Source organism: Nostoc flagelliforme FACHB-838 (assembly GCF_014698065.1).
Classification (GTDB): domain Bacteria; phylum Cyanobacteriota; class Cyanobacteriia; order Cyanobacteriales; family Nostocaceae; genus Nostoc; species Nostoc flagelliforme_B.
In genome coordinates this window covers 1-57,671 of record NZ_JACJSI010000042.1, presented here as the reverse complement: position 1 = coordinate 57,671, position 57,671 = coordinate 1, and the positions used below count along the sequence as shown (strand labels likewise).

At 42.5% G+C, this 57,671-nt stretch carries 46 protein-coding genes, 5 tRNA genes and 5 pseudogenes (1 of these 56 running past the window's edge); 29 read left to right on the top strand and 27 right to left on the bottom strand.

Annotated elements, in window-relative coordinates:
* Positions 1-180: pseudogene (locus H6G97_RS20345) on the top strand (DinB/UmuC family translesion DNA polymerase); it begins 228 nt to the left of the window's first position.
* Here H6G97_RS20345 and H6G97_RS20340 read toward each other — a convergent pair.
* The 5 genes from H6G97_RS20340 to H6G97_RS20320 form a co-directional block, all read right to left on the bottom strand.
* Entirely contained in the window at positions 164-376 is a 213-nt protein-coding gene (locus H6G97_RS20340) for a hypothetical protein (protein WP_190942505.1), read from the bottom strand. The pseudogene H6G97_RS20345 and the gene H6G97_RS20340 overlap by 17 nt on opposite strands.
* A 211-nt stretch (positions 377-587) precedes the next feature.
* The gene (locus H6G97_RS20335) at positions 588-773 is read right to left on the bottom strand and encodes a hypothetical protein (protein ID WP_190942504.1); all 186 of its coding nucleotides are present in this window, start codon (positions 771-773) and stop codon (positions 588-590) included.
* Positions 736-894, bottom strand: coding sequence for a CHAT domain-containing protein (locus tag H6G97_RS52695; RefSeq protein WP_242055019.1), 159 nt, complete (start codon positions 892-894; stop codon positions 736-738). Before H6G97_RS52695 ends, H6G97_RS20335 begins: the two co-directional genes overlap by 38 nt.
* Positions 895-1,849: 955 nt before the next feature.
* A complete protein-coding gene (locus H6G97_RS20325) occupies positions 1,850-2,635 on the bottom strand; it encodes a DUF4198 domain-containing protein (RefSeq protein ID WP_190942510.1) in 786 nt (261 codons plus the stop codon).
* A 754-nt stretch (positions 2,636-3,389) separates the two neighbouring features.
* Complete coding sequence (locus H6G97_RS20320; RefSeq protein WP_190942503.1) at positions 3,390-3,545, bottom strand: hypothetical protein; 156 nt, start codon at positions 3,543-3,545, stop codon at positions 3,390-3,392.
* A 289-nt stretch (positions 3,546-3,834) separates the two neighbouring features.
* Here H6G97_RS20320 and H6G97_RS20315 point away from each other — a divergent pair, with 289 nt between their 5' ends.
* Genes H6G97_RS20315 through H6G97_RS20300 form a run of 4 tightly spaced genes read left to right on the top strand, consistent with a single transcriptional unit; the run spans position 3,835 to position 9,076 of the window.
* Positions 3,835-4,902, top strand: a complete 1,068-nt coding sequence (locus H6G97_RS20315; RefSeq protein ID WP_190942502.1) for a sulfate ABC transporter substrate-binding protein — start codon at positions 3,835-3,837, stop codon at positions 4,900-4,902.
* A 5-nt stretch (positions 4,903-4,907) separates the two neighbouring features.
* On the top strand, positions 4,908-5,780 hold the full coding sequence (cysT, locus tag H6G97_RS20310; protein ID WP_190942501.1) for a sulfate ABC transporter permease subunit CysT: 873 nt from the start codon (positions 4,908-4,910) through the stop codon (positions 5,778-5,780).
* A complete protein-coding gene (gene cysW / locus H6G97_RS20305; protein ID WP_190942500.1) occupies positions 5,770-6,678 on the top strand; it encodes a sulfate ABC transporter permease subunit CysW in 909 nt (302 codons plus the stop codon). Before cysT ends, cysW begins: the two co-directional genes overlap by 11 nt.
* A gap of 49 nt (positions 6,679-6,727) precedes the next feature.
* Positions 6,728-9,076, top strand: coding sequence for a DUF3604 domain-containing protein (locus tag H6G97_RS20300; RefSeq protein WP_190942499.1), 2,349 nt, complete (start codon positions 6,728-6,730; stop codon positions 9,074-9,076).
* On the opposite strand, the gene H6G97_RS52690 is transcribed toward H6G97_RS20300, so the two are convergent.
* Both H6G97_RS52690 and H6G97_RS52685 read right to left on the bottom strand, forming a co-directional pair.
* Positions 9,067-9,420, bottom strand: coding sequence for a hypothetical protein (locus tag H6G97_RS52690; RefSeq protein ID WP_242055018.1), 354 nt, complete (start codon positions 9,418-9,420; stop codon positions 9,067-9,069). The genes H6G97_RS20300 and H6G97_RS52690 overlap by 10 nt on opposite strands.
* 152 nt (positions 9,421-9,572) lie before the next feature.
* Positions 9,573-9,710: a hypothetical protein gene (locus H6G97_RS52685; protein WP_242055017.1), complete on the bottom strand. Its 138-nt coding sequence runs from the start codon at positions 9,708-9,710 to the stop codon at positions 9,573-9,575.
* A 628-nt stretch (positions 9,711-10,338) separates the two neighbouring features.
* On the opposite strand from H6G97_RS52685, the gene H6G97_RS54815 reads away from it, so the two are divergent.
* Positions 10,339-10,464: a hypothetical protein gene (locus H6G97_RS54815; RefSeq protein ID WP_277883310.1), complete on the top strand. Its 126-nt coding sequence runs from the start codon at positions 10,339-10,341 to the stop codon at positions 10,462-10,464.
* A 25-nt stretch (positions 10,465-10,489) separates the two neighbouring features.
* Positions 10,490-11,254, top strand: a complete 765-nt coding sequence (locus tag H6G97_RS20290) for an SDR family oxidoreductase (protein WP_190942498.1) — start codon at positions 10,490-10,492, stop codon at positions 11,252-11,254.
* 351 nt (positions 11,255-11,605) lie between these two features.
* Here H6G97_RS20290 and H6G97_RS20285 read toward each other — a convergent pair whose 3' ends face one another.
* The 4 genes from H6G97_RS20285 to H6G97_RS20265 all read right to left on the bottom strand — a co-directional run bounded on the left by H6G97_RS20285 (position 11,606) and on the right by H6G97_RS20265 (position 14,063).
* Complete coding sequence (locus H6G97_RS20285; protein WP_190942497.1) at positions 11,606-11,983, bottom strand: hypothetical protein; 378 nt, start codon at positions 11,981-11,983, stop codon at positions 11,606-11,608.
* A gap of 218 nt (positions 11,984-12,201) precedes the next feature.
* Positions 12,202-12,480, bottom strand: a complete 279-nt coding sequence (locus H6G97_RS20280; RefSeq protein ID WP_199349500.1) for a CPBP family intramembrane glutamic endopeptidase — start codon at positions 12,478-12,480, stop codon at positions 12,202-12,204.
* Complete coding sequence (locus tag H6G97_RS20275) at positions 12,422-12,856, bottom strand: hypothetical protein (protein ID WP_199349498.1); 435 nt, start codon at positions 12,854-12,856, stop codon at positions 12,422-12,424. Before H6G97_RS20275 ends, H6G97_RS20280 begins: the two co-directional genes overlap by 59 nt.
* Positions 12,857-13,094: 238 nt before the next feature.
* A complete protein-coding gene (locus H6G97_RS20265) occupies positions 13,095-14,063 on the bottom strand; it encodes a zinc-dependent alcohol dehydrogenase family protein (RefSeq protein WP_190942496.1) in 969 nt (322 codons plus the stop codon).
* 120 nt (positions 14,064-14,183) lie between these two features.
* Here H6G97_RS20265 and H6G97_RS20260 point away from each other — a divergent pair, with 120 nt between their 5' ends.
* The 3 genes from H6G97_RS20260 to H6G97_RS54810 all read left to right on the top strand — a co-directional run bounded on the left by H6G97_RS20260 (position 14,184) and on the right by H6G97_RS54810 (position 16,012).
* Positions 14,184-14,534, top strand: a complete 351-nt coding sequence (locus H6G97_RS20260) for a winged helix-turn-helix transcriptional regulator (protein WP_190942495.1) — start codon at positions 14,184-14,186, stop codon at positions 14,532-14,534.
* A gap of 92 nt (positions 14,535-14,626) precedes the next feature.
* Complete coding sequence (locus H6G97_RS20255) at positions 14,627-15,295, top strand: TetR/AcrR family transcriptional regulator (protein WP_190942494.1); 669 nt, start codon at positions 14,627-14,629, stop codon at positions 15,293-15,295.
* Between the two features lie 594 nt (positions 15,296-15,889).
* Positions 15,890-16,012, top strand: coding sequence for a hypothetical protein (locus H6G97_RS54810; protein ID WP_277883309.1), 123 nt, complete (start codon positions 15,890-15,892; stop codon positions 16,010-16,012).
* Positions 16,013-16,083: 71 nt separating this feature from the next.
* On the opposite strand, the gene H6G97_RS52680 is transcribed toward H6G97_RS54810, so the two are convergent.
* From H6G97_RS52680 to H6G97_RS20235, 6 genes and pseudogenes are all read right to left on the bottom strand, one after another.
* The gene (locus H6G97_RS52680; RefSeq protein WP_242055022.1) at positions 16,084-16,137 is read right to left on the bottom strand and encodes a hypothetical protein; all 54 of its coding nucleotides are present in this window, start codon (positions 16,135-16,137) and stop codon (positions 16,084-16,086) included.
* A 190-nt stretch (positions 16,138-16,327) separates the two neighbouring features.
* Positions 16,328-17,341, bottom strand: a pseudogene (locus H6G97_RS56000) (IS701 family transposase).
* Between the two features lie 24 nt (positions 17,342-17,365).
* Positions 17,366-17,554 (bottom strand): annotated as a pseudogene (locus tag H6G97_RS55995) (IS630-like element ISAcma28 family transposase); the annotation flags it as partial.
* A 63-nt stretch (positions 17,555-17,617) separates the two neighbouring features.
* Positions 17,618-18,070, bottom strand: a pseudogene (locus tag H6G97_RS55990) (IS66 family transposase); the annotation flags it as partial.
* A 12-nt stretch (positions 18,071-18,082) separates the two neighbouring features.
* Positions 18,083-18,964 (bottom strand): hypothetical protein, encoded by an 882-nt coding sequence (locus H6G97_RS55985; RefSeq protein WP_422394197.1) that lies wholly within the window; start codon positions 18,962-18,964, stop codon positions 18,083-18,085.
* 106 nt (positions 18,965-19,070) lie between these two features.
* Entirely contained in the window at positions 19,071-19,301 is a 231-nt protein-coding gene (locus tag H6G97_RS20235; RefSeq protein ID WP_190942493.1) for an HU family DNA-binding protein, read from the bottom strand.
* A 324-nt stretch (positions 19,302-19,625) separates the two neighbouring features.
* Here H6G97_RS20235 and H6G97_RS55435 point away from each other — a divergent pair, with 324 nt between their 5' ends.
* From H6G97_RS55435 to H6G97_RS20205, 6 genes are all read left to right on the top strand, one after another.
* Positions 19,626-19,889 carry a helix-turn-helix domain-containing protein gene (locus tag H6G97_RS55435; RefSeq protein WP_190942492.1) on the top strand — a complete coding sequence of 88 codons (264 nt, stop codon included), beginning with the start codon at positions 19,626-19,628 and terminating at the stop codon, positions 19,887-19,889.
* 84 nt (positions 19,890-19,973) lie between these two features.
* Positions 19,974-20,144, top strand: a complete 171-nt coding sequence (locus H6G97_RS20225; RefSeq protein WP_190942491.1) for a hypothetical protein — start codon at positions 19,974-19,976, stop codon at positions 20,142-20,144.
* A gap of 350 nt (positions 20,145-20,494) precedes the next feature.
* Positions 20,495-20,827 (top strand): hypothetical protein, encoded by a 333-nt coding sequence (locus tag H6G97_RS20220; RefSeq protein ID WP_190942490.1) that lies wholly within the window; start codon positions 20,495-20,497, stop codon positions 20,825-20,827.
* Entirely contained in the window at positions 20,824-21,099 is a 276-nt protein-coding gene (locus H6G97_RS20215; protein ID WP_190942489.1) for a hypothetical protein, read from the top strand. The genes H6G97_RS20220 and H6G97_RS20215 overlap by 4 nt, the downstream gene beginning before the upstream one ends.
* A 21-nt stretch (positions 21,100-21,120) precedes the next feature.
* Positions 21,121-22,179, top strand: a complete 1,059-nt coding sequence (locus tag H6G97_RS20210) for a DUF3854 domain-containing protein (RefSeq protein WP_190942488.1) — start codon at positions 21,121-21,123, stop codon at positions 22,177-22,179.
* The gene (locus H6G97_RS20205; RefSeq protein ID WP_190942487.1) at positions 22,158-22,658 is read left to right on the top strand and encodes a hypothetical protein; all 501 of its coding nucleotides are present in this window, start codon (positions 22,158-22,160) and stop codon (positions 22,656-22,658) included. Before H6G97_RS20210 ends, H6G97_RS20205 begins: the two co-directional genes overlap by 22 nt.
* Here H6G97_RS20205 and H6G97_RS20200 read toward each other — a convergent pair.
* The 8 genes and pseudogenes from H6G97_RS20200 to H6G97_RS55430 form a co-directional block, all read right to left on the bottom strand.
* A complete protein-coding gene (locus tag H6G97_RS20200; RefSeq protein ID WP_190942486.1) occupies positions 22,617-23,240 on the bottom strand; it encodes an HNH endonuclease in 624 nt (207 codons plus the stop codon). The two genes, H6G97_RS20205 and H6G97_RS20200, sit on opposite strands and share 42 nt — an antisense overlap.
* Before the next feature lie 83 nt (positions 23,241-23,323).
* Positions 23,324-23,397, bottom strand: a tRNA-Leu gene (locus tag H6G97_RS20195).
* Between the two features lie 6 nt (positions 23,398-23,403).
* A tRNA-Pro gene (locus H6G97_RS20190) sits at positions 23,404-23,477 on the bottom strand.
* Between the two features lies 1 nt (position 23,478).
* A tRNA-Leu gene (locus H6G97_RS20185) sits at positions 23,479-23,556 on the bottom strand.
* Between the two features lie 5 nt (positions 23,557-23,561).
* A tRNA-Gln gene (locus H6G97_RS20180) sits at positions 23,562-23,635 on the bottom strand.
* A 5-nt stretch (positions 23,636-23,640) separates the two neighbouring features.
* Positions 23,641-23,715 (bottom strand) — tRNA-Asn (locus H6G97_RS20175).
* A 77-nt stretch (positions 23,716-23,792) separates the two neighbouring features.
* A pseudogene (locus H6G97_RS20170) lies at positions 23,793-24,032 on the bottom strand (HNH endonuclease); the annotation flags it as partial.
* Positions 24,033-24,387: 355 nt separating this feature from the next.
* Positions 24,388-24,585: a hypothetical protein gene (locus H6G97_RS55430; RefSeq protein ID WP_338421784.1), complete on the bottom strand. Its 198-nt coding sequence runs from the start codon at positions 24,583-24,585 to the stop codon at positions 24,388-24,390.
* Positions 24,586-25,220: 635 nt separating this feature from the next.
* Between H6G97_RS55430 and H6G97_RS20160 the strand changes: the two genes are divergently transcribed.
* The 11 genes from H6G97_RS20160 to H6G97_RS20110 all read left to right on the top strand — a co-directional run bounded on the left by H6G97_RS20160 (position 25,221) and on the right by H6G97_RS20110 (position 55,268).
* Entirely contained in the window at positions 25,221-25,997 is a 777-nt protein-coding gene (locus H6G97_RS20160) for a thioesterase II family protein (RefSeq protein WP_190942485.1), read from the top strand.
* A gap of 172 nt (positions 25,998-26,169) precedes the next feature.
* Positions 26,170-27,339, top strand: coding sequence for an MFS transporter (locus H6G97_RS20155; protein WP_242055013.1), 1,170 nt, complete (start codon positions 26,170-26,172; stop codon positions 27,337-27,339).
* A gap of 932 nt (positions 27,340-28,271) precedes the next feature.
* On the top strand, positions 28,272-29,963 hold the full coding sequence (locus H6G97_RS20150; protein WP_190942483.1) for an HAL/PAL/TAL family ammonia-lyase: 1,692 nt from the start codon (positions 28,272-28,274) through the stop codon (positions 29,961-29,963).
* Positions 29,964-30,106: 143 nt separating this feature from the next.
* Complete coding sequence (locus tag H6G97_RS20145; protein ID WP_190942482.1) at positions 30,107-32,101, top strand: long-chain-fatty-acid--CoA ligase; 1,995 nt, start codon at positions 30,107-30,109, stop codon at positions 32,099-32,101.
* Positions 32,098-37,713, top strand: coding sequence for a type I polyketide synthase (locus H6G97_RS20140; protein WP_190942481.1), 5,616 nt, complete (start codon positions 32,098-32,100; stop codon positions 37,711-37,713). Before H6G97_RS20145 ends, H6G97_RS20140 begins: the two co-directional genes overlap by 4 nt.
* A 138-nt stretch (positions 37,714-37,851) precedes the next feature.
* Complete coding sequence (locus H6G97_RS20135) at positions 37,852-45,507, top strand: type I polyketide synthase (protein ID WP_190942480.1); 7,656 nt, start codon at positions 37,852-37,854, stop codon at positions 45,505-45,507.
* Positions 45,508-45,873: 366 nt separating this feature from the next.
* Positions 45,874-50,805, top strand: a complete 4,932-nt coding sequence (locus tag H6G97_RS20130) for a non-ribosomal peptide synthetase (protein ID WP_190942479.1) — start codon at positions 45,874-45,876, stop codon at positions 50,803-50,805.
* Positions 50,806-51,142: 337 nt separating this feature from the next.
* Positions 51,143-52,087 carry a hypothetical protein gene (locus H6G97_RS20125; protein ID WP_190942478.1) on the top strand — a complete coding sequence of 315 codons (945 nt, stop codon included), beginning with the start codon at positions 51,143-51,145 and terminating at the stop codon, positions 52,085-52,087.
* A 792-nt stretch (positions 52,088-52,879) separates the two neighbouring features.
* A complete protein-coding gene (gene aroF / locus H6G97_RS20120) occupies positions 52,880-53,968 on the top strand; it encodes a 3-deoxy-7-phosphoheptulonate synthase (protein ID WP_190942477.1) in 1,089 nt (362 codons plus the stop codon).
* A 589-nt stretch (positions 53,969-54,557) separates the two neighbouring features.
* Positions 54,558-54,740, top strand: a complete 183-nt coding sequence (locus tag H6G97_RS20115; protein ID WP_190942476.1) for a hypothetical protein — start codon at positions 54,558-54,560, stop codon at positions 54,738-54,740.
* 147 nt (positions 54,741-54,887) lie between these two features.
* Positions 54,888-55,268 (top strand): hypothetical protein, encoded by a 381-nt coding sequence (locus H6G97_RS20110; protein WP_190942475.1) that lies wholly within the window; start codon positions 54,888-54,890, stop codon positions 55,266-55,268.
* A 613-nt stretch (positions 55,269-55,881) separates the two neighbouring features.
* On the opposite strand, the gene H6G97_RS20105 is transcribed toward H6G97_RS20110, so the two are convergent.
* Positions 55,882-56,280, bottom strand: coding sequence for a hypothetical protein (locus tag H6G97_RS20105; protein WP_190942474.1), 399 nt, complete (start codon positions 56,278-56,280; stop codon positions 55,882-55,884).
* A gap of 190 nt (positions 56,281-56,470) precedes the next feature.
* Between H6G97_RS20105 and H6G97_RS51260 the strand changes: the two genes are divergently transcribed.
* Positions 56,471-56,698 (top strand): four helix bundle protein, encoded by a 228-nt coding sequence (locus H6G97_RS51260; RefSeq protein WP_338421786.1) that lies wholly within the window; start codon positions 56,471-56,473, stop codon positions 56,696-56,698.
* A 53-nt stretch (positions 56,699-56,751) separates the two neighbouring features.
* Here H6G97_RS51260 and H6G97_RS20095 read toward each other — a convergent pair whose 3' ends face one another.
* Positions 56,752-57,096 (bottom strand): hypothetical protein, encoded by a 345-nt coding sequence (locus H6G97_RS20095; protein WP_190942473.1) that lies wholly within the window; start codon positions 57,094-57,096, stop codon positions 56,752-56,754.
* A 3-nt stretch (positions 57,097-57,099) separates the two neighbouring features.
* Between H6G97_RS20095 and H6G97_RS52650 the strand changes: the two genes are divergently transcribed.
* Entirely contained in the window at positions 57,100-57,522 is a 423-nt protein-coding gene (locus H6G97_RS52650) for a four helix bundle protein (protein WP_242055012.1), read from the top strand.
* Positions 57,523-57,671: the final 149 nt, after the last annotated feature.

Below are 57,671 nucleotides of genomic sequence, written 5' to 3'. Positions count from 1 at the left end.
GACTTAAGCGATGTCGGTCAGATGTTGCAAGAACTTGAACAGATTGCCCAAATTGTCGAGCAACGGTTAGTGTAGCACGAAACGCGAGGTCGCACATTAACTCTGAAAGTCAAGTTTTCTGATTATCAGCGTTTAACCCGCAGTAAAACAATGCTTGCTCCTATCAGTGAACCGGGGTAATCACCTCAAACTCATTGCGCCTGAGTGATACTAGAATATTTTCCTCATTTGAATCTACTTGAATAAGCCAGCGTATGCTTGATTGACCATCTGAGTCTGGCTCTCGACCACAAATAACCCCAACTTTTCCAGTTACATAGAAAGGACGTAGAATCAAAACTGTGTCTCCTACTTCAACAGAGTCTGGGGTCTGCAATAGCGCTCCTAAAGGTGTTAGCTTTGAAAAATGGACTTATATATGTGAAAAGCTCTGTTGTATAACCTTATTTTAATCAAAGCTTAATTACTAACTAATCTTCCTGTTAATGCTTGTGATGGAATGCTTTGAGGCTATAGCAACACTCCACAAAAAGACGCACGTTAACGTTAAAAATCAACTGTTGGCATTACCGTGGGATTAACTGCGGTCATCTTTGAGTGTTGGCGATCGCTCCGTTGCCTACAGCCGCTCCTAAAGAATCTCTCGGAATCGGCGCTCGTACTCTTGTTTCAGCTTCGGCATCCTGGGCTGATGACTTCCACCATTTGAGCCGTTCTGGAGTTGGAGCGCTTACGCTATTTATTTTGAAGAGGAGTCCATTGTCCAGAGGCAATAAAACTTGCCCAAAAGTAAGGATGCTGATAATTCTCCGTATTTAGCAACTCTAACTGTGCCGCTCGCAGTGCTTCATGTCTGCCTTGACCTGCTTTCAAACCCTGGTAATACTTCACCATTAAATCCTTTGTAGCCTGATCGTCTACTAGTCACAAACTCAAAACTTGGCTTTCTGAGCCAGCAATTACTAAAGCACGACGTAAGCCGTAAACCCCCAAAAACGCCCTAAAACAAAAGTCATTGAACTGATTGACTTCTTGCTTTGATCAAATTCTACAAGCGACATCCGTAAGATTTCGGAAAAAATTTTTAAATGTCCGATCATGCATTCGCTATGGTCAGGATTTGTAGTACTTCTACAGAAGTATAAATATCTACTTTTGTATAAATTGAATGTTGGTAAATCAAGCATTGGTTATTCTACTCTGCTGAAGTGAATAGCTCAGTAGACTATTTTGTGAAACAGCGATCGCCTTTGGCTTAAGCTTCCCCTATCGCCGCCCCCGCCCTCATCCCTGCTCGATTAACAACCGCCCTCCATAGCCTATGATTGCTCCTTAGGGTAATGACAGCGATAGAAGGATGAATGGGAACAATTGTTCCCAAAATATGATTAGTGGTGTTGATTTATGCAGCTTGGGATTGGTTCAACTGCTGTAACCTCATGACAATTCTCTCTCTCTGGCTAGCACGCTTCTTTGATACTAACGACATGATTGTGTTTGCCTTGGGAATATCTTTTGCAAAGGAACCAGTATCCCGAAGCTTTCGCACGCCTCTAGACACTCAATAATATAGTTGATTGAGTCGAGACTTAGCCATTTATGACTTTTCGCTAGAACTAACCATTATTTTAGAACAACCTTCACTTTTCTGGAAGATTAGAGCCATTGCCAGCTTGTCTGAAAGCTCTGGTTATTATTCGTTTCATGTGGTCAATTGCGTAATCGATCATACCTATGGTCTAAAAGATATCAAATGGGTTTTCTAGAAAAATAGGTGAGGCATTAAGCCTCACCTAGAGTTAATTAAATTATTCAGTTTGATGTGTTAACTAACCTCGCAAGAAAGTAGTTATTTATTCAGTAGGATTTTCTTTCTACGTAAAGCCAGTAAACCTACTACACTTAATCCTAATAAGGCCGAAGGTTCTGGTACAGAGGCTATTTGTGCTGTAAAACCAGTTTCGTAAGAAGTCGTTATACCTCCAACTGATATTGAGTAGCTGGCTTCAATTGCTTGTACTAGCCCTTGTGTACCGATGGGAATAGAAAAAGTGCCATCCGCATTTTTTGCTACTTCTTGCCCAAGGTATTCTACAGTAACTGAATCGCTGACTGGTTTGCCTTGAGCCAGAATTTGAACTAATAAACTGCCTGACAAGTCCTCAGCAAAAGGGTTTTGTAAAGGTAAGATTTCCAAGGGTAGATTGAAAGATTGTGCTAAGGCATCTGACCAGTTATACAAAGCTTTAGTGTACTTGAGCAAATGCCTAACATTTTGGTAGTTCCCAACTTCCGTGGCTGTAATATCGTAATAAGCATCATCGCCTACTTCCGCAACATAGCCATTATCCAATGATGCTGTGATCGCGGCTACTTCTTTATCAGCAGTTAGATATAACTGGTCTGATGTTTGATTAATGCTAAAAGGAATTGTTTGTTTGTTTATATCGTAAACTTCTGCTCCTGTGAATTTTGTCACATCATAGAATTGTGGGCCTTCTTCGGGATGCCCAAATAATAAATTGTATTGAGCATTTTCTTTCTCAAACCAAATAACGTGAGCGGAAGCTGGTTGAATAAAGCATGGCAGAATAGCTGCCGCTATGAGCAGACCCGAAATTTTTTTGAGCAGCATTTAACTCTCCAGAAAGTTGTATTTGGTCTTAATACTTAATTACGTAATCAGAAAACCAGTTTTTTTAAGACTGAACAATCCCCCCGCCAGGGATAAAATTTAAATATTTATATTTTCTTAAGTTTTCCTAAATAGTCAGAATAAATTGAAAATTATTTATTTGAAGAATAACTATCTTTAGATAGAGATTAAGGCTAAAATAATAAATATTAAATGTATTTTTTCAACTACAAATTTTATTTATAGCGTTTTCTAAGCAACTGAGGTAGACTCAAATATTGTTTACTAAGGTTAATAGCTTTGAAAACGTACCTCATGCTTGTCAGGAACCGCTATAGCTACTATCCCCCATTTAAAGTGCGATAGCCATAATAGTAGATCCTTAACTTCGTAATTACTCTACGCTTTCTCCAGTTGCATTTTGTATTATTCCAGCAATCAGAATTATTAATAAATGTTGTTAAATCAATAAGTTATATCGAAGCATAAGTTTTCATTGTACTAGTCTTAAAAGGCAGATTTGATAAGTTATATTTGATTAGTTTTATGAGCTTTATAATAGTAACAATCAAGCAATTTACTCAATTTTATTAAACCATTTTCACTAGTAATTAAGAGCTTCGCTAAAACTTGAGAAGTTTTTAATTCAACTATTCCAGAAATGAATGTACATCAGCATTACGCAAAACCAGTACCTGTCACTGAGGGCTGAAAGCAATTCGCCTGAATAAATTTTGCTGCTACCTCATGCACCTCAGTACTCTCGGTTACTCGCTGTTTGTCCCAAGGTAAACTCATCTGCCCTGGCGATGACTTTTTCGCCTTTCCACCTTTTATCACCGATGGCAAAAAGCTGCTCCCCCAGTGGTTCCGTTTCTCTGGTTTTGCCTGTGGTCGATATTTCTGACAAAATCTGCGGTATTAAGCAAGGCTTCTAGCTGTTTTGAACATTTATTCTTGGGAGCGATCGCAGGCGGAGCATCGTCGCACTCATTACCCCTCCTCCCTCACCCACTCCAATATAGAGTCCGCAATGCTACCGCCGCACTTTAGTACAACTTTTGCTCATCAAAGATGCCACCACTGTCCGGGGGTGTAATCAAATCATTTTTAATTAGTATTTTCTTAAATACAGTTATTTTATCGGTTTTTGGTAGTATTATCTAAATCAAGCCAAGAATAATAACTAGGAGGAATTTATGAAGAGGCGTAAGACCTTACACGCCTTGTTATTTGCTGCGGGATTTTTTATCCCAGCTTGCACTCAAACCAAAAATTCTACGCAAAACCAAACATTAACAAATCAAGCCCAAGTCATCACAGATCAAAAATCCAACTCGGTTGAACTGACGTTAGTTTCTTACGGAGTAGCGAGAGCCTTATTTTCCAAAATGATTCCGGCGTTTCAGGCACAATGGAAAGCGAAGACTGGGCAAGATGTCATATTCAAAGAATCTTATGGCGGATCTGGAGCGCAAACCAGAGCAATTCTTGGGGGTTTACAAGCGGATATTACAGCACAGAATATCCAAAGTAACATAGATGCTTTGGTGGAAAAAGGTTTTGTCAGTCCAGATTGGCAGCAAAGATTACCCAATCAGGCTTCCCCTGCTAATACTGTGATGGTTGTAGTCATACGGACTGGAAATCCTAAAAACATTCAAAGTTGGAACGATCTAACTCGTGACAATGTAGCAATTGTTGGCATTAACCCCCAAACAGGTGGGAATGCGCGATGGGGAATTTTGGCAGGGTATGGTTCTTTTCTCAAATCTCAAGGAGAACAAGCTGCCCAAAATTATCTTAGAAGCTTTGTGAGAAACACCAAAACCCTAGTCAGTAGCGGACGAGAAGCATCAGATGCTTTCATCAAAAACAAAATTGGTGATGCACTACTTACTTTTGAAAACGAGATTACTTTTACCAACGATGCCCTTGCAGAGGATTTTCCTTACGTTGTACCAGCAACTAATATCCAGGTTGATTTTCCTGTGACTGTAGTTGACAAGATTGTAGATAGCAGAGGAACACGCGAAGTAGCCGAAGCATTTACTAAGTTCTTGTTTTCTCCCAAAGGACAGGAAATTTACGCCCAACAAGGATATCGCCCAATAGATCAGACGGTATATCAAAAATATGCCACTCAATATAAACCAGTTACAACCCTCTATAAAATTGCTGACTTTGGTGATTGGAAGGCTGTAGATCAGAAACTGTTTGCCGATGGCGCATTATTCGACTCTGCCCAAGCAGTCAGAAATAGGTAATTACAATGTTAGCCATCTCTGTCGCAGTTTCCCATCAACGCTTTCACCGTTCGCTTCTACAAGGTTTAGCTTTAACCTATATCAGTTTTATCGTTCTCTTGCCTTTAGGAGTAATCTTTCTAGAGGCTACCAAAAGTTCCTGGACAGAATTATGGCAAGTCATCACTGCTCCCCCTGCTGTAGCAGCCTATAAACTTTGTTTCTCGGCGGCTTTGTTGGCTGCTTCAATTAACAGTGTCTTTGGGGTAATCCTGGCTTGGATATTAGTTCGATATGAATTTCCCGGAAAGAGGTTGGCAGATGGATTAGTAGACTTGCCTTTTGCTATGCCTGCGGTAGTGGCGGGGATTGCTTTGTTATCTCTCTACGGTTCTGGGGGAGTCATCGGACAGTATTTAGATCCGGGAACATTCTTAGGTGAAAGCTTGAGATTGTTGGGTATTGAACAGGTAAACTTGACCTCATCTGTAATTGGTGTAGTCTTCGCTAAGGTATTTGTTACTCTGCCTTTTGTAGTTCGGACTGTACAACCTGTTTTAATGGGGATAGAACCAGAAATTGAAGAAGCAGCACATATTCTCGGTGCAAATTCTTGGCAGACATTTTGGCGAGTGATTTTTCCCCAAATACTACCTGCAACCATCACAGGATTTACCTTGGCTTTTGCCCGTGCTATCGGTGAATACGGAGTTGTGCTGATTATTTCCGGTAATATTCCCTATGAAACAATGATTACTTCCGTCTATATCTATCGCAGATTAGAGCAGTATGACTATAGTGGAGCAACGGCTGTAGCGATTGTGTTGTTAATGATTTCTATGGTGATTCTCATCTGTACCAACTTATTACAGTTGTGGAGTCGCAGGTATGAAGCTTAAGTTACAATCAATACCTTGGGGGCGCTATGTGTTGATGACTTTAGGGTTATCATTTTTAGCGATCGCTGTTCTTTTTCCCCTACTGAATATCTTCTATCAAGCCTTTGCTAATGGAATTGAGGCTTATTTACAGAGTGTAACTACGCCTGAAGCTCACCATGCCATATTCTTAACTGTATTGATTACATTAATATGTGTTCCTGTTAATACGGTTTTTGGCATTTTAGCAGCCTGGGTTTTAGCAAGATACTCGTTTCCTGGTAAGGTGATGCTGTTATTAATTTTAGACTTGCCATTAGCAATCTCACCTACTATTGTCGGTTTGATGTTTATCTTGCTTTATAGTCCTACCGTCGGTTTATTTAGTTCATGGTTGCAAGTAGCCAATATAAGAGTGATTTTTGCTCTACCAGGAATGATTTTGACAACTTTATTCGTGACTATTCCGTTTGTAGTGCGAGAGGTTTTACCTGTGCTGCAAAGTACGGGATGGGAAGAGGAAGAAGCGGCGCAAACATTAGGAGCCAATTCTTGGCAAATTTTTCGGCGTGTAACATTCCCGACAATTCGTTGGGCATTGTTTTACGGTGTGATTCTTTGTACTTCTAGAGCGATTGGGGAATTTGGCGCGGTTTCGGTGGTTTCGGGGAAATTGATTAATGAAACTAATACTCTGACTTTACATATTGAGCAGGTGTATGCGGAGTATCAAACTATAGCTGCTTTTGCTTGTGCTTCTTTGTTGGCTATTTTAGCGTTGTTGACTTTGGTGGCTCAGGAGTTTTTGCGAAATTTGGATGTCTCACGCACAGTAGACGCAGCGAAAAGTCGGAGCGCCGGAAACCGACGCTCTGAACTTTTCAAGACAAAGCCGCAAAGAAAGAGCGCAAAAGTGTGATTTATTGATGTACTTGGCAACTTGAAGGTTTATTTTTGAGAGAAATTCTATGTCAGACGAAATACTTGATTTATTGGGAGAATATACACACCCTCAAGGATATTTAGAATACATCAATACCTTACCTTTTCTCGGTCGTTTACACTGTTATACGCGACAAATTGAAGCGGGAAGTTGGCAACAAATTTTGCTTGATTATGAGGTTGGTGCTTCGGGAATTGCTGATGGTGCTTGGTTTAAGGTAACTTTCAAATTCTACTCGGATTGGGCGTTGTTTCAGACGGAAGACCCAACAGCAGCTAACTATGTTTCGGCAGAATACCAAGCTCGTCCACCACTGACTGGTGAAAGTCAGTCAACGGTACAGTTGTTAAAGGTAAGGTTTGATCAAAAGGGTCATGAACGTCCTTATCAAAAGGCCATTATTGTCGATATTGTTGATGGCTATTTAAAACCAGGCGATCGCATTTTAATTCGATTAGGCGATCGCCGAGGTGGTGGCGCAGGTACAAGGGTACAAACTTTTGTTGAACAAGGTTTCCGGTTTCGGGCTTACATCGATCCGGTAGGTACTTCCCGCTTTGCTGAAGTTCCGGGTGATGTGGTGATTGATGTTGTCCCCGCACCACCAGCTAAAATTACTATTGTGACTCCTAGACTTGTAAAAACAGGCGTTCCTTTTCCTGTGCGGGTACGAGTAGAAGATGTTTGGGGAAATACTTGTTGGGGTTTGGGCGGAAAGTTGCACTTAAGCGGTTTGCAGGAGCAGTTACTTGATTTACCGACGCAAGGATGGGCGGTAGTCAAAACTAATTTGACCCTAGAGAATAACCAAGAAACCTTGCTGCAAGCTAATTTGGTGGGTACTGAGTTGCAAAGTCAGTTAACGCCGATTACAGCAGATAGTAACTTGATTTATCCCCGTACTTTTTTTGCTGACCTTCATGTACATTCCAACAATACTGTAGGAACGAATAGTACAGAGTACAATTTTGCCTACGGTCGAGATGTGGCGGGGCTGGATGTTTTAGGATATACAGCCAACGATTTTAATATTACTGAGGAACGCTGGCAACATGATGTCAAACTGTGTCGAGAGGTAACGCGAGAAGGAGAGTTTCTTTGCTACCCTGGCACAGAATGGTGTGGTAATTCTGCTGTTGGTGGCGATCGCAATGTGATTTTCTTGGGTGATGAGGTGTTATTTCCCTGCGATCGCCAAGGAAAACAAGTGCGTTCTTTTGAATGGAATGAAGACATGAAAGGCCAGCAATTGTTACCCGGAGCTTGGCCTGTGGATCGGCTTTACGCTGCTTATATTCACAATCCAGAGCAGCATTTAATGATTCCTCATGTGGGTGGACGACGGGCAATTTTGGACTGGCATCATCCTAAACTAGAGCGTCTAATTGAAGTAGGTTCGGCTTGGGGACACTTCCCTTGGTTTTACCAAGATGCCATTAGTAGAGGTTATAAAGTGGGTGTGTCAGCCAATGGTGATGAACATCGCGGACGCTGTGGCAGTGGCGTTCCGGGGACAGCTGTATTTGGTGTCAATGGCGGAGTGACGGGAATTATTGCTCCAGGGTTGACGAAGTTGGATATTAATCAGGCTTTGCGTTCTCGTCATACTTGGGCGACAACAGGCGATCGCATAGTTGCTTTGTTATGGTCTGGTTGCCACATTCAAGGAGATGAATTTACTGCCTCTGATGCTGTGACTATTAACTACCGATTTTTAGGTACGAGTGGCTGGGATGAGATTACAGCATATACTCATCATGGTTTATTGTGGCATCGTAATCTGCAATCAGAAGCGGGTTACGCTCCTAACAAAATTCGTCTGCGTTGGGGTGGTGCGCGGATTAAAGACCGCTATCGTTGCGCCCAGTGGCGTGGCACTCTGGAATACACAAATACTATAGTGCAAAGCTATCAAGTTTATGGTCTAGAACATCCAGAAGAGTATGTCAGACAAGCGGCAGCATTAAAACTAGAGTTCCGTTCTGATACCTATGGAGATGCTGATGCAATTGAACTGAATTTATCTGATTTACTCCACGCGCAATTCCGGCTACAGGTTCAAATCGATAGTTACACCAAAGTCGGAAGTCCACTACGGCGTAATCCTTATATCCATTGTCCTGAATTTACCTGGGAATTTAGCGGACAAGACATCCTCAACCAAGGAATGCTGCGGCAAGAACTTGGAGGAACAGAACTTTTTCTGGCGGTAGAACGGTTAAGTACAACTCCCATGCCTAGAGATATAAGTGGCAGTTTTATTCTAGAGCCTGAATCTAGTTCCTATGGTTTTGTCCCAGTTTATATTTCAGGTCGTCAGATTGATGATTCTCAGGTTTGGACAAGTCCTTTGTTTATTAGTTTTTATTCCTGAGTGAAGGGTTGATAGCACAGCAAGCTGAATTTACTGATTCCTCCTTTCAAAATACTTTGTGCCGACATGAATAATTGAGTTGCAAAACTGGGAGGTATAGAATAGCCAATAATTGACCCCGCCGTAGCAGTTTCGTTGGGGAATTCGTATGACAAAAACTTGACCGTAGCATCAGGCAACCAGATATCAGCGAACTTACTACGGTTGCAACCCTTGTGATCGGTGAAATGCGTAGGCGCAGTCCGCCGCAGGCATCGCAATATAGTATTGCAAGGTAAATGTCCGGGTTTATATTTGGACTGTGTACGCCCCCCAACTCTTTCTATTAACAGTGGTGTTGGCACATACCAAAGAGGCGTGGAGGTAATCGGGGCGGCGGGGAAAACCTAGAAATCCTGACTGTGCTACTTCTTGCACTGTTAGTTGGATTATTCTACAGCCATATTCGCTAAAGTTGTGGTGATGGGTTTTGGCGATGCCTTCTCTTTCAGAGACGTTAACGGGAACGAGAGGCTTGTCTGCGACACGCTACGCGAACGCCAACGGCAACGTCTTCGACGAACGCTCGACTTAGTTCTGGCTTGCTTGGGTCAAACTCCACCGCGATAACTGGACGAATCCCGGCTTCAACCATCCCCGCTTCTATCTTGCCGCCACCCGCGAAAAGTACTACAGCGAAGCGATCGGGGCATCATCCAGCAGGACTGGTTTTAATTTTGTGTCATCAAAATTTTTGCAGACATCTGATTTTGGTGAGAGCTTTTTAGTTTTCGCTTTTTTAATAAGGGACTTCCAAGAAATAAATTTACTCAGCAAAAATCATAATTTGACATATAGAAAATAATGATAATCATTCTGAGGGGATGAAAAGTGGTTGCCTATCTCAGTGCGGTATGAATAATGCTTCACCCGCAGCAGGTTAGAGACTTGTTCGAGCAGTTTTCTGGGTCGTGGTTCCATCACGGCAATTTCTAACGCTGTAATTCTGTCATTCAGGATCTTAGGGGGATGGTGGCAGGTTCTCTTGTGGAAGAAAGACGGAAGATTTCCGCCTAAGAGTAAGTCATGTAACAACCTTGCCTCTTTTGAGCTAGAAATGCTTTATCAATAAGCTTTCTAGATAATAAATTGTAAAGGTTGTTTCTCGACAGGCTCTAAGATCCCTGTGGAGGGGTATTATGTGGAAATCGCGTCGGGCTAAGTCGCTCAATGCGGATTTAGACAGAAAGTTTCGGGCTAAGTGCCTCAAGACGGACTCTTAGGTGGAAATTTTCAGTCCAAATAATAGTTATGCGGCTCAAGTTGCCGATAGTGACGGTTCACCAAGCTTGTCGGTGTCAGGCAAGCAGCTAATTGGACCGGAAATCACTCTTGTTAATCTGATTTAAAACCCTCAGAATAAGGAGATTTCGCATGAACCGCTTACAAGGAAAATGTACCCTCATCACTGGTGGCACAACGGGTATAGGGATTGAGACAGCCAAACAATTTCTTGCAGAGGGTGCGCGTGTAGCAGTCACTGGGCGCAACCCAGACACACTAGCTCAAGCACAGCAAGAAATGGGCAAAGAGGTAATCTTCATTAAGAGCGATGCGGGCCAAGTCGGCGAACAAAAGCACTTGGCAGAGGAAATCGCTAAAGTTTTCGACAAGCTTGATGCCGTCTTTCTTAATGCTGGGATTGGTATTTTTCAACCGCTTGAGGCTTGGGATGAAGCAACATTCGATAATCAAATTGCAGTCAACCTCAAAGGACCCTATTTTCTCATCCAAAATCTATTGCCAATTTTGGCAAATCCCGCTTCGATCGTCTTGAATACCTCAATTAATGCTCACATCGGGATGCCAAACTCTAGCGTCTATGGTGCAAGTAAGGCTGCGATGATCTCGCTGGCAAAAACTCTATCTGGTGAACTGATCGAGCGAGGAATTCGGGTCAACGCCATTAGCCCAGGTCCGATCGCCACACCGATACTCGGAAAGTCTGGTCTTCCAGCCGAGCAAGTTCAGCAAGTAGCAGAGGCGCTCCGCAACCAAATTCCGTTAAAGCGGCTCGGCAATCCGATTGAGATAGCCAAAGCAGCGGTGTTCCTAGCCTCCGATGAATCCTCCTTCATGCTGGGTAGTGAGATGATCATTGATGGTGGCGTGAGTACTTTAAGTTGGCAGTTGAGATAAGTAAAGATTACTTAAAGAGCAATTTGTGTTGTCTTTGCATAACACTTCGTTGGAGCCGAACGCAGAGAGCCTGTCTGCTTGAAACGAGAAGTCATTTGGGGACTTCCAAGGAATAAAATCCCCAATATATAATGATTATCATTATATATGGAATAGTTTATTTTCTGGAAGTCCCTTAATGGGTAAGTCGGAAATTGGAATCATTGTGCTTTCCTCAGCATTAACTTCGTTGTGTTGATCTCAAGTGTGCTGAGTTTCAATGCTTGACTTCTTCCAGATTCTTACAACGATTTGTCAAATTCTTATGGTGAAGAGCGAGTTCGTTTCGGTATCATCCGATTTAGACAGATATTAATGTTCAGACTTAACTCGCCATGTAATAACAATGATTTCTGCAAACATTAAGACAATTAATAGCTCCGAAAATGCTCGTAAAAAGGCTTCTATCGTCCAGTTCTGACTCTGAGCATCCCAGATCATCAAAACAATCTTTAATCCAATCACCAACCAGGGTAGAATTACCACTGAATTCCGTCTGCGATAGATGCGGATCGTCGCCTCACGCCAAAATAGGAAGGTACTGAGGATACAAACGATGTAGGATGCTCCTGCATTGATTAACAAGCTTGTTTGAAGACTCGAAGTCAGGTTCGGGTACTCAAGCGCGATCGCCGTCAGACAAACTCCCAGCGCGAGATACAGGAAAGTAAACAAGGTAAATCTTTTCATTTTTCTCCTATGGAATCGAAAAACGCTTACATTGAATTGCCTCGATATTTCGCATGTAATTCAACTCAGGAGCCAAGTCAGTCGGGCAGACTACATACACAATGTTCTGAGGTTGGCTGATGACTAAACGGTAGGAGGATGGAAAATCTCTCCAGGCACTCTCAATGATTTTAATTAATATCGACCTTCAGCACAAAATCAAACTCCGATCCGTCATATCAGCCCGTGCCAGCGAGCACCATCACCGGGATTGTGGGCAGGTTGACGACAGTGTGGGCGACAACTGCGGGCCAGACCGATCCGCTGCGGCGGTACACCTCAGCGGTGACGAGACCGACCACCAAGGCGGCGGGGAAGACGGTATTGAAGCCGTGCATAAGGGCGAAGATCAGGGTGCTGCCGAGGACCCCGATGAACGAACCGTAGTGTAGCAGTGCATTAGTGATGACACCTCGGAAGAGCAGTTCCTCGCCGAGGGGCGTGACGAGTCCAAGCAAGATTGATCGCCTGGTGCAACTGGGTACGAGTTAAGCTGCTGTTTTGTGATCCAATCGGTTGCGTTAGGGTCGAATAGTGTCGTAGTACATGAATCACCAGGATTTGAGTGAGTGATTCGACATATAATTGACCCATCATCCCACCCGATCGCAACTCAGCGAACATCATCATTCCAATCTGATGAAGTTGCAAATCTTGCTGACCGAAACAATGCACAAGGTCGAACCGTTTTGAATCAATGTCAGAGGCTTCAGCAACTTGTTGAATGAATGCCGACTTTAAGCAAATGTGCAGCGGAGCACAATAGTCACCAGCCAGAAATCCAACACGAAGAATATATAGTAACCTTGATTCCGCGATCGATACTTCTCCCATCGGAGGGACTTTGCCAACCCAGTAAGCAGATAATTACTTAAGCGCTGCTGTTGCCTCAATCTCAACTAATGTTTCTGGGGAGGCGAGTGAGGCAACACCGATGCCAGTAAGCGCGGGGTAGCAACTAGCCACTTTATCTTGCAGTATCATCCTGTTTCTCCTGTTCCCATCAATGTTGACCTTCAGCACACAATCAAACTCCGATCCGTTTAGCAATTACCAACGCCGTAAAGCTGGTCTAATTTTCTGTAAACTTCAGCACAATTTTGCCCCGTGTTCCTCCCTGCTCTAGACGCTGATGTGCCAGAACGACCTGATCCCAAGAAAATACTGAATCAATCACTGGGCGAAGCTGATGACGCTCGATGAGTTTTGTCAAAGCCTCTAATTTTGCTCGGTACTGGGGTGAAAAAACAAAATGAATCGTCAGATTCTTACCCCATGCTTCAAGAAGGGATTGCGGTATTGCAATGTCTACAATGCTTATAAGCCTACCAAAGGGACGAATGATTTCTAGACTATGCTGAATTGTTTCTTTGCCGATCGTATCTAGAACTAAATCCACACCTAGTCCATTTGTTTCTTGACGAATGACTTCTACGTAATCTTCATTTTTGTAATCAATCACCCGATCTGCGCCCAGTTCTGTCACGAAATCTCGGTTTCTAGAACTACACGTCGCAAAAACGTATGCCCCTATTGCTTTGGCGAGTTGAACTGCGATCGAACCCACTCCACCCGCACCCGCATGGATGAGAACTGTTTCACCAACTTGTAGATTGCCCCTAGTCACTAGACAATCCCAAGCCGTTCCGCCTGCAAGCGGAAAAGAAGCTGCTTCAATGTGCGATAGATTTGCAGGCTTCAATGCAACAATCGCTGCATCAGCCACATGATACTGAGCGTAGCTACCGAATTCTCCAAAAACTTGCGGCGAGTAGTACACGTTGTCTCCCACCTTGAAATCAGTCACAGCTTCGCCAATTGCCTCAATCACCCCTGAAACATCGACTCCAAGGATAGCGGGTAATCGAACCAGTTCCTTGTAATCACCACGACGAGTTTGGTAGTCGATCGGGTTAATCGAGGTTGCACAAACTCTGACTAACACCTGATTCGCCTTCAGTGTTGGTGTGGGAACAGTTTGAATCTCAAACTTCTCAGCATCACCAAACGCAGTTAATACGGCTGCTTTCATAAATTCCATTTGTGCCAACTCTCCTTGATTTATAATAAACAGTGATTTCGATACCATTCAGCATAGGTAAGTTCTCCCTAACTTCGCAAGTCAGCACGATTTGGTAAGGTAGTTACCGTTTAGTAGCAAATGCAGATATCACAGCCTCGTCGATCAACAAATAATTTTTCTAACCTGCAGCCAAGCGTTGCCCATATCGTGGAGCATACGCTTGGGTGTAAATGGATGTTGGCAGTTTTACACTTAATTCGCGTAGGCATTAACCGTCCAGGAGCAATGACCCGTGCGACTGGGGGCTTGACGACCAAAGTTTTGAATGAGCGGTTGTCCGATCTCGTTAATTTTGGCATTGTGGAAAAGATTGCTTATCCTGAGATTCCACCGCGTGTAGAATATAAATTGACAGACTTTGGCTTTCGCTTCGTTGAAATTCTGGATTTTATCGACAACTTGGAGGAATATCGTCAAAATCGGCGCTAAATCCTTGAGGTAGGGATTTTGATGCGTGAGTTGAGCTGAAGTTGTACATCGGTACGCAGAAAGTCCAGCAATATGGAGTTCACCTCATTTGCATGAGTCCAATTGATTGCGTGAGGACCGCCCGGTATCACTACAAGGCGGCTATCTTTGATGAGCTTCGGCAGTCTCGCGGCAGTGGACTCCAATGGCAGAATGCGATCGACCTAGCTTTAGAGCAGGCTTTGCTTCTGTTCTGGTGCAAGGGCTATTTGGGGACATCGCTCACAGATCTGACTGAGGCGATGGGCATTAACCGTCCGAGCCTTTACACCGCTTTTGGCAACAAAGAGACTTTATTCCGCAAGGCACTCGATCGCTATCGGGATCGGCACACTGCATACCTGCGGGATGCCCTTGAGGAACCAACGGCTCGGAGAGTGATCGAGCGGATGATGCAGGGCGTTGTAGATTTAGTGACCAATCCAGGCAATCCGTCCACATGTCTGGTTGCACAGAGTTTGCTCGCCTGTGCAGATCCAGATGATCCGCTTCATCAGGAATTGGTAGAACGCCGAGCGGCAGACGAGATTGCTATCCGTGATCGCTTCGAGCGGGCGGTATCTGAGGGTGACTTGCCGCCTGATGCTGACCCTACTGCCCTTGCCCGCTTTGTGCTCACGGTCAACTTTGGCCTGTCCGGGCAAGCAGCAAGTGGAGCCAGTCGCACGGAACTCCTACAAGTTGTTCAGACGGCATTGAAAGCCTACCCAATATTAGATTAGGTAATAGGTTTAATTATTTCTTTAAATTCAGGCAACCACAAATTTTTTGGGTTTGAAGTTGAATTATTAACCTTGATTTGTTTAATCTCTCGCTCCAAAATCGACCGCTCTTCACAGGGAATCGCTCAAAGAGATATTAGTGCCGACATTCTGTACTTTCAGCTGGCACAAGAGGATTAATTCCTGCGCTAACACAGTAGGTAATACTGCCGACAGGTAGAACCGAGAAATTGGAGAATCCAACGGCGATCGTCCGTAAAATTAAGCGTTGGCCATCTGGTCGAAGAGGCTACTTAGAGTATTCGTAGATAGTCGGTCGTCACCGAGGCCCAAGCGGGGCTTATCAATATCTATGACAACGGCTTCGGCAGCGCCCACCTTCTGGGCGACTTCGCCTGCCGCTTGCAGGTTCCGTCCTCCGATGAACACTGGAATGCCGGGATGCCTCTGGCAGAAGCACCTGACGGCGGCGCGCCCCACGACACCCGATCCCCCGGCGAAAAGTACCTACGCTGTCGTCATCAAGTTAGAAGCGCGTTCTTGGTCAAAAACAATGGTTGGTTCTTTGGTTTTCATAATGCAATGAATGAGTGAATGAAATATACAATCGAGCGTACTTTTGCAAGCTGTTGGCGTTTTACCTGTTTACTGCGATCGCTTACCAATCATGTTGTTGTATCAGGAGTGCAAGCTGCATTGGATTCTCGTCTGATCTAGCTTGAGTGTAATGAGTGCCAACGCTCAACTTCTTTCAGATTTTTACAATGATTTGTCAGATTCTTATGAGGTTAGCGAACCTGCTTGGGGGTCATTCCAGTCAGGCGCTTAAACTGTTGCGTCAAATGGCTTTGGCTGGAGAAGCCGACTTGTAAGGCAATGTCTGCGGTAAGCGAAGCTATCCCGAAGGGTTATCGCCAAGTCCGTTTTCAACAGCATCACTTTTGCCTGTTCCACCCACTGTTGAATCACATACAGGACTTACGCAACTGGCACAAGCAATGGTGTGGTGTAACCGCGCCGCATACGAAACAACTATGCGATAAACATGGGAACAGTCGGACGTTTGAGTTGTTGAAATAAATAATTTGATAACAATCCATGCTTAATTTGATAGATGGTTTGACCAGTGTTATAAGCTAAATCTTTGAGTCGAAGCCAGACTAAAATAGCACAGGCAATATGATTTCTTTGAATCCGACCCTTACGGCATTGGCATGATTTAATGCCAGTCAATTGTTTTAATTCAAAGGTGAAACTCCTCAACCTGCAATCGTTCCTTACACACTTGTTGTACAATGTCCGTAAAATCTTGAGATAAATCGTTCGTAGCGATAAAATCCGTTCTGTCGGTGGAGACAGTTACCCGGAACAGTTTCACTTTTTTGGCGGCGGGAAATTTCTTGATTTTAACTATTTTACCTGATTTTAACTCCTCATTATCCCAAGATAACAATTCAATTCTTTTATAATCTTCTTGCTTTTCCTTATTATCAACAAGTCGATTAAGTTTCAAAGGGCAATAATAATATTTTCCTAACCCATCAATATATAACATCAATTTATTTGTCGCATACCAAGTGTCCATTAACACGGCTTCAAATAGTAAAAGTTATGATACACAAGGTTTTGCAGCATCTCTGTCACATGAACTATTTTTGTTTTTCCATCTCTGTCTGGGTCATAAATACGATAGTCAACTACCCAAAATCTTCCTATTTCATGATTGACATATATACAATTTATTAGTCCAATTCCTTGGATGACTCTATGCTCATTCCCACTATATTGCCGTTTAGTTGTTTCTATTTCTATGGCATATCGTTTATCAATTACTGTGTCATCAAAAACTAGATATGCGTTCTCACTAACTTGGATGATATCTTTAACATTATCCCAAAGCAACCTTGGCGTTAGCTTTTCATTCTTGAGATAGCGGTTAATTAAATCGTGCGATTCGTTGATTAGTGAATCACGGTAATCAGTCCGTAAATAACTAATCCAGCCCGACAGCAGATTACTGTCACTAAAGGCTGAACTCTCGGTCAGATGTAGGTGAAAGCCCTACCATTCATGAGAAAATTCTAAAAAGAAGGATTCTCCGGTTGCAGGTTCAACCGCACCATAGAGCCAAAAGGCTTTGAATAACCACTGCCATTGTCCTATCGGTTTGACTCCACAGGCAGTAATCAAGCGTCCGAGCAGCGTGTGAAGTCCAAAACGGCTCTCATCTTGAGCGAAGTAGCGAATCGGGCGTTGTTGTTGACGAACTTGCCGATCATACTGACTTAACAACTCCAGGTCGTCTGCAACGATTACAGCATGTCGTAAAGCTCTCTCTGCTTCATTATTGGTGGGTGGTAACTGCGGGTGATAAAAACACGCAATCACGGCATCCCAATCAGTTAAAATCTCTTTAGCTAAAGCTTTTAACTTGGTATGCTCTGCAACCGCAGCTAATCGGCAGACTCTATAAAGGCGAGCGGGGTGTGAGTCTGATTCATTTGATTCCCCGTCGCCAGTAGCAAGTGAATGTATTAGTTCCCTTAGTTCTTCTAAAAGCCACTGCCCTAAATCTGCTACTTCTTTATCTAGCGCTTCAGTCAAAGCAATGGCTTTGCGGATGAGATGGGCTAAACAATGTTGGCGTTTCGGGTAACTACTGTAGGCTCCATAGCCATCAGTGACCAACCATCCCACAAACGCCTCGCTTATCAGGTGCAATAATTCCTCTTTCCGACGACTACCAATGTGGAAAACCGCTATTGTACTTGTGATTGCTACCCATAACTACCGAGATTTTCCTCTCTCATACCAGGGTGTTTCATCAAGGTGGATTATTTCTGCCGATTGTAATTCAACAATAAGTTCCTCGACTACCGCCGAACAAGCTATTCCTACTTCTCGAATGCATCTGTCGATTGTTCCCACCGAAAGCGATACCCCAACCCAATCATTCAACAATTCCCTAATTTTGGGTCGAGACATTCGATATCGTACCGCAAGACAAGCAATAAACGTTGCCAACATTGGTCCAACAAGTCCATACTCTTGCAAACATAAATCTTTGCTTCTCCCTTCTACTACTGAGATGTAACCTGCAAGCGGTTTAGATAAAGTGTGGTGTCCACAACCACAAGTTGCTTGATAGTAGTGATGAAGCGTGCATTTTAACTCGATTCCAGAATCTAATTTTTCTAACTCTAATACGTAATAACCCATCTGGGGTTTGGCTTCTGGGTCTATTTCTAGCCGACTGTTACATGATGCACAAGTTAGAGGATGATGGGCTACTGTCTGGCTTGCTATTAAGGGGTTTGTTCGCCAAATCCCTTTAGCCCCTACCTGTTTTCCCGGCAACTTCTTCCCAAATTCCTTGCTTTTTGCTTTCTCAATTTCTTCTGAAACTTGCTTATCTTCTGGCTGTGATTCAGTAATGGAAGCTTCACTCCCCCTTTGTCGTTTTTCTTGTGACGCTACTTTCTCTTTGCTTTTGAATTGGTCTGATGATGGGGGTAACGAACTATTACTTGAGTTTTGCTCTAATTTTTCTAGTTGTTCGACTGCTAAACAATGAAGCTTGCCTGCAACTTGTACCAATTTCTCTTTGTCCAGAGATTGGAAGTAGTCCTGGTTCATTTGTGCGAGGTCTTCTTTACTCAGTCGATTCATTCCTGCTTTGGCTTTTTTGCACAATTATTTTTTACATTACCACACGATTGTCACCCCTACTTTTACCTACACTGCAAACTCTTGTTTTAGGGGGGAGAGTGAAAAACTACACTCTAGTAGCTGGAATCGTAATTGTCTCCTTGGTTTTGGGATTACGCCCTTCACGCTCTGAACGTTCGCGTCGCTCGAATGACCCAAACCCAACAAGCGTGATCTTCTCCCCCTTAGCTACAGCCTCGGTAACGACTTCTAAAAAAGCACTAATCACCTCATCAGCTTGCTTTTTCGTGATGTTGGCCTTCGCTGCTACAGCATCCACTAATTCCCCTTTGTTCATAAATCACCCTGAAGTATTGCCAGTATTGGAAATTTACTTTACCATTACTACCTTTTGTGAGGATAGGGGGAGAACGACTAACAATCAAGCAGCATACGAAAATTAACAATGCATGACTACTCCTGTGGTGACTTTGAATTCAGGAATAAACTCAGTTGAGTTCTAGGAGAGCTTGACTGATTCTGTAATCACCTTTTAAGAGGAACTTGTGTGAAGCTGTAAGAAAGTAAAGAATCAAACTTTCTTCTATTAATCAGTTCTCATACCGATTTTATATGAAGGTGCATATAATAGAGAAAATAAACTCGATAAATTAAAATAACTATGAGCCGCCCTTTTAAGATTGAAATAGCAGAGAGCGAAGAAGAACTTAAAAAACGTCTACAAACAGCAAATTTAGGAAATCAGAAAGAAAAGCTTATGATGCTGTGGTGGATAAAAAGCGGGCAGGTTAAGGAGCAGCAAGAAATCGGAAAACGCTTGGCAAAAGATACTTCAACAGTCACGAGATGGTTGCAGAAGTACAGAACTGATGGCATATCAGGCTTATTGAGCTTAGGGCAGCAAGCGAAATACTACCAGGATTAGACATTTCCTTGCTAGAGCAATGCATTACAATTTCAGATTCAATTCAAGCTGTTGATGAATTTGAACAGGGACTAAAAGCGGACAATGAGTGAAACAGATAGCGCCGCGATCGCTCTAATCTATCGTAGAGTTGAGCGATTTGAGGCGACCACAAATAAAACCTTGTCCAGTCAGACAGTACTTTTAGAAGAAGTTTTACGGATACTCAGCGATGCCTACGGCGGCAAGCTACGCAATGGCGGTACTGGTATATGAAGAGATTTCCAAAGTATGCGATCCCCTTACCAATAGTTTGTATTTTTGAGGACTACACAAAAGATATAATCTCTTAGCTTAATTCATCTAGAGTTCACAAAATAACTAGCAAAAAAAATGCTAGCCACACAGCCCTCAGCTTTTTGAGTGCGATCGCAGGGATTAGTCATCAATCCACCACGGTAAGCAAAAGCAGCGCACAAAGAAACGTTTACTAGACGTTTCAGCCCCCGGACTCTGCAACCAGCAAGTCTAATTAAATTTATAACTATTTCAAGCTTACCGACTAATCCCTACAATCTGCAAATTTAAAAGTTAAGGGGCTGTCCAAACCAACAAAGGACAACCCAATGAATAAACCCCTCACTTTTGACAGACAGGGGTTTGCGAATGAAAAGCCTAGTATTCTAACGCAAACTTTCCCCAACAATCAAGAATCTCGAATTTCGGAATTATCAAACCATATAAGCGATCGCCGAACTAGCACCAAATATTTAAAAGCGGGTTGCTGTGACGTTGCTCTAAGACCATGCCCCAACCCGGATGAGTTACTGCGATCGCCTAACCTCAACTTAGAGGAGTCTTTTTACTTACAGCGATTAGTCAAGCAAGGCATGTTTAGTGGTCAGGTGGCCGCCGTACTTCTCCAAATTGAAGCCAAGGTTGGAGGGGTGGCAGTATGAATCACAAAGGATTCGGCAAGATAGCCTCACCCCAAAAATCACTAAATCAAGAACTAAGGCAGGTTTTCAGAAAATTCAACAAGCGAGGTAAGCTCAGAAGTACCCCTTGGGCTTTGCATGAAATCTCAAGACTTGAGTCCAGAGATGGAAAAGTCCATCAAGTTGTTGTAGCCTCCAGCCAAAATGACATGGCGCAAGGCGATGCCTGCTCTGGGCGTAGCCATCACCATGATAGTGAAATTCAAGCACTGGGTAATCATCAAGGATTCTAAGAGCCATCCGCACCTTATACTTTGCCAGCCAGAGAAGATTTTGAAGCCAGCCACTGGCAAGAGTGGGGTGAGAGTGAGATTGACAGTGAGATAGCGGCACTTAACTTCAAATCGCTGTCAGGGAATGCCGCTTTTGATTACTTGCTCTACTCCGATAAAATCAGCCGCCGCAATGATGGGCGGCTACGCGATGGGGATATGCGGCGATATGCTCACCTCTCTAATGGTGGTTGGTGGTGTAGCGGAATAAATATTATCACTGGTGAAGATTCCGATTGGGGATGCTTCAAGCCCAACATGCCAAGAATAGATGAGGGTAACAGCAAGGCAATTAAGTATGAGCATCCCCCCAAAGTTGACACAGAAATTTTTGCCTTACGGATTCCCGCCCGGATCTGGGAATTAATTAGCCGCCGCTACGATGTGGCACTACCAAAAAATTACCAAAGTTTACCTTATGGTGATTTTTGGCGATGGGTGAGAGAGAATACCCAAATTCCCGTTATCATCTGCGAGGGTGCTAAAAAAGCAGCTGCAATCTTATCTTGTGGTTATGTCGCCATTGGTATACCCGAAGTATGGGGAGGCCGTCGCCAACCAAAGGATGAATACGGCGAAAATAACGGCGCACCATACCTGATCCCACAGTTAGCCGCTTATGCTCAATCAGGCAGGCGAATTTATTTCTGTTTTGATGCCGATGTGAAGCGCACCACGGTTAGAAGCGTGAATGGTGCGATCGCTAAAACTGCCAAGCTTTTATCTTTGCATGGTTGTGAAGTCCGAGTAATGGGGTGGCATCTGGTATTAGGCAAAGGGATTGATGATGTACTAGCCGCTTACGGCCGCGACCAATTTGATACTATTTACTGCGATGCTCTGAAATTGGATGAGTGGAACACCAAGCAACTAAGGCGGCTCACATACACCCCAGATTTGAACTTAAATCAGCGTTACTTGGGTGAGTTGGCTATTCCTTTGGGTAAGCAGCTAATAGGCTTGAAATCGCCAAAAAACACAGGTAAAACTCACTTGCTTATATTAAAAAGCTCATTGATTTGGGATTTGAGGAATCGATAGAAGGCAATTTTGAGAGCATTTGCATTAATACTTGGGCGAAGTTAGGGGCAATCATCAATGATGGGATGAATAGCTATGAATTGCAAATTATTAGTGATTTGAAATCTGACGGACATATCATCTGTGAAGTCAGCGCGGATGAGTTACCCGAACCTGCAGAAGTAGAGACTACTAAGCAAGAAATTTACAACAACTGCAAATCAGAATATACGGGACACTGTGAGAATGTAACTGCATCTGAAAGCATTACAGATGAAGATTTTTTGAAACTAGATAAACAGAATTGCAAAACTGAGTCCGAACAGTTAAAACACAGAAAATGTGAGATTGAAAGGCGTTATAACGTGACCGTTACTCCCGAATTAGTAGAGAAAGATGATCAAAACTGGTATTCTATAATTCGACTAGATTACTACCTTGGCGTGGGTAGGGAATTTCTACCGGATAGAAAAATAAATGTCATCTCCATTCTTTACTAAATGCCTAAGTGCAAGTGGTATTTTGTGCCAGCGATCACAACTTTCTGCGCTATCAAATACCAGGACGCTGATGAAACGATTGTTAGCTTCCCTCTCATCAAGGGATTGTGTCACCTCTTTCGACTTCAACTTCTGTTTCAAAATTGTATGAGCCTTGTCCGCATGATTATCTGTTAAAGCGTGACAGTTAGGAAACAATAGCTGAAGATTTTCTAATCTATTATCATGGCGATTACCATTGATATGATGAAGTTCTAAAGGAACGCTGCCATTCAGCCATTTAGCCGCATGACAAGACTCACATTGTGCAAGTTTGATGCCATCTTTAATCAGCTTTAGCTTCAATTTATGTGGATTAATACAAGACCCTTTATAAAGATAATCACTTGCAGGCTTGTGTTTACCAATTTTCTGTGAACGTCCACCTTGATTACCTTTATAGACGATGTTCATTTTAGCGAGATACGATTCTAAGGTCATAGGTCTACAGTGCAGTTGGCTGCAAATAAAAGCCTTAGAACGGTGTTCGCTAATCCACTGCCTGATTTGAGCTTCTTTATTTAAAATGTCATTTCTTTTCATTCCTCCAAGTTATCATACACATCAAAAAACTAATCTAAGTGTCTATTACTGAGCTAAAGCAAGCAGTACAAACAAAGATTCAGTACCCCTGGCAGGAGTCGAACCTGCAAAACACTCGGTCTAAACGAGCGACGGTTTCCAATTACGTCACAAGGGCAAATGATCGGAATGGTAGGATTTGAACCTACAACCTTCAGCTCCCAAAGCTGCCGCGCTACCAAGTTGCGCCACATCCCGTTGGTACTCCTGACGGGAGTTGAACCCGTACATAGACTGTTTTTGAGACAGCCGCCTCTTCCAGTTGGGCTACAGGAGCATAGGCTGGGAAGGAAGGAATCGAACCCTCAAACTTCGCATTCAAAGTGCGACGGCTTTGCCTGTTTGCCTACTTCCCAATAAATGGCTGCCCCAGTAGGACTTGAACCTACAACCACCGCCTTAACAGCGCGTTGCTCTGCCATTGAGCTATAGGGCAATGTGCCAGTCCCCCAGATCCGGATTGAACGGATGACCTTCTGTTCTTCTCCTATCGGAGACGCTACGCGAACAAACAAGGGTCAGACGCTTGCTGCTACCGCAGTATTGACAGGTGTGGCTATCACGCTTTAACACTTCACGCCGATTTACAGGTGGTACTTTCCAGTGGCGTTCGGGATTACCCATAGTCAAGCGAATATGTTCGGGAACTTGTAGTACAACACTGGGTGAGCGCACTTCCCACTGCTTTGTAGTACCAAAATTCAACGATTCTGCCTGACCTGTGACTAACAGCACGATTGCTATTCTTATGTTGAATGCTTCTCCATTAAACCCTACTGTGGGGACAGTGGTAGTTATTTTACTGGATGGTAAAGTCCATCTTTTGCATTCCATTCCCAACCTATGCCTCTGGGGTCGCGGTTACGAGTCCAACTGATAAGTTCTTTGGTAGTGAGTTTTTTTCGTGACGGTGCGAGGCTCGACGGACTTAAACCTAGTCGCGGTGCTAGGTTTTCAGGAGGTAATACTTGCAGTTCAACTTGGGGCTGTTGGTACGGGTTAGCTTGTCTTCAAGGTCTGGTGTTGTTGTATCTACCAGAAGCCATTGCCTGTTCCAATTTTTCCAACTGCCCAGAGATAGCCTCTAGTTTGGTTTCCAGCTTCTTCTCTAGCTGCAAAACCGATTTACTGCTGGGGCAACATCGATATCAATATTGCTATCAAACTTGGATATCAATTCCTCTAAGCCTTGCTGCAAGGCAATTGTATGTCCTTGGCGATGCAGCCGCGATAGTTCTCTGACTACTGGAATTAGGGCAGTAGGAACGCGAATCATTTCGCTTGGTGGGGTCTTGTGGTCAGCCATTTGATATCAATTTTGATAGCAATGAACTAATGATAAGTGAAAAGTGATCGCCTTCCTGGTATTTATCCTAGTTAACTGAGTAAGATAGTGCGATGGCGTACCCACCAATGATCGCTTCTTTGCGGGGCGTAGCCCATCGCTTCTAATGCTGTAGTTCATGTCATTTTTTCACCAATCAAATTTTATTTACTGGGGATTTTGGTGTTTTGCATAAATAACCCACAGAAGAGCGATAAGTACTATAAGAGCAAACAAAAAATTAACTCTTAAGTTTTAATAACTTATATACTGACGGGAAGAATCAAATATGATTGGCAATTTCTCAGGCATTAAATTTTTATGCTTTTACTATTTAGTTATCTTTATTTAATAGCAGTTAACAATAGATAAAAATTAACATTTTTTATCAATGAATTTGATAGTATTATTTGCTGTAAATATTTACTAAAAATAGAAGTCTTGGCTGTAATTATTCTTACTCATAGTCAGATTTAATTACTCATGTTAATTAACCGTGTATATGTACAGAAATAATATTTACCTTTAATCGCTGCTATGAACAGAGTTACCACAGTCTGATAAAGAAACAGGTTTAGGCTTTATAACAAAAATTTTCAGATTACAGACATAATTTTATGACAGCAAGACTAATAGTTGATCCTTGGATTAGCTGCCCTCAGCTTAATCCAAAGGCCCAACTTCGCTTATTCTGTTTTCCATGTGCGGGGGGTACAACTTCAACATATAGTACATGGACAAACAAATTACCAAAGGATGTAGAGGTTTACTTAGTTCAACTTCCTGGAAGAGGCCGTCGATTGCAAGAACCTTCCTATACCAATTTTTTACCTCTTATTCAAACTTTGGCATCAAAAATTAGACCGTATCTGAATATGCCATTTGCTTTTTTTGGCCATAGCATGGGTGCAACGCTTGGCTTTGAGATAACGCGTCTACTCCGTCAAGAATATAATCTTAGCCCTGTTCATTTATTTGCTGCTTGTTGCCCTGCTCCCCAAAAACCAATTCTCCAACCGTTTATTCACAAAATGCCTGAGGCTAAATTCCTGGCGGAACTTTGCGATCGTTACAATGCAATTCCCAATGCGATTTTGCAGAATGAACAAATGTTGCAACTTTTATTGCCTTGTCTGCGAGCGGACTTTACGATACTAGAGACATACATTTACAAAAGTGAAATGCCACTCGAATGCCCAATCTCTGTATTTGGAGGTTTGCAGGATAAAGCAATTAAGGTTGATGCTTTAGAAGCTTGGCGTGAGCAGACTAGTAGTTACTTCAACCTGCAAATGTTTCCTGGAGATCATTTCTTTTTGCATAATTCTCAATCACTCTTTTTGCAGTCATTATCCCAACATTTACATTATCTAGTAGCTATCAATAACAATTAAGAATTTGAGATACAAATCTATACTTTACTAAGCAGCTAAATTTATTTCAATAAAGTTAAAAAAATAATTTTATTGCAAAAAAGCTATTTCTATTTTGCGATAACAAGATTGCTTGCATCGTATTTATACGATGCACTTAAACCACGTAATTTATCAATTATCCTCAGTTTTTATGACAGAATTGATCTCGACAAAATCAAATTCCCCTTTTTCTACTGGATTACCAGCTTTGTATAGCATAGCTTTTTTGTCTGGTATTTCTATAGGGCTATTTAATCCCTTTATCTCAACATTAATGGCGCAACATCAAGTTGATGATTTATGGATAGGAGCAAATTCTACCGTGTATTTTCTAGTCATAGCTTTGGGAACACCGTTCGTAGTAAAAGTATTACCCAAGTTGGGGCTTCGTAAAACTATGATGCTTGGCTTGACAATGATGGGTATTAGCGCTCCTTTGTTCACTATGACTACATCAATGCCTTTGTGGTTTATTATACGTGCTGTTATGGGCATTGCTTGTTGTTTATATCTAGTCAGTGGAAACACTGCATTGAATCACTTTTGTCATGAAGGTAATCGAGCGATCGTTAATGGTTTGAATGCTCTAGCTTTTACTTTTGGATTTGGTATTGGCCCAGTAATTGGTTCTGCTTTCTATAATGTTTCACCAAAACTTTCCTTTTTGTTGGGTAGTGCTTTAATTTTTAGCGGCGTAATTGTGGTCTGGATAGCTCTACCAGATAAAACAGTTGTTTTTCAACAATCTTCACGTTCCGGAATTTTCAACAAGCTGAAACTTCCTCTTCAGGGTGCATTTGCCTATGGTTTTGCCGAATCAACGCTAGTTTCTTTATATCCGGTTTATCTGCTACGACAAAATTACAATATAGAGCAGATCGGCTATACCTTTGCTGTATTTGTAGTTGGCGGCTTGCTCTCTACTGTTCCAGTTACTCACATAGCAGACAAATTCGGCAGACTCAAAGTTCTTTTTATGAGCGTGTCTATCGTAATCTTGTCGTTTTTATCTCTTTCATTGATTCAAGACTCCACTGCTACCCAGATATTTGCATTTATTGCTGGAGCTAGTATCAGTCCGATTTTTCCCTTAGCAATGGCATTAATTGGAGCAAAACTTTCTAGAAACGAACTATCTTCTGGAAGTGCTTTGTTCACAGCTATATATAGTTTCGGATGTACTGCTGGGCCTATTGCTTCATCCTTAGCCATCAAACTTTTTGGTGATGGTTACATATTTAGCTTAGTTATAATCATCTTTGCCATATTTTTGTTTTATGTGGGCAGACAGAATAAAAAATTTCCGTTCCGAAGTGCTTAACTTGTCAATATCACTGGTGAAGAGGGAAGATTCACTGGTGCTAATGGCATATTATCCCTTTCTGGAAGCGTCATAATTGATCTATAACCAAATGTTCCTGAGCCAACTCAGATTATAGTGAATGGCACTTTCGCTACCGTTCCAGAACCTAATACTTTAATAACGCTGATTAGTCTAGATATAGGTGGAGTAAGTGCTTTACTGAATCGGCGCTATAGGGAACAACATGAAAAAGTAAGTTAAAGGTAAATAATAGCCTTCAGCATAAAGTTACAGAAACAGAAAGTTAACCAAGTTCTTGCTACCTACTAATATCGAGTTACATAATTTTCGGATACGGCTTGATTTGATTGAGCTATGTTGTTAGGCATTTTCGAGTAAGAAAATATCTAAATATTTAAAATCCGTGAAAAGCTCATATAGTAGGATTTTCACGGATTTTAAATGTTTGTGCTGTTTACACCACGCTGTATTAGTGTTGTAGACACCGAAATAGGCGAAACATATTCCACATAAGGCTTAATATATGTGATCACAGGTAAGTAAAATAAATAAAGTCAAATTTATGGAATAGTTGCATAAATCTTTTACTTACTCCAGATAAATATATAACAGTTCAATTACAGAACAAACGATTACAATTTTTATTATCTCATGTTGTCATTTCAAAACACAACAAACGGAATCCCTCTCATCAATATATGAGTAAACCAATTGAAACAAATGGCTAATTTTTTTGGTTAATTTTTACGTGAACTTCTCCAAAAATTATTCTCGAAAGTTTCAATCATGGAGAATGACTGCTTCCTTAAAACACTTATGCCAGCTAAATATCAATTTGTATTTGCTGAAATGTTATGTCAAATACTCTCAGTAAAAAACAAAAGTTAAGTTAATTGCAATACCTACTACAAGTTAAACATAATCCCTGTATGAAGACACTATCTCAAGCACAAAGCAAAACCTTATCTCAACAATTTTCTTTCACTGGAAATTCCTCTACCAATGTAATTATTGGTAATCATAAACTCACAATCAATGATGTTGCAAGGGTAGCACGCAATGGCGCATTAGTGTCTTTAACCGATAACGCAGACGTTTTGCAGAATATTCACGCATCTTGTGATTATATTAATAATGCTGTTGAATCTGGGGAACCAATTTACGGAGTAACATCTGGCTTTGGTGGTATGGCCAATGTTGCCATATCCCGTGAACAAGCATCTGAACTCCAAACCAACTTAGTTTGGTTCCTGAAAACAGGTGCAGGTAACAAATTACCCTTGGCGGATGTACGTGCAGCTATGCTATTGCGTGCAAACTCTCACATGCACGGTGCATCTGGCATCAGGCTGGAACTTATCAAGCGCATGGAAACTTTTCTCAACGCTGGTGTTACACCGTATGTGTATGAGTTTGGCTCAATTGGTGCAAGTGGTGATTTAGTGCCACTATCCTACATTACTGGTTCACTGATAGGCTTAGATCCCAGTTTTAAGGTTGACTTCAACGGTAAAGAAATGGATGCGCCAACAGCTCTACGTCAACTGAATTTGTCACCCTTGACATTGTTGCCAAAGGAAGGCTTGGCGATGATGAACGGCACTTCAGTAATGACAGGTATTGCGGCAAACTGCGTCTACGATACTCAAATTTTAACTGCGATCGCTATGGGCGTTCACGCTCTAGATATCCAAGCTTTAAACGGAACCAATCAATCATTCCACCCATTTATCCATAATTCCAAACCACATCCTGGTCAATTATGGGCAGCAGATCAGATGATTTCTTTGCTAGCAAATTCCCAGCTAGTCCGTGATGAGTTAGATGGTAAACACGATTATCGTGATCACGAATTGATTCAGGATCGTTACTCACTCCGATGCCTTCCCCAGTATTTGGGGCCCATTGTTGATGGGATTTCTCAGATTGCCAAACAAATTGAAATCGAAATCAACTCAGTGACTGATAACCCACTGATTGATGTGAATAACCAAGCTAGCTATCATGGAGGCAATTTTCTCGGACAGTACGTAGGTATGGGAATGGATCACCTGCGTTACTATATTGGGCTATTGGCTAAACACCTGGATGTGCAGATTGCCCTCCTCGCCTCACCGGAGTTTAGCAATGGACTACCACCATCTTTACTTGGCAACCGAGAACGTAAAGTCAATATGGGACTAAAAGGTCTACAAATATGCGGTAACTCAATTATGCCACTGTTGACCTTCTATGGAAATTCCATCGCCGATCGCTTTCCTACCCATGCGGAACAATTTAATCAGAACATCAACAGTCAAGGATACACTTCAGCGACTCTAGCCCGCCGTTCTGTCGATATATTCCAGAATTATATGGCGATCGCTCTCATGTTTGGAGTCCAAGCTGTTGACCTCCGCACATATAAAAAGACTGGTCATTACGATGCACGCGTCTGTCTATCTCCTGCAACTGAGCGGTTGTATTCAGCAGTCCGCCACGTAGTTGGACAAAAACCAACTTCAGATCGCCCATATATTTGGAATGATAATGAGCAAGGTCTGGATGAGCATATTGCCCGGATTTCTGCTGATATCGCGGCTGGTGGTTTGATTGTAAAAGCAGTTCAAGATATCTATTAACAGTTATTAGCCAATAGTCAATAGTAAACAGTCAACTAATAATTGTTAACTGTTTACTATTTTTATACACTGATTGCATAAATTCTCTACATCAAGGCGATAAGTACAACAAGAGCTACAACTTAAATCTTGCAACAACTTTTATGAATATTTCACAAAATGTGGAGCGTGGTTGCTGCCTTTTTCCTAACAAACCAGCGCTCATTTTTGAAGGCTTATATTTTACTTATAAACAACTGAATGAAATGGCAAATCGCTTTGCCAATGCTTTACTGGGGTTAGGGATTGAACGTGGCGATCGCATAGCATTATTATTACCAAACATTCCTGAACTTGTTATTTCCTATCTGGGGATTCTCAAGATTGGGGCGATCGCAGTTTCCATTAACCCAAGTCTGCAAAGCGATGAACTCAAGTTTATTCTCAATGACTGTGGAGCGGTTGTACTCGTAACCACAGAAACGCTGCGAGAAAAATTGCCCAAAGCCGATTTACCGCACCTTAAGCACATCTTAATTGCTGAGGGGAAAGCATCTGACGCGATCGCATTGAGTGAATTCATGGCAAATGCTTCGTCTAGCGCCCGTGCTGTGGAGATGGAACGTGATGATCCGGCGGCGATTCTTTATACTTCTGGTACAACAGGTTTCCCTAAAGGCGCTACTTTATCTCATGGCAATGTGATTTCCAATATGCACTCAATGAATCACTGTTGCGAAATGCGCCCTAATGATCAAATTTTACTATTTTTACCGATGTTCCACTGTTTCGGGCAGAATGCAGTTCTCAATAGTGGACTTAATACCTGTGCAACTATCGTTTTACAGCGATCATTCGACCCAGAAACGGTACTGACAACCATCAGCGAATATAATAATATTACAATCTTTTTTGGTGTTCCCACTACTTTTATTCTTTTATGCGATAAAGCATCTATCCGCGATTTGGATTCAGTGCGTTACTACTTCTCTGCGGCCGCAGGTTTGCCTGTAGAAATTGCGAAACGATGGCAAGACAAGTTTGGTAAAGTCATCAACCAAGGGTATGGTCTTACAGAAACATCACCATTAGCTAGTTATAACCACGAATTGAGGTACAAACTGGGTTCTATTGGTTCACCAATTGAAAATGTCGAGATGAAGATTGTCAGCCTCGATGATGGTTGCGAAGTTGCCCCTGGTGAACTCGGCGAAATCGTTATTCGCGGTGTCAATGTCATGCTAGGTTACTGGAATCGCCCGGCTGAAACTGCCAAAGCCATTAAGAACGGATGGTTTCACACCGGTGACATTGGTCAAATAGATGAATTGGGCTACTTTTACATCATTGACCGCCTCAAAGATATGATCAACAACGGTGGATTAAAAGTATACCCAGCCGAAGTTGAAAATGTTATTTACCAGCATCCAGGTGTTGCAGAGGTAGCTGTCTACGGTGTACCAGATTCAGTACTAGGTGAACAGGTGAAAGCTAGTGTTGTCCTCAAACCAAACCAAGTAGTTACAGAAGAACAAATAATTGCATTCTGTTACCAGAAACTGGCTAAATATAAAGTTCCTAGTGCCGTCGAATTTGTCTCCTCCATCCCCAAGAACCCGACTGGCAAAATACTCAAGCGGCTACTAAGGCAAGAAAATTCTGCTGCACCTTCCCATAATACTGTGGTTAGCAAAACTCAGACATCTGCGTCGGTAAATGTCTCTTATCAAACTGCCGAATTGATCGAAAACTGGATTATGGATTGGGTCGTGAGAAAATTGGCAGTAGCAGTCCAGTCAATCGACCAAAGTAAGTCATTTGCTGATTATGGATTAGATTCCGTTAGAGCTGTCAAGTTAGCCCAAGAATTGAGTGAATGGTTGGGATATCCCTTGGAAGCAACTATAGTCTGGAACTTCTCCACCATCGAATCTTTAGCACGCCACCTAGCCAGTCAAAAAATTCCCCAACCGACAGAATTAGCCAAGACAAAGCCAGAGTCTAATTTGCACACAGAAAGTCTATTGGTGTCTGTAGAATTGCCTACAAACAAAGCAGAAATGACCGAATCGGCAGACTTAAAAGCACTCTCAGATGCGGAAATAGCTGAATTACTTACCAGAGAAATTGCCACAGTTAAACAAAGGAGATTAGTATGAGTTCTAATTCAGAGAACATAAATTACCGCTTGTTACTAGAAAATGCCATTTTAGAATTGCGGCGGATGCGGTCTGAAGTTGATACTGTTGAGCAATTACAGAAAGAACCCATCGCTATTATTGGGATGTCTTGCCGTTTACCTGGGGGTGTCAATAACCCAGAGGATTACTGGAATCTATTACATAATGGGGTAGATGCCATTAGCAAAATTCCTGCACAAAGATGGCCAGTAGATGAGTTTTATCATCCAGACCCCGATGTATTGGGGAAAATGTACACCCAGCACGGCGGTTTTTTAAATGAGGTAGACAAGTTCGATGCTCAGTTCTTTGGCATCTCTCCCCGCGAAGCCGTCAGCCTCGACCCTCAACAGAGGCTACTTTTGGAAGTAAGCTGGGAAGCGCTAGAAAATGCTGGACAAGCACCAGAAAAGTTAAATGGCAGTCCTACTGGGGTATTCGTAGGGCTGTCTATGGACGACTACTCACAACTGAGCTTTTATGGCGATCGCACTCAAATTGATGCCTACAATACTTTAAGTATTCTCAGAAGTATGGCAGCTGGGCGTTTGGCTTACGTCTTGGGTCTGCAAGGAGCTACCATGCAGTTAGATACAGCTTGCTCGTCTTCGCTGTTAGGGGTGCATCTAGCTTGCCAAAGCCTCCGTTCTCAAGAATGTAATATGGCTTTAGCTGGCGGTGTCAACCTGATTCTCTCACCAGATCCTTCCATTGGTCTGTGTAAATTAAAAGCCTTATCTAGTGATGGTCGCTGTAAAACTTTTGATGCCAGCGCCGATGGTTACGGACGAGGAGAAGGATGTGGCATAGTAGTACTCAAACGTTTATCTGATGCTTTAGCTGATGGCGATCCTATTCTGGCATTGATTCGGGGTTCAGCATACAACCATGATGGCTCTAGTAATGGTCTGACAGCCCCAAATGGTTCGGCTCAAGAAAAATTACTTCGCAAAGCCTTAGAAAATGCCAACGTCCAAGCCCATCAGATTCAATATGTGGAAACTCACGGGACTGGTACACCTTTAGGCGATCCCATTGAGGTGTTAGCCTTGGGAGCAGTATTAGGTCAAGGTCGCTCCCAAGACAATCCCCTAACTATCGGTTCGGTAAAAACTCAGGTTGGTCATTTGGAATCAGCCGCCGGAGTTGCTGGGTTAATGAAAGTTGTGTTAGCTCTCCAGCACGCAGAGATACCACCACATTTACATTTTCAACAACCTAATCCCTATATTCCTTGGGAAAAACTGCCGGTTGTGGTTCCGACTCAGCCTACCAAGTGGCCATTAGGGGCAGATGGACGACGACTAGCTGGGGTCAGTTCCTTTGGCATGAGTGGTACAAATGTCCATCTGATTTTGGAAGCAGCACCAGAAATTAAAATAGTACAGGCAAAAACTGAGCGTCCGCTTCATCTTTTGAGTTTATCGGCGAAAACTGAATCAGCACTACATTCACTTGTCAGCCGCTACGAATCCTTTTTGGCAGGTGATAGCAAAGCAAATCTAGCAGATATTTGTTTCACAGCGAATACAGGGCGATCGCATTTTGACTATCGTTTGGCTGTTGTCGCTGAATCTACTCAGGACTTACGTCAACAATTGGCGGCTTTTGCAGCAGGTAAAACTCCAGGTGTGAGTGGACAATTACATAACAAAAAGCGCCCGAAAATTGCCTTTCTATTTACCGGACAGGGTTCTCAGTATATAGGTATGGGGCGAGAACTCTACGAAACCCAACCGACATTCCGGGAAACTTTAGATCGTTGTGATGAAATTCTCCGTCCTTATTTAGAACAGCCTTTACTGTCGATTCTCTATCCTGAATCTGGGACTAGCCCTCTTAATGAGACTGCTTACACCCAACCAGCTTTATTTGCCCTAGAGTATGCAGTCTCCCAGTTATGGAAATCTTGGGGCATAGAACCTACAGTAGTTATGGGTCATAGCTTGGGTGAGTATGTTGCCGCTTGTATAGCTGGAGTTTTTAATCTGGAAGATGGACTAAAATTGGTTGCTGCCCGCGCTCACCTCATGCAGTCATTACCTCAAGATGGGGCAATGGTCAATATATTCGCCTCCCAAGCGCGAGTATTGGCAGCTATTCAACCTTATGCCAATCAAGTCTCGATTGCTGCCATTAACGGCCCCGAAAGTGTCGTAATTTCTGGACAGCATCAAGCAGTCGCAGCAGCAATGTCTACTCTCCAAGGCGAAGGCGTTAATAGTGCCAAGTTAAACGTTTCCCACGCCTTCCACTCTCCTTTAATGGAACCAGTGTTGGCAGAATTTGCGCGCATTGCCGCAGAAGTCAGCTTTTCATTACCTAATATCAAACTGATTTCTAATGTTACCGGCACAGTAGTGACCACAGAAATCACCAATGCGGAATATTGGGTCAAACATTTGCGCCAGTCAGTGAGATTTGCTTTTGGGATGGAAACCCTTGAGCAGCAAGGTTGCGAAATTTTTCTAGAGGTCGGGCCAAAACCAATTTTACTGGGAATGGGTCGTAAGTGTCTCCCTGAAGGAGTAGGAGTGTGGCTCCCTAGTTTGCGCCCAGGACAGTCGGATTGGCAACAGTTACTGCAAAGCTTGCAGGAATTATACTTGCGTGGGGCATCAATCAACTGGTCTGGCTTTGAGCAAGATTATCCCCGTCGTCACCTAGTGCTGCCAAATTATCCCTTCCAGCGCCAGCGCTATTGGGTTGAGACATCCCATCGGCAACAGACTTTACCCGCCAAGACTAGCAAAATTCTCCATCCTGTACTCGGTCAACGGCTAAAATTACCATTTTCTCCAGAAATTCGCTTTGAAACCCAATTTAGCCCCAATTCGCCTGCTTACCTAGAGGATCATCAACTAAATGAAGTCAGAATAGTTCCTGGTGCATCTTATATCTCGATGCTTCTATCCGCAGTTAAGGAGGCTTTCCCCAATGAATCTTGCATCATCGAAGATTTGTTGTTTCAAAATACGCTGGTTTGCCCAGATGACGGCAGTACAACTGTTCAGCTAGTTTTGACACCCCAAACAACGGAAGATACTTCCTTCCAAATTATTAGTTTCTTAGGTGGAGAAGCAGAAAACGAGGTTAACTCTTGGAAAACACACGGCACAGGAAAAGTCCGGCTGTTCTCGCCAGTACCCAATTTCGTAGATGTGGCAGAAGTCAAGGCTAGATGTTCTCAAGTTTTATCAGGAACGCAGTTTTACTCTAGTTTTCAAGCAGTTGGCTACAGTTGGGGAACTTCATTTCAATGGCTAGAAAATATTTGGCATCAGGATGGAGAAGCTGTATGTCAAATGAAACTGCCCCAATTACCAGACGAACTCGATAACTATCAACTTTATCCGGGATTAATTGATTCATGCTTGCAACTACTCAACGTTTGCTGGGATGTTAATCCTGCCGAGCAAGTCCAGAATGACTATATGTACATTCCCTTTAGCATCGGTAGCTTTAGATTCTATGGTCGTTCCCATCCTGGTCATCAACTATGGTGTCATGCTCAGAAAACACCAACATCTAATCAGCAAAGCTTAATTGGTAACGTACATCTGTTCGACCAAAATGGGCAGTTAATCGCCGAAATCATCGGTTTTGAAGTGAGGAAAGTTCGTCGGGCAACTCTGCTGCAAAGTCTGCAAAAAGATTTAGGTGATTGGCTGTATGAAGTAGCTTGGCAACCAAAGGCTCGTGAGCAAAATCATCAGTTGGCACAGGCACAAGAAGGGAGTTGGCTGATATTTGCTGATAACCAAGGAACGGCGGTTAAGTTAGCAAAACTACTCAAAGAACGTGGCGATCGCACTATCTTAGTTTCTCCCGGTGCCGAATATCAAGCCGATGCAGAACATTACTACATCAATCCCTCAGAACCACAAGATTTTCAGAGGTTAATTCAAGCAAGCTTAGGTAATAACCAACCTCCTTGCCGTGGGGTAGTATACCTGTGGGGGCTGGAGCATGAAAGCATTGTTGATTTCCAAGATACCCAGGTTACTGGCTGTGGTTATGTGCTGCATTTGGTTCAAGCCTTAGCAAAATCAACTTGGTCTAAGTCTCCTCGTCTGTGGTTAGTTACCAGAGGAAGCCAGCCAGTAGAGCCAATGTCCGATTCCTTAGCCATAACTCAGGCTGCTTTGTGGGGCTTGGGACGTGTTATTCCCTTGGAACATCCAGAATTATCATGTGTGCGGTTGGATTTAGACCCAGTTGGTAATGGGAACGAAGTTGAAGAATTATTAGCAGAGTTGTGCTTCCCAGACCAAGAAGACGAAGTGGCATTTCGTCAAGGAGTGCGGAAAGTCTCCCGGTTGGTGCGTCGCCAAGCTCAAACCCCGGCGAATCAACTTGCAGTTGGTGAAGATGGGACTTATTTGATTACAGGTGGTTTAGGGGCGCTAGGCCTGCAAGTTGCCCAGTGGATAGTAGCACAAGGAGCCAAAAACTTAATTTTAACTAGCAGGCGCGGAGTTGTTGGTGATACTCAAGTAGCTATCAATCAACTACAGCAAGCAGGGGCAAAAGTTCTAGTTGTCACAGCAGATGTGTCCAACCCTGAAGATGTGGCTCAGATATTAGAGGCAATCAAAGCTAACTATCCACCTCTTAGAGGTATTTTTCACGCGGCTGGTGTTTTAGATGACGGAGTATTAATGCAACAAAATTGGAGCCGCTTTGCTAAAGTGCTTGCTCCCAAGGTGCAAGGGGCATGGAATCTGCACACATTGACCAAAGACCTACCTTTAGATTTCTTTGTCTGCTTCTCCTCTGTCGCCTCATTACTTGGTTCACCCAGCCAAGGAAACTATGCAGCCGCTAATGCTTTCATGGATGCCTTAGTTCATTATCGTCGAGGTTTGGGTTTGCCAGGTTTGAGCATTAACTGGGGGCCTTGGGCAGAAGTTGGGATGGCAGCAGATTTAGATAGTCGTAGCCAAAAACGCATAGCTGAGAGTGGTTTTGCTACCATGTCCTCAGAATTGGGATTGCAACTATTGGGAGATTTATTGAGACAAGATGCCACTCAAGTTGGTGTGATGTCAGTCAATTGGGAGAAATTCCTCCAGCAATTCCCACCAGGAGGCGCAGCACCTTTAATTTCCGATTTAGCTCCCCAAACCCAGCCACAAGGGAATTCTGCACAATCAGCCAAACAACTTGAACTTCTGTGTCAATTAGAGGAAACTATTGCTAGCGCTCGCCTGAATGTTTTAATTGCTTACATTCAAACTGAGGTTGCCCAAGTTCTCAGGTTTGAAGCAGCTTATCAACCAAATCCGCAACAGGGCTTTTTCGATATGGGGATGGACTCTCTCATGTCCATCGAGTTGAAGAACCGACTAGAAACCAGCTTAGGAAATTCTCTACCTTCGACTTTGACCTTTGAATATCCCACAATTGAATCTTTAGCTGAATATCTGCTCAACAATGTAATTTCCTTGAATGTAGCAGAGCCAGTTGTGGTGGAGCCGCAAATAGAGACTGAAGTGCAAACTGATTTGTTAATAGATATTCAGCAATATTCCGAAGATGAATTAGCAGCATTAGTTGACCAAGAATTAGAGGCTTTGCTTGGTGTCTGAAGTAATTACTTGTGAACTTGCGTAAATCACCTGCTTAACTCCGATAAGTATACAAAAGACATTTATTTATTGTACACAGCTAAATGAGTCTGGCTTCAGGCTCAATTTCTTTGTCTATTAATTACGCAATTTCTTAAAATGAGTAACACTTCAGACATCAACCAATTATCTCCATTACAACGTTCAGTTTTAGCCTTAAAAGAAATGCGTGCCAAATTGGACGCAGTGGAGAACGCCAAGACAGAACCAATCGCCATTATTGGGATGAACTGTCGCTTTCCTGGGGGAGCCGACTACCCTGAGAAATTCTGGGAATTACTCCACAATGGGGTAGACACTATCACTGAAGTTCCGGCTGACAGATGGGACGTGGATGAATATTACAATGCAAATCCCAATACTCTGGGGAAAATTTACACCCGCTATGGTGGGTTTATTAAACAGGTAGATCAATTTGATCCTCATTTCTTTGGACTTTCCCCTCTAGAAGCAGCTAGCATGGACCCCCAACATCGGCTACTTTTAGAGGTAGGCTGGGAAGCCATCGAAAACGCCGGACAATCCCCAGAGGAATTAAACGGCAGCCAGACGGGAGTCTTTATGGGACTCTTTATGGAAGATTATTCCCGATTTAACCTATATTCCGGCGATCATAACCGCATTGATGCTTACAGCAGTTTAGGAAATGCTCGGAGTATTGCCATCGGTCGCCTAGCTTATGTCCTCGGCTTGCAAGGCCCTGTGATGCAGTTAGACACAGCTTGTTCTTCTTCATTGCTAGCAGTTCACCTGGCGTGTCAGAGCTTGCGGTCAGGTGAGTGCAATATGGCTTTAGCTGGTGGAGTCAATTTGATATTAGCACCGGAAGCCTCTATTGGTCTGAGTAGAATGAGGGCGCTGGCTCCAGATGGTCGTTGTAAGACCTTTGATGCCAAAGCCGATGGTTATGTACGTGGAGAAGGCTGCGGCATAGTCGTACTCAAGCGTTTATCAGATGCGATCGCTAACAATGATAATATCTTGGCTGTGGTGCGAGGCTCGGCAGTTAATCACGACGGTGCTAGCAGTGGTCTGACAGTACCGAATGGGCTAGCTCAAGAGAAATTGATTAATCAGGCACTCACCAACGCTAAGGTAGCACCAGAACAAATTAGTTATGTAGAAACCCACGGTACAGGCACATCTTTGGGAGATCCCATTGAAGTGAGAGCTTTAGGCTCAGTGTTGTGTCAAGGACGTTCTCCAGAGCAACCATTGCTGATTGGTTCCGTAAAAACTCAGTTGGGTCATTTAGAATCAGCTGCAGGAGTTGCCAGTTTAATGAAAGTGGTGCTGGTTTTGCAAAACGCAGAGATACCGCCACATCTGCATTTACAACAGCCCAGTCCTCATATTCCTTGGGACAAACTTGCGGTTGCTGTGCCAACTAAGCCAACTCCATGGCCGGCAGTCAACGGGAAACGCTTGGCTGGGGTTAGTTCCTTTGGTATGAGTGGTACTAATGCCCATCTGATTATCGAAGAAGCACCAAAATTGAAATTAGAGCCGCCGAAAACTGAGCGTCCACTCCACCTGCTGAGTTTATCGGCCAAAACTGAGGCAGCACTACTAGCAATGGCTAGCCGCTATGAATCTTTTTTAACATCCCATCCAGAAACATCTTTAGCAGATATTTGTTTCACAGCTAACACCGGGCGATCGCATTTTGAACACCGTCTTGCTGTTGTCGCTGCATCTAACACAGACTTGCGCGAACAACTAACAGCTTTTGCTAGCCAAAAGCAGACCAGCACGTTAGTCAGTGGTCAAGCACAGAAGAAGCGTTCCAAAGTAGTGTTCATGTTTACAGGGCAAGGTTCTCAGTATGTGGAAATGGGACGGCAACTTTACGAAACCCAGCCGACGTTTCGTAAGACTTTAGACCGATGCGATGAGATTTTGCGTCCCTATCTTCAGCAACCTTTGTTGTCAGTACTTTACCCCACATCGGATGTTGCTTCCCCCTTGAATGAAACAGCATATACTCAACCAGCATTGTTTGCTTTAGAGTACTCCCTAGCTGAACTGTGGAAATCTTGGGGAATTGTACCAGATGCAGTCATGGGTCACAGCGTTGGTGAATATGTAGCCGCTTGCGTTGCTGGAGTGTTCAGCTTGGAAGATGGGCTGAAATTAATCGCCGAGCGGGGGCGCTTAATTCAATCTCTACCCCAAAATGGCATGATGGCGGCAGTGTTCACCAATGAAGCACGGATCAACGGCATTCTAGCTGCTTACACAGGGCAAGTGGCAATTGCCGGGATTAATGGCCCAGAAAATATCGTTATTTCTGGAGCCAGAGAAGCTGTCCAAGCCGTGCTGAAAGAATTGGCAACTCAAGGAATTAACGCCCAACCATTGCAGGTTTCTCACGCTTTCCACTCCCCTTTAATGGCTAGTATCCTCGATCCCTTTGAGCAGATAGCTAGCTCGGTGCAGTTTCAAGCGCCGCGTATTCCCCTAATCTCGAATTTGACTGGACAAATACTTAAATACCAAGAAATTCCCAATGCAACTTACTGGCGACAGCATCTAAGAGAAGGAGTAAGATTTTATGCTGGCATCAAGACGCTACAGGAACAAGGGTATGAAATCTTTGTAGAAATGGGGCCGAGTACCACATTAGTAGGCATGGGTAAAAGATTCTTACCAGAAGGTACAGGCACTTGGCTAACTTCTCTGAAAAAAGGACAACCAGACTGGTCACAATTGCTTGCTAGTTTAAGTGAGTTGTACATCAGGGGTATAAAAATCAATTGGACTGCATTTGACCAAGGTTATCAGCGTCGCCGCCTGGCACTACCAACCTACCCATTTCAACGCCAACGCTACTGGGTGGAAAACCTAACGCGAAACCTAACCCCCCAACCCCCTTCCCTACCAGAGGAGAATTCAAAACCTCTCTCCTTGCAGGAGAAAAGTCTGCCAGCTATTCCTCAAGTCAAAGCTTTGCCAAAAATTCCCTTGGCTGTACCATCGAATTGGTTTCATAGTTGGCAATGGACTCCAGAGGTGTTGAGCCAATCTCAAGATATTCCTTCAGGGGCAATTGTGATCTTTAGCGATCGCCACCAAGTAGGGGAAAATTTAGAAAAGCTGTTCGACTCTAAAAAGTACACGACATATTTTGTCACTCCAGGGAAGAGCTTTAAGCAAACAGCACAACATTTCACTATTAATCCGGCATCCGTTGAAGACTACGAACAACTGATCCAAAATATCAAAACAGACGGTGTTACAGTCACAGCAGCCGTGCATCTGTGGAACTACAGTTTGTGGGCAACATTCCCAGAACAATTGCTAGAAAATGACCGCCTGCTCAATGAACGCGTTTACAGTCTTTTGTTTTTGACACAGGCTCTAGTCAAACATTACCCAGCCTCTCCCCTCAATTTCTTAGTGGTAACTCAAGGTGCTTATCCAATATCTCCAAATGATTCCCTACACGGTGTACATCAATCTATGGCAGGTGTACTGGCACAGGTGGTGGCACAAGAAAATCCTCAGATTAAAGCAAAAGTCGTAGACTTTAACCAGGATGTCTATCTGCCAGAAAAATTAGCCGATATTTTGTTCCAGGAAATGAAGGCAGCCCCAACTGGTGAAGGTATCGTTGCTATCCGTCATGGTCAACGGTTGAGCCGTACCCTGGAAAGAATTAATGTCCCCACAGACAACGATGCTCTACCTTTGTCGGCAGGAGAAACCTGGTTGATTACTGGTGGTACCAGTGCTGTCGGGACAGAAATAGCCTTAGCTTTGGTTCGACAAGTACCCATCAATTTGGTGATAACAGGTCGCCATCTACTCCCTCCCAAACAAGAATGGCAATCGCCTAGTCATGATGCGTCTACCCAGCAACGTATCCAGGCAATTCAGCAACTAGAACAACTCGGAGCCACAGTCATGTATCAGGCTGTGGATGTGACGGATGCCTTGGGGATGAAGCAATTAATTGAGAGCATCAAGTCCCGCTTTGGTAATCTGGATGGAGTCATCCACGCGGCGGGTGCAGTTGACCACAGCACATTTAAATTACTACAAAAACAACCTGCCTCAGTCTCCAAAGTTTTAGCCCCGAAAGTCCAGGGAAGCATCATCCTTGATACTGTTACCCGTAACGAACCTCTAAAATACTTTGTGTTGTTGTCCTCGGTTTCCGCTTCCAAAGCCGAATGGGGAACCGGCATGGGCGATTATGCCGCAGCCAATACTTTTCTCGATAGTTATGCTGTGTACCGGACACAGCATGGTGGTCAGGGACGCTCTTTGGCTCTGAATTATTCCCTATGGAGCGATCGCGGTATGGGCGCTCTTTTAGGAGCATCAACTTTATTAATGGTAAAATCCAAAGGTTTAAATCCTTTGGAACCAGAGCCAGCTGCTAATGCCTTTATTAAGGCTCTATCTTTGGATGCTTCTGGTGTAATTCACATCATTGACTTAATTGCTCAAGCCACCCCAGAAATAGCACCAAAATCCTTCGCAAGCCAATCACAAACTAAATCTCGCAATCTGCGACAGCTTGTCCGAGAAGTTTTGCTGCAACATTTACGTATTCCGGAAGCACAGGTAGAAGGACACAAAACTTTCCCAGAAATGGGGCTAGATTCTGTTGGGACTGTAGAAGTTGTCCAACATTTAGGAACAACTCTGGGCGAGGAATTATTTCCAACTTTGCTATTTGAATATCAAACACCAGATGACTTGGTAGATTATTTACAAAGCAAGTACGGTTATTCTGTTAAGACTAGCACGAGCGCGACAGACCACGCCCCGATCGCTCCAGAAGAAACATCTAGCCCGGAAGCCGAAAAATCAGCGCCCCCAAATGTCGCCACCCAGGAAAAATACCAAGATGTTCCTGAACAAGACATTGCTATCATCGGCATGGCTTGTAAAATACCAGGAGCTGATAACTTAGAACAGTATTGGGATTTACTCAATGCAGGCCGCTCCGTCATTCAAGATGTGCCTCAAGACCGTTGGTTCAACCAACACTACTTTGAAGCCAAAGGAAACTCTCCGCAAGCAAACATATCCAAACATGGATGCTTTGTAGATAGTCCCTTCGACTTTGATCCGATGTTCTTTGGCATCTCTCCCAAGGAAGCTACGGCGATGGACCCACAACAAAGGTTGTTCTTAGAGCTTTCTATGCAGGCTCTACAACAGGCAGGCTACGGCGGCAAATATCGCCCAGATAATATCGGTGTGTTTGTTGGTTGTGGACAAAATACTTACATCGAACACTTCACCAATTATCAGTATTACGAGGAATTACGTCAGCGTTTGCAAGAGAGTTCCTGGTTTGATCACCTTTCTGCTGAAGATCGTCAGCATTTGCTCAAGACCCTCTCACAAGTACTGCAACCAAGTGAAATTCTCCCCGAGTCAGCAGCAGGTAATGAGGTCAACGAATTGGCGGCACGAGTTAGCCATTGCCTAAACCTCAAGGGGCCAAGTATGGCAGTTAGCACTGCTTGTTCTTCTTCTCTGGTGGCATTACATATTGCTTGCGAAAGTCTACGTTCCGGTCAAACTGGCATGGCAATAGTCGGCGGGGTTAATTTAAATCTCAGTCCTAGCCCCTTTACTTTTTTACGTAAGGCACAGGCTCTTTCCCTCAGTGGAACCTGCTATCCCTTTGACCGCCGTGCCAACGGCATCGTTTTAGGAGAAGGTGCAGGTGTATTAATTATCAAACCTTTCAAACAGGCTTTGGCTGACGGGGATTTGATTCATGCTGTAATTAAAGGTTCCGCAGTGAATAATGATGGTCATTCTCAAGGGATAACCGCTCCCAATCCCAAAGGTCAAGCAGAAGCCATCCGCCAAGCTTACAACAGTTGTGGCGTAGATCCCCGTACTATCTCCTACATTGAAACCCACGGTACAGGCACTCTCTTGGGTGATCCTGTAGAGGTAGAGGGGATGACACAAGCTTTCCGTAGCTTTACTGATGAAAAGGGATTCTGTACCATTGGTTCGGTTAAATCCTCCATTGGTCATTTGCTGTCTGCTTCCGGTATTGTCAGCCTGATCAAAGTGGTACTGGCCATGCAGCACGGCAAAATTCCCCAAACTGTAGGTTTTGAGGAGCCTAATCCCCATATCAATTTTGCGGACACACCTTTCACTGTGGCAGGTAAGAGTATACCCTGGTCGCCTAATGGCAACCCATTACGTGCAGGTGTGAATGGATTTGGATTTGGTGGCACCAATTGTCACGTTATTCTTGAGGAATCGCCGGTAGCAGCTAATTTACAGTCCCCGGTCACAAGTTCTTCTCCTGATTTGTTATGTCTGACTGCACGGAATCAACAAGCACTTCAAGAAGTAGCTAGACAACTACGCGAACATATCATTCATCATCCTGAACAAGAATCTTCCCAAATCTGCTTTACTCAGAATAATGCTCAGAAGGAATTACCTTACAAGGCGGCTTTAGTAGTCAATGACCGTCAACATCTGCTCAATTACTTAGACGCTATCTGTTCGGCACAAACACTAGCAGAGATATATACAGGTCGAGCTAACCCCCAGCGCACAACACCGATTCACTTAGTATTAGATGGAACGAGTGCGATCGCTCCCGCAGAAGTAGAAACTTTAGGAAAACGTTTCCCCCAATTCCAAGTAGCTTACAATAGCGTGTGTGCCGGATTAAATGAGATGAGCGAACAGGCACATATATTTGCGGTGCAGTACGCTTGGGGACGCTTGTTGATGTCTTTGGAATTACAACCCACTAGTTTATTAGTAGAAAAAACCGGTATTCTAGTAGGAGCTACACTGCGGGGAATGTTGACACTAGAGCAGGCGATCGCTTTGTTCCTACAAATAGAAGGACAAAAAGGTCTTATTGCTCATAATTTGTCCGCAAAAGAACAGTCAGCATCAACCTGGACTTGTCCATTAGTGACTTCACAAGGAATTTTCAGCTATTCTGACACGATTTCCACGGCTCAACTGGTAGCCCTGGTGCAAGTATCTGAACAGTTAAATGTAGATGCGTGTCAAGATGTCATCTCCAAAGAAAGTGTTTATTTACACTTAGGAGATTCATTAGCTCTCAAAGAACAATTAGCAAGTTTGGATGAACTGGGAGTTTGGATATATCTAGACAAAGGACAACCAGTAGTGGGACGTGTGTTGACAAGTCTGGCCAGGTCTTATGTAGCCGGGGTGAGGTTTAATAGCATACCCTTATTTCCTCAAGGTCTACGTCGGGTGCTGCTGCCTACTTATCCTTTCGAGCATAAAACCTACAGGGCATCATTAGTTGATAGCTCTCAGGAAAATCAAGCAACCTCCATATTTGCGGCTGAATTATCACCACCACGCTCAGACAGCCAAGGTCAGTCAGATGTCAAAGTTTTGGACACCCATCCAGTAACAGTAGCCCAAACTCGACTGTTGTCAATGGAACAGCTATCTCCACTCACCGATAGCCAACGCCAGTCAAGTTACGCCAAGCTGGCTGAGGACTTGAAGATTGTGGACAATAGCCAACAGCCACGACTAGTGCCAATGGAACAACTATTTCCACTCACAGACAGTCAACGCCAGTCAAGCTACGCCAAGCTGGCTGAGGACTTGAAGATTGTGGACAATAGCCAACAGCCAAGGCATCCGGTAGCAGTAGCCCAAACTCGACTGTTGCTAATGGAACAATTATCTCCACTCACAGACAGCCAACGCCAGTCAAGTTACATCAAGCTGGCTCAGGATTTGCAGAGATTTGGTAAATAGGCTGAAGTTATTAGAAAACTCTACCCCCTTGTGGGTAAAGTTTCGTCAGAGGTCTGTAGTCAGTGGCAGAACAGCTAATAACTGACCACTAACACCCACAGAGCAATAAAACTTCCAAAATTAGTTAGGAAGCAATAGACAAAGAAAGCTAACTCTTTGTTTTATTGCTCCTAACTTTTTGCATAAATAGCCCAGATCAAGCCGATAAGTAACATAACAAGAGCAAAGATTAATTTTTCTCGTAATTCTTAGCCATTCAAATTTAGTTTTGTATGAATAACTAGACTTCAAAACAATACTTACTTACTTAATTAGGTAAGACGTTGGACATTTTTATTGCGAATATTAATTTTTTTAGAGGATGCAATGAGTACTAAGAGCTTAGAATTGCCTATTTTCTCCCTAGTTGCCAAAATTACTGGACATGATGCAGAAGAATTAGAACGAGATATGTTTTTGGAGGGTAACTTAGGATTAGATTCCATCAAAATGATGGAACTATTGAATGGATTAGTAGCACTAATTCCCCAAGAAAGACAACCCAAATTTATGGAGACATTGCCTTTGCAAAATTTGATGCAATTGCAAACTTTGGGCGATGTCGTGCAAATAGCTGATAAATGCTTAGTTTCCCAAATAGATAATTATGATTCTTCGCCATCTGCAAGTATTATCAATCAAAAGGAGCAGAAAACAGAGCAGGTTGAGATTCTTTCTGGGCAATATTTTCATTTACTCGGTCATTGGGTAGTAAATTCAATTAGCTTATTTTCTACTCTACGTTTACGAGGTGATTTTGATTCAAACGTTGCTTGGCAGTCGTGGAAAAACTTGCTGGCTCGTCATCCTATGCTGCGATCGCGCTTTATAATTCCTCCAGATACTACCAGATTCAAGGATTACGAAATGGTAGTTATGGAAAACCCCACTCCTCCTGATATACCCGTTACTGATATCAGACATCTTCATAGTGAGGCTCAAGAACAACTAATTAATGATGAATTGCATCGCTGCCTCAATTATGAATGGCAAATGACAGAGTGGCCACTACATCGATTTTTTGTTTTTCGGCTGGAAGATTCAGTCTATCAACTGGTGTTAGCCAACGAGCATCTCATTTCTGATGCCCTAGGATGTCATATCATCTTACGCGAATTTATGGAAATTTACCGCGCTCATGTCTGTGGTGAACAACCTAATTTGCAGCCACCTACAACCGTCCAAGATTACAGCGAATTGGTGCAATCAATTAATGCTTGGCAAGACCCGGAAGAAGACAAAGCGCTGGTCGAGTATGTAAATCGGCGAGGCAAAGATTCTTACTTGTGGAACCCAACAGGAAATGCCATCACATCCCTGTGTCCAAAATTCCATAACCGCAGATTTTCTTTAGGAAAGGCCATTACTAATCAACTCATTGCCCAAACTCGTGAATGGCGATTACCACTTAACTCTTTACTAGTGGGTGCGTTTGTGCGGGCTGTTGCCAAGTTTGAGAAGTCTCAAAACGAACCGATTATGGTTCAAGTTCCCACCGGTGGACGGGTTTATCCTGGCATAGATGCTTCTGATGTGGTGGGTAGTTTTGCTCAGAATTTGTCCATTAGCCTAGACTTACCAGCACTGAATGAAGATTGGCAACGCTTGTTAAACCGCGTTCATCAGGAAATCCAACAAGGGTTAGTTAACGGTTATGACCGCGCCCAAACTCGTCAAATGGCGATCGCTTTCCGAGACAATATTGTTTTAGAAGATGGCAAAATCCCTGAGCGGATGTTACCCATGTATCGGCGGATACTGAAATCAAATTTATACTGTCCATTTACAGGACAGATTAATATTAAAAACAAATATGGCCCCATAGATGTAATCGATTATCGCGCAGGTGGTATTAATGCGGCGGGAACAATTGATATATTGCAAGAAATATTTGACGACAGTTTACAATTGTTCGCAAGCTACGACAGTAACTTTTTCCCTGAGTCGGTTATCGATAAATTGATGCAGGAATACATTACCCAAATCAAAGAATTAGCTTCACTAAAAATCCCATCTCAACAATTAACACAGCCACTGCCCAAGACACAAACAGATGTAAATCTAGCCCAGCTTCTGCAAGAAATCGCCACAGAAATCTGCCATTCCCAGATTACTGACAATGATATGGCTAAGGATTTGGAAGCAGAATTGGGAATGGATTCTTTGGAACTCATCCGCATTGTTACGAGGCTAGAAAAACGGTTAGGTAAAGTAAATCGTCAAGCCTTGCTTTCTTGTCGCAGTTTGCAAGAAATGACTGTGTTACTTGGGAATAAACAATCATCTTCTTTACAAAACCAATCAGTTGTCAACAATCAACAACCCCAAGAAATTCCTTACTGGGAAATTATCGAGCAAGCCAAGCGTACTCCCAATGCCATAGCAGTGACGGATGGGGAAACTCAAATTACCTACGCAGAGTTAAACCGTCTTTCCAATCAGGTGGCTAATTATTTGCAGTCTCAGGGAGTGAAACCAGGCGTGTTTGTGGGGATAATGACACGACGCGGGCCTTTGATGTTTGTGGGGATTCTTGGCATTCTCAAAGCAGGCGGGACTTACGTTCCTTTAGATCCTATATATCCTCATGAACGGATTAAGTACATACTAGAACACGCTGAAATCAGAATTTTGCTAACAGAAAATCGATTGACAAACAAGTTAGCAGAATGCCTGACTGAGCAGTTACCGTTAAATACTTTGATGTTCTTAGATGAGGGTATTTTTGAGCAAGGTAAAGCTTGGACACAGTTAAACAAAAAGACTTGGGCGCGTTGTTCAGACATAGCTCCTGCCAATGTTAATAATCCTGATGACTTGATGACAGTACTGTACACCTCTGGTTCTACAGGTAAACCTAAAGGAGTGATGCTCAACCATCGGGGTTACATGAATCGCCTGGTTTGGATGCAGAATGCTTTTCAATTGCGTTATGGCGATCGCGTTGCTCAAAAAACATCTTGCTGTTTTGATATATCAGTATGGGAAATATTCTGGCCTTTGATGGTGGGAGCTACTGTTTATTCTGTGGAAACAGAAACAGTCAAAAATCCTTGGCTCTTAGCACAGTGGATTAAAGATAATCAAATCAATGTCATGCACTTTGTTCCTTCCCTATTTGGAGAATTTTGTAATGCTTTAGAATCAGAATCATGGACTTTTCCCGATTTGCGTTGGTTAGTCTTTAGTGGTGAAGCTTTACCTGTACCTTTTGTACAGCGTTGGATTGAGAAGTATGGCATGAGTGTTGGTTTAGCCAATCTTTATGGCCCCACTGAAGCTTCCATCGATGTCACCGCACACATTATTCGTCAACGCCCAGGCGAACAAGAAATCTGCATTCCTATAGGTAAAGCTATAGATAATGTGTATATCTTAATCTTGGATGAACAGATGCAGCCATTAGCCCCAGGAAAAATGGGAGAACTCTGGATTGGCGGCGTGCAATTGGCTAAAGGTTATCTCAAAGATCCACAACGCACAGCAGACGCATTCCGGCTTAATCCCTTTTCTCACGTTCCAGGGGAATATTTATACAAAACTGGCGATTTAGCTATGGAATTGCCCGATGGCAGTTTCGAGTATCATGGACGCATTGACCACCAAATTAAAATACGTGGTTTCCGTGTAGAACTGGGTGAAATCGAAAGTGTTCTCAATAGCCATCCCGCGATTAATGAAGCTGCCGTTTTAGCTGTAGATTACGAAAATGGTCAAAAACGGTTAATAGCTTGCTTGGCTGGTTCTCAAGTAGACAATCAACAAATTAAGGAATTCCTGGCTCAACGGTTGCCTGATTATATGATTCCTCACCGATGGGAATGGCTAGCCAGTCTACCTAAAACCCACAATGGTAAGTTAGACCGCAAGGCTATTTTGGCAGCTATCACCCAAGAAAAGCCAACAATATGCCAGGAATACTTACCTCTAGGCCCTGCTCAACGTTGGTTAGTGAAATACTTTGAGCCTCCATACCAATGGAATGGCTATACACGTTTTCTTTTCCATCAACCATTGGACGCAGAAATATTTAACCAAGCTCTCAATGTTGTTCTGGAAACTCATCCTGCACTAAGGACTGTGTTTGTGCAAAGAGATCAACAATGGTGGCAACAGTTAATTTCCCCAGAGCAAAAGTTGAGTGCTGAATTCTATGATGGTAGTCATCTTACATCTGCACAACGAGATAGTGAAATCCACAACCGGATACAAGAAATAGCTCAACAGTTTCAAATCGACCAATGGCCGCTGATGAAAGTAATCGCGATCAAGGTCAATGAATCCTGCTACGATATCTCGCTGGTTGGACATCATATCATTGGTGATTTGCTAAGTACTGGGGTGATTTTTAATCTCTTATGGTTGACCTACAGCGAGTTACTGGGGAACATAACTCTGAGTTCTCATCCTCTCCCTGCGACACCTTCTTATATAGACTATGTGCGTGTGCTGATGCAGGCGGAACAACAGGGAGCTTTGAGAAGTCATGTAGATTATTGGAAATCTCAATTTCCTTCACAGGAATATACCTTCCAAGTTCCCTTTGACCATCAAAAAGGTGCTAATTTAGAGGCTTCCGCCGCCAGCGAAAAATTTACCCTGGCTAAAAACAGTAGTAACATTCTTTTACGTGAAGCCAAACAGTATTACAAATGTAATGTCTACATGTTGCTACTTTCTACCTTGTATCGGTTGATGGCTGAGTGGAGTGGACAGCCTTGGGTAGTAGTTAGCCATCGCAGCCACGGCAGAACTCTAGATAGCAAACACACGTTTTTAAATAGTGTTGGTAACTTTGCGATGAATTTCCCTGTCGGGGTTAATGTAGGACGTTCCATCAAGTGGGAGCAAACCACCAAGGAAATCCAAGCCAAATTTAACGAGTTGCCGATGAATGGTGTAACTTTTGATTGGATTTCTGAGCAGCTTCCTCATCATGTTTATCCCGATAACAATCTCACACCAGTCAGAGCTAACTACTTAGGAAATCGTACTGCTCCCGCCTCAGAACTGTTTGAGTTTATTGAGGAAGATAGAGATAGTCGGTTGTCCTCTCCTGACCAGAAACGTACAGCGTTATTAGAGTTTTTCTTCTCCATCACCGATGGCACTGTTCACTTAGAAATCGAATACTCTCGCAATTTCCACCTACCTGCAACTATTCGCAGACTTGGCGATCGCTATTTGGAACTTATGGCAGAGATGCTAGCCGTTGTATCTTTACTAGGCAATGGTGTAGAAGTGACAAATCACTCTTAACGTACTACACGCTTACACTAGTAAAAAATTGACCTCAGACTTTGAGTCTTAGGTTATATAACCCACATTCCGCACTCCAGATTTCGGCAAAAGTTAGACCTACTTTTTTTTTGGCAAAAGTATTGCTGCATTATCATATAGGACTTACGCATCAAGTAAGAAATGTAGGGGCAATTCATGAATTGCCTCTACGGGAAATCAAAGCTTTCACTGCCTTTTTGGGTAAGTCCTATCATATAATCTTTTATGGTCAGCAGACAGCTAGCTAAATCGAAATCTAGACAGCTACAGTTTAGAAGCATCAGCTTCAGTACACGTTATAGTTATGGTAATACTTATGGCTTTCAACACGCTTGTCCTCAGTTCACTCCTTGCACTTCAAATTCTGCCACCATTACCAAGTGAAAACTCTGCCAATAGGATCGATTTTTTCGGAGATATTAACGAAAATGAGGGTAATGTTGGTTTCAGTAGTCTAGATCCCTCTGCCCCAGATTATGGTCATATAGAGATCAGTAAAAATTCTTTAGGATTTAATAGTTCCTATTATGTAACTGGTCGAGAGGGAAGTCCCGAACCTTTTAATCAAGCTGTAAAATCGGGAAGTATGACTGGAATCAATGGTTATAATAATTTCAGTAACTACTTGACAAGTAATGGGATTGCATTCAAGGATATTGGCTTCGGTTTCAGTCAAAAAAGCGATCGTAGCTTTACTCAAACGTGGAATTTGGGTGATGATATTTTAGGAAAGGATTGGTACGGTAGCCCTGATTCAACTGTTGAGGAGCTTATCTATAAAGCTAATCCAGATAATGTAGATTTCAGCCTATTTTATCAAACAACTAAAATAGTAGATTTTAGTTATTCCGATATATTTGTAGCTGCTGATGAGGGACCTACAATTTCATTTGAGGATAATAATTTCTTCGTTTTTACTAACCCTGTTACAGCAAGAAAAGAGGCTGATTTAGCACTATTAGAGAATAGCTTGGCTGATGCTTTTTTATCGGATGTTGCCTCTCTAGGCGGCGAGGTTAGGGTAATTTGGAACAGTGCAGGCGCTCCAGAATCATTTGATTTTATTACCACAGATAAATACGGGATACAGTATTTCTCAATACCTGGATCTATTCAAGCAGTAGCAAAACCAGTACCAGAATCATCTTACATACCAGGAATATTGGTGCTTGGGTTTATAGGAGGAGTTTGTTTCCGAAAAAACAGAAAGCAGAATGAACCTATTGTTAAGTTAGCCGGAAAAATTTGCACAGGGAAGTGAATTGGTGACTTTCGCTTAAGATAGCAGTTTTGTTTAAAAACAACTCAGTAAATAAGTCGGTGCGAAAAAATCCAACTATGTAAAGATAACAATATAGCGATAGTTAATTTACCAGGATTGACATAGTGCAAACCCGGATGAGCCAAATTCGCGCAGTTACTCTGAAAACAGTACCAGAATCTTCTGTTTCATGTGGAATATTTATGTTTGTAGTTTTGGTTGCTGTTTCCCGGCTCAAAAAACAACATAACCAGTATGGATAGTAAATATAACTCTGACATTAATTATCCATAACTAGTTTTGGCAACCAACATAATACCAATTTCCCAAAGTGTAGACGTTGCAATGTAACGTCTACACAACTGCCATCGTTTTACTTACCTAAGAATATGTTGCAATCATTAATCGAATTTGTATAACTAGCCTTACCCACTTTAGATTTACAACCATTTGTGTTGATATAGCTTGTAAGTTGCCTGTGCTACTTCTCAGCTTAACGCTAGAGAGTGCAAGCTTTACACCCTCAATGACATTAAGTTAACACAGCAGCAAATAAAAAGTCACTGTACAGCAGTGGGTTAAAGGATGTTTGCATCAAGGATGGGAATCCTTCTCTTCTTTGGAGCTTTTGGGTACACTAGACCTAGCACCTGACCTAAAAATAATTTTTATCTAGTTGCATAAATCTACAATATTTAACTGATTAGTATTTAACAATAAATCAGCGAACCTGAATCAACTTTTTCCCTAAAAATTATCAATTTTTGAACTATTTAAGGAGTAGACAAACTAGTGATTATTGTAATGAAACCCTTCACCCCATCTGCCGAAATAGAACAAGTAAATGAAGAAATTCGTCGCTATGAACTTACACCAGAAATCTGTGTAGGTCATCACAAAGTAGTAATCGGTTTGGTGGGAGATACCTCAGAACTTGATCCACGCCAGATTCAAAATTTGAACCCTTTTATAGAGCAAGTGATTAGGGTTAAAAAGCCTTTCAAACGAGCTTCTTTAGAATTTCGTTACGGAGAACATAGTGAGGTTGTAGTACCAACACCTAATGGGCCTATAACTTTTGGGCAAAACCATCCTGTAGTTGTAGTTGCAGGCCCTTGCTCGGTAGAAAACGAAGAAATGATCGTCGAGACAGCCCAAGCGGTGAAAGAATACGGTGTACAATTTTTACGTGGTGGGGCATATAAACCCCGAACATCACCTTATGCTTTCCAAGGTCACGGTGAGAGCGCTCTAGCTTTGTTAGCAAAAGCTAAAGAAGCTACAGGTTTAGGAATCATTACAGAAATCATGGACACAGATGACTTAGACAAGCTCATCGAAGTAGCAGATGTGTTGCAAATTGGGGCCCGAAATATGCAGAATTTTTCACTTCTCAAAAAACTAGGAGCTACCACTAAGCCAGTGCTACTGAAGCGGGGACTGTCAGCTACAATCGAAGATTGGTTGATGTCAGCAGAGTATATTTTAGCCGGAGGTAATCCAAACGTTATACTATGTGAACGAGGAATTCGCACCTTTGACCGACAGTTTACAAGAAACACGCTTGATATATCTGCAATTCCAGTTTTGCGAACCCTGACCCACTTACCTATCATGATTGATCCTAGTCATGCCACAGGTAAATCCGAATTTGTGCCAACTATGACAATGGCATCAATAGCTGCTGGTGCAGATTCCTTGATGATTGAAGTTCACCCTAATCCAGCTAAAGCACTTTCAGATGGGCCTCAATCACTGACATTGGAAGGATTTAAGGAATTAATGCACGAAATAACTGCCCTAAGTAAATTCTTTGGTCGTTCGCCTCACAACAATAGTACAAATCTAAAGCCAAAAACTATCTCATTGGTGAGCTATTAAAGATATTCATCTCCATCTAAAGTTAATAGTGGTTTAGGACTTCCTTAAATTTTTAGCTGTCCTGTTGCTAATAAAAAATTTGAATGATCAAGCCCTAGTAGAATCCTTAGTAGTTTTCATTGATGTCAACTTAGCAAAAAGAAAGCGCTAGACATAAAGTTGGGAAGCAAAGATAGCAAGACAATGAGTTGTCAAAATGGCTACTTTTCGCACCCCAAAATAGGAAATCCAGACCGAAGAAGATAAATACAGGTGCCAGCTTCAGCAATAGAAAAAATAGAAACAGAAATCTATGTACTTGCGCTACTAAGAAGTTGGTTGAAAAGTGTTTACCTGTGGCTTTAGGCACTTTTAAATTTTCCCTTAAAAAAGAAGGAACCAGACTCTAAATCTCCCTTAAAAAGGGAGATTTAGAAGGCTATAAAACTTTTGATACTGACAATATGACTTTTCAAACATCCTCTAAAACTATCAAGCTGGGAGCTACTGCGATTTTCATCAGGAAAGACAACGAAAAGTTAAGAGAGCAAATTTTCACATTACCTGTGATGATGATAGTGGTATTAAGTCTGCTCAGTGAACGTCCTAGTTGAGCGAAGCACTCAAGGTGTTAGCAACTGAAGCATTATTGTTTGTAGAACTAATGTTAGTAAGTAAACAAGCATTATTTCAAAAGTTGATGAAATTATCAGCAAAATTATGGTTATTATCAGCTTTTGGTGATCAATCACGTGTTGCTGAAGGCAGAAAGAAGAAAAAAAAAACTTTATAGGTTCTTGCAGTACAAAGGTTAAATAAAATCTGTATTACAATCTTATCTTGAAGTTTAATTTTAGCCTTTGTTACCAGTTAAACCTATGCTTTTCAACATCATACAAACCTATAAATTTAATTTTTTATTATTACAGCTTTAAAAACTATGTCTACTGTATCTAAGTTAACACAATTAAAAAAAGGTCTAGAAACAAGCGAAGTTCAGAAAGGGATGAAACTTATAGGATTACAGATTACAGAATTAGAACTAGATCAACTTGCATTTGGCAATACTATTTCGCTAGAAAACAGAAGATTAGGTGAAATTGGTTCAATATTTATACTAGCAGAAGCTCTTTCGGCAATAAATTCAGTTCAAACAAATATTACTTTTCAAGACTTACCACAAACGGTTAAAGAGTTTTCTTGCTGTTACGGAGGAGTTCCAATCTACTGTTGGAGTTCTGACTTAATCGGAAAGTGTTGTCTGACCCTAACTTTGCTAGATGGCAAGCCGGCAATTAGAGTTTCATCTCAAAACCTATAGCTTACCATTTCGTAAGGATTCATACCAATTTAATATGAAGCTGCATAGAAAAGAGCTTCTAGGATAAAGTTATAAGAAGAGACATATTCTGCGGCCCGTTATCTTGATTAATTAGTAATGTTTGAATTAACGGGAAACGATGGTTTTGTAGAGAAATAAATCCGCTTTTTAAAAGAGGAATATGAAAAACATCTAACCAAGGCTTGAGTAAATTAAAAAATACATACGGTTGAATAACGCTCTTCCATCACTTTGCTAAGAGAAAAATCAAGCCTATTTTTTCACTTTAGATGGGGCAAAGGTTTAAGAGTTTATCCCTATTTAGTCATTCTGGGAGAACCCAATCGCTGAAAGCCTTTTAGAGCTTTACTTTCGGATTTTGAGCTATAAATTTGAGTTACTGTTAGAAAATAAAGCCTAAAACCTTAATTAAATCAACGTCTCAGAATCTGGCTTCGATTATTTTTTCCGAAAGTGACGCAGTCGAAATTGGGGATTTACTCCAACCTAAGCCTATTTCCTTTCCCTGCTCTTGTTGCAGGTACTATCACGGGTCGAGTTATGGCGGTGTAACACTCAATTGCGCTATTCATCCTCACGGCTGCGAGGGTAGTCAATGCCCGGATTGGCAAGCTTTTAACCATCTAAATTTTATTTCTCCGATCCAGGAAGTACAGGCGTTACCTGTGACTCTAAGAATGATTTCTGGTAAGTCCTTTCCAACTGCATTGGTGTAACAAGCGTTATAAATTGCTTCAGCTAGATGCAATTCGGCAAATGGATTTCCTGAGAGTTTAAACTTAATTTGAAACAGGGTGAATTTTTTATTCGGCTCTAACTTCTTCATGTAAGCCAAAGTCAATAGCCACATAGCTTGTTCCTTCACCACTTCCCTAGCGTACTGTGGAACTTGGCACAATCTTAACCATTTGCGCCAAGTACGTTCTGCTATGGGATGGCAATAGACTTGCTCACAAGATGTTTTTAACCAGTCTAAAGGATATTTTTCCATAATAATAAGGGTAAAGGGGAAGGGGGAAGGGGGAAAGGAATGGAAAAGAAAAGGGTTGAGAGTTTTGAAGATTTAAGAGTGTGGCAGAAAGGGATTGAATTAGTTAAACAAATATACATATTGACTAAAGATGGAGAACTAAGTAAAGATTTTGGGTTAAGGGAGCAAGCTTTGAAGAGCATCAGTTTCAATATCAACAAATATTGCAGAAGGATTTGAGCGATATTCACGGAAAGAATACGTGAATTTTCTTAATATTGCTAAAGGTTCAGCAGGAGAAGTTCGTAGTCTTTTAAGAGTTGCATTGGAAGTTGGATATCTAGAGCAACCAACTTACAACCAGCTTTATAGCCAAACTGTCGAGTTGAGTCGGATGCTATTTACTCAAATTCAAGCTATAAATCAATTGATCAAGTAAAAAGCATCTTCTCTTCTCCCTTACCCCTTCCCCTTTCCCCTTTCCCCTTATACTTACTCCTCGGTAGGTATTGCTGATTCGTCTACTAAAAATGTTTCCCAGTCAACCGTTTCAATATCTAACACGTCTTTCAAGCCGTTGTTTTTGAGTATGTCTGCAACTAATTCACTAACCGTAGAGTGATTGATAGCCGCTTCTTGTGCTCCCAAGGACGTGGTGAGTAAGTTTGTCTCTAAGGCGATGGAGGAAGAAGCTGACGTAGATTCCTTTCGTGCAATCGGTGACGAACTCGTTGCGGGTATTTTCGGTATTAGCCCAACAAATGCAGCCGAATAAATTGATTGGATTAGCAGCAGTAATGAATCTGCTGCTATTGACCCTCGTTTTGGGCGTGGCAATATATGGAGCAACAAGAACAAACCCATCGCAAAGCATTAAATATTCACCTGAAGAAGGACGGGGAGTTGAATCTGTCGGGGCTGACACTAGAAAACCTATCTTCAGAAGAATTCCTAATAGTCCAGCAACTTATTGATGAGTCAAGAGCGCGATCGCACTCCAATAGACAGATTGAGGAATTGATGCAGCGAGGGATGATGGCTCAAACTGCGATCGCAGCAATAACAGTATTGATGTTTAAAGGTAGAGCAGATAAAGCAAGATTTATGAACACGGCACAGGGTTCTTTAGAAGAATGTAGATATTATTTAATCCTAGCTAGGGATTTAAATTACGGTGATATGGCAAACGCAATTAACCAACTTGAAGAAGTTAGCAAATTACTAACAAGTTATGTTAATTCCCTTCTGACTTCTGACTCCTGACTTCTGGATTCTGATTATGCAAAGTATCAAGCTCTTTCATATAGGATATGCAGTGTCTGGGGTTGGCTTTTCTATGTTTATGGGTTATTTATCCGTTGCCAGCCCCGTTAGTCGATACATTCTTTGGTTTATTGGCATAATCTCCATCT

Excerpts from the sequence above, each read along its gene's own strand:
- H6G97_RS20215 (WP_190942489.1), top strand. The coding sequence starts at position 20,824 with ATGAATCACAAAGGATTCGGCAAGATAGCCTCACCCCAAAAATCACTA.
- H6G97_RS20325 (WP_190942510.1), bottom strand. The coding sequence starts at position 2,635 with ATGCTGCTCAAAAAAATTTCGGGTCTGCTCATAGCGGCAGCTATTCTG.
- H6G97_RS55430 (WP_338421784.1), bottom strand. The coding sequence starts at position 24,585 with ATGGCTGACCACAAGACCCCACCAAGCGAAATGATTCGCGTTCCTACT.
- H6G97_RS20200 (WP_190942486.1), bottom strand. The coding sequence starts at position 23,240 with ATGAAAAGAAATGACATTTTAAATAAAGAAGCTCAAATCAGGCAGTGG.
- H6G97_RS20265 (WP_190942496.1), bottom strand. The coding sequence starts at position 14,063 with ATGGAATTTATGAAAGCAGCCGTATTAACTGCGTTTGGTGATGCTGAG.
- H6G97_RS20260 (WP_190942495.1), top strand. The coding sequence starts at position 14,184 with ATGCAGATATCACAGCCTCGTCGATCAACAAATAATTTTTCTAACCTG.
- H6G97_RS20125 (WP_190942478.1), top strand. The coding sequence starts at position 51,143 with ATGGCTTTCAACACGCTTGTCCTCAGTTCACTCCTTGCACTTCAAATT.
- H6G97_RS20225 (WP_190942491.1), top strand. The coding sequence starts at position 19,974 with ATGAGTGAAACAGATAGCGCCGCGATCGCTCTAATCTATCGTAGAGTT.
- H6G97_RS52685 (WP_242055017.1), bottom strand. The coding sequence starts at position 9,710 with ATGGTTGAAGCCGGGATTCGTCCAGTTATCGCGGTGGAGTTTGACCCA.
- H6G97_RS20160 (WP_190942485.1), top strand. The coding sequence starts at position 25,221 with ATGACAGCAAGACTAATAGTTGATCCTTGGATTAGCTGCCCTCAGCTT.
- H6G97_RS20110 (WP_190942475.1), top strand. The coding sequence starts at position 54,888 with ATGTCTACTGTATCTAAGTTAACACAATTAAAAAAAGGTCTAGAAACA.
- H6G97_RS20285 (WP_190942497.1), bottom strand. The coding sequence starts at position 11,983 with ATGAAAAGATTTACCTTGTTTACTTTCCTGTATCTCGCGCTGGGAGTT.
- cysW (WP_190942500.1), top strand. The coding sequence starts at position 5,770 with ATGAAGCTTAAGTTACAATCAATACCTTGGGGGCGCTATGTGTTGATG.
- H6G97_RS20145 (WP_190942482.1), top strand. The coding sequence starts at position 30,107 with ATGAATATTTCACAAAATGTGGAGCGTGGTTGCTGCCTTTTTCCTAAC.
- H6G97_RS54810 (WP_277883309.1), top strand. The coding sequence starts at position 15,890 with ATGAAATATACAATCGAGCGTACTTTTGCAAGCTGTTGGCGTTTTACC.
- H6G97_RS20150 (WP_190942483.1), top strand. The coding sequence starts at position 28,272 with ATGAAGACACTATCTCAAGCACAAAGCAAAACCTTATCTCAACAATTT.
- H6G97_RS55985 (WP_422394197.1), bottom strand. The coding sequence starts at position 18,964 with ATGAATCGACTGAGTAAAGAAGACCTCGCACAAATGAACCAGGACTAC.
- H6G97_RS20290 (WP_190942498.1), top strand. The coding sequence starts at position 10,490 with ATGAACCGCTTACAAGGAAAATGTACCCTCATCACTGGTGGCACAACG.
- H6G97_RS20235 (WP_190942493.1), bottom strand. The coding sequence starts at position 19,301 with ATGAACAAAGGGGAATTAGTGGATGCTGTAGCAGCGAAGGCCAACATC.
- H6G97_RS20220 (WP_190942490.1), top strand. The coding sequence starts at position 20,495 with ATGAATAAACCCCTCACTTTTGACAGACAGGGGTTTGCGAATGAAAAG.
- H6G97_RS20275 (WP_199349498.1), bottom strand. The coding sequence starts at position 12,856 with ATGGGAGAAGTATCGATCGCGGAATCAAGGTTACTATATATTCTTCGT.
- H6G97_RS55435 (WP_190942492.1), top strand. The coding sequence starts at position 19,626 with ATGAGCCGCCCTTTTAAGATTGAAATAGCAGAGAGCGAAGAAGAACTT.
- H6G97_RS20255 (WP_190942494.1), top strand. The coding sequence starts at position 14,627 with ATGAGTCCAATTGATTGCGTGAGGACCGCCCGGTATCACTACAAGGCG.
- H6G97_RS52650 (WP_242055012.1), top strand. The coding sequence starts at position 57,100 with ATGGAGCAACAAGAACAAACCCATCGCAAAGCATTAAATATTCACCTG.
- H6G97_RS20300 (WP_190942499.1), top strand. The coding sequence starts at position 6,728 with ATGTCAGACGAAATACTTGATTTATTGGGAGAATATACACACCCTCAA.
- H6G97_RS20140 (WP_190942481.1), top strand. The coding sequence starts at position 32,098 with ATGAGTTCTAATTCAGAGAACATAAATTACCGCTTGTTACTAGAAAAT.
- H6G97_RS20105 (WP_190942474.1), bottom strand. The coding sequence starts at position 56,280 with ATGGAAAAATATCCTTTAGACTGGTTAAAAACATCTTGTGAGCAAGTC.
- H6G97_RS20315 (WP_190942502.1), top strand. The coding sequence starts at position 3,835 with ATGAAGAGGCGTAAGACCTTACACGCCTTGTTATTTGCTGCGGGATTT.
- H6G97_RS20130 (WP_190942479.1), top strand. The coding sequence starts at position 45,874 with ATGAGTACTAAGAGCTTAGAATTGCCTATTTTCTCCCTAGTTGCCAAA.
- H6G97_RS20155 (WP_242055013.1), top strand. The coding sequence starts at position 26,170 with ATGACAGAATTGATCTCGACAAAATCAAATTCCCCTTTTTCTACTGGA.
- H6G97_RS20135 (WP_190942480.1), top strand. The coding sequence starts at position 37,852 with ATGAGTAACACTTCAGACATCAACCAATTATCTCCATTACAACGTTCA.
- H6G97_RS52695 (WP_242055019.1), bottom strand. The coding sequence starts at position 894 with ATGGTGAAGTATTACCAGGGTTTGAAAGCAGGTCAAGGCAGACATGAA.
- cysT (WP_190942501.1), top strand. The coding sequence starts at position 4,908 with ATGTTAGCCATCTCTGTCGCAGTTTCCCATCAACGCTTTCACCGTTCG.